The sequence below is a fragment of the Actinoplanes octamycinicus genome (assembly GCF_014205225.1).
GTDB classification, from domain to species: domain Bacteria; phylum Actinomycetota; class Actinomycetes; order Mycobacteriales; family Micromonosporaceae; genus Actinoplanes; species Actinoplanes octamycinicus.
Window position 1 is genome coordinate 1762547 of the sequence record NZ_JACHNB010000001.1, and the last position, 57671, is coordinate 1820217.

Genomic DNA, 57671 nt, shown 5'->3' on the forward strand with positions numbered 1-57671 from the left:
CGAGAACGGGATGCCGTAGAGCATCAGCCGCTGGATCATCTTCTGCTGCGGGTCCTCGGCCCAGCCGGTCTTCAGGATCATCTGCCGGCTGGTCAAGAAGGTGGTGGTCATCATCAGCAGGATGAGGACCGCGGCCAGCACCTTGACCGTGGTGCCGTTCGCCCCGAGCGCGGCCAGCTCGGCGTCGGTCGACCCGAACTTGGCGCTGATCGGTGCGTTGAACAGGTGCGCCGCCGACGCGCTGTTGAACTGCTCGAGCGACCAGCCGTAGATCGTCTTCAGCCGCTCGGGCAGCGCCGGGTTCAGGTGGCGCAGCACGTGGAAGAGGCCGAGGAAGACCGGGATCTGCAGGAGCATCGGAAGGCAGCCCATCAGCGGGTTCGCCTTCTCGGTCCGGTACAGCTCCATCATTTCCTTCTGGAGCGTCTCCCGGTCACCCTTGTGCTTCTCCTGCAGTGCCTTCACCTTGGGCTGCAGCGCCTGCATCGCCCGCTGGCTCTTGATCTGCTTGACGAAGACCGGGAACAGGATGACGCGCAGCGTCACCACCAGGAAGAAGATCGAGAGGACCCAGGCCCAGTTCGTACCGAGCACGCGGTCGTCCGGCACGCCGATCGCGTCCCACAGGGCATGCCAGCGAAGGAGGATCCACGAAATGGCGTAGTAGATCCAGTCGAGACTCAATCTAAGCTCCAGTCACATCGGCAGGACGGTGACGGCTTGGGTCAGGCACCGGGTCGAACCCGCCAGGGTGGAAGGGATGACAACGCAGGAGCCGCCAGATCGCCAGGCCCGTCCCCCGCACCGCACCGTGCCGCGCCAGTGCCTCCTGGGCGTACGCACTGCATGAGGGGTAGAACCGACAGCGGGCCGGCAGCACCGGACTCAAGTATCGACGGTACGCGACGACGGCCGCGGTCAGGAGCCGGGCAGCCGGGCTCATCGCGGTCTCCGGGGCCGGCGGGCGGACGCCAGCGCGCCCTCCAGATCGGCCGCGAGATCGGCGAACCCGGCCTGGGCGGCCGGCGGCAGAGCGCGCACCACCAGCGAAGATCCCGGCGGAAGGTCGGTGAGCAGCGGCCGGACCAGATGGCGCAGCCGGCGCCGGACCTTGTTGCGGACCACCGCGTTGCCCACGGCTTTGGATACGACGAAGCCGGCGCGCGCCGTGGTGGCGTGCGCCGGCTCCTCGATAAGCAGGTGGACGACCAGGGTCCCGCGGCCGGCCCGACGGCCACCGCGGATCGCTGCGGCGAAGTCCGCGCTACGCCGCAGTCGCTGCGTCGCGGCCAGCACGACTACCTGGGCATTCCGGCCCGACTAACCGCCGACTCAGGCCGACAGCTTGTCGCGGCCCTTGCCACGGCGGGCAGAAAGGATGGCGCGGCCGGCACGGGTGCGCATGCGCAGCCGGAAGCCGTGGGTCTTGGCGCGCCGGCGGTTGTTCGGCTGGTAGGTGCGCTTGCTCACGTCAGAACTCCGTCTTCAACTACGTCAGGGGGCATCCGCTGCAAGACGCCACTTTATCAGAGCGCGGCGGAGCAACCGCTCAACCCTACGCAGGGCGGTTGCAGCGGTCAACCATATCCTGTTCCGGCACGCCCGGCACCGGCGTTTCCCCGACCCGCGACCAGCGCACCCGCCTGGGATGGGCCGGACGGCGGTTGTAGTTGGCCACTCGGCGCTGTTAGCGTGCCCGGTTGCTGGTCTTACCCGGTCGTTCGCATACCGCGTGGCGGCGGCCAAAACCGGACAAGCAGGTGGATCGTTCGCCACGGTGAGCCTGTTTCAAGCCCGCGCCGCTACAGGCTCCGGTGAATCTGCCGACCATCCGGCCGGGAGCGCCATCGGCACCGCCACGGGTTGTGGATAACCTGTGGATAGCCGGTGGCGCCGTGCGTGTTCAGCGCGTTAACTGTGCTGGGGTTGGGGAGCCGATCGGTGCGCCTGCACGGGCGCCGACAGGCACAGCGGAAGGCCGGACACAAGGTCCACCGGGGGTCGGTGGCGATGGGGGTGGCGCGGCGGTGGCCGATCAGGTCGACCTGGGCAAGCTGTGGCAGGACACGCTCAGCGAATTGTCCGAGGAGATCGCTTCCCGGCAGCAGCGTGCCTATCTCCGGTTCACCCGCTTGCGGGCGATCGTCGAGGACACCGCTCTGCTGTCGGTTCCGGACGCGTACACCCGGGACGTGATCGAGCTGCGGCTGCGCCCGGCGATCACCGAAGCCCTCACCCGCCGGCTGAACCGTCCGATCCAGGTGGCCGTCACGGTCCGCCCGCCGGAGGACGGCACCGGCATGCCCGGCACGGTTTACGGCACCCCGGTCGAGCCGGAGCCGGCACCCCGCCCGGAGCCGCAGCCGATGCACTACGCCGACCCGCCGCGCCCGGCCGACCCCAGGAATTTCCAGCCCGAGCTGCCCGGATATCCGGCTGAACAGCAGTATCAGCAGCCGGCGTTCGGGCCGCCGGAGCACGCCCCGGAGCCGTACCCGACCGGGTCCGCGCAGCACTCGTCGCCGCCGGCCGTGCCCTATGTCCGCAACGACGGCCAGGAGGCGCTCTTCGCCGACCCGATGCCGGCGATGCCTCCCGCGCCGCCGGTCAACCGGTCGGCGCCGCCACGCGCCCCGGAGAAGAACGAGCTGCCCCACGAGGCAGCCCCGATGCCGCCGCAGAACAACCAGCGTCACCCGATTGACCGCCGCGACGACCCGATGCCCAACCGCGCCGGCGACAACGGCCCCGGCCGGCCGCAGGTCGACCTGCGCGGCCCGGGCGCCTCGCCGCGCCCCGGCGGCAACGACGGGAACCGGCTCAACCCGAAGTACATGTTCGAGACGTTCGTCATCGGCTCGTCCAACCGCTTCGCGCACGCCGCGTCGGTCGCGGTCGCCGAGTCACCGGCGAAGGCGTACAACCCGCTGTTCATCTACGGCAGCTCCGGGCTGGGGAAAACCCACCTCCTGCACGCCATCGGTCACTACGCCACCACCCTGGGCCACGCCCGGTCGGTGCGTTACGTCTCGACCGAGGAGTTCACCAACGACTTCATCAACAGCCTGCGCGACGACAAGACGCAGGCGTTCCAGCGCCGGTACCGGGACGTCGACATCCTGCTGATCGACGACATCCAGTTCCTGGAGAACCGGGAGCGGACGCAGGAGGAGTTCTTCCACACCTTCAACACGCTGCACAACGCGAACAAGCAGATCGTGATCAGCTCGGACCGCTCACCGCGCCAGCTGGCCACGTTGGAGGACCGGATGCGGACCCGCTTCGAGTGGGGCCTGCTCGCCGACATCCAGCCGCCGGACCTCGAGACGCGCATCGCGATCCTGCAGAAGAAGGCCGCTCAGGAGCGGATGTACGCCCCCGACGACGTGCTGGAGTTCATCGCGTCCCGGGTCTCCAACTCGATCCGCGAGCTCGAGGGCGCCCTCATCCGGGTGACCGCGTTCGCCAGCCTCACCCGCTCCCCGGTGCAGCTGTCGCTGGCCGAGGAGGTGCTCCGCGACTTCATGCCGGACGGCGCCGGCCCGGAGATCACCGCCGACCAGATCATGGTCTCCACCGCGGACTACTTCGGCGTCTCGCTGGAGGACCTGCGCGGACACTCCCGCAGCCGGGTGCTGGTCAACGCCCGCCAGGTCGCGATGTACCTGTGCCGCGAGCTGACCGACCTCTCCCTACCCCGGATCGGACAGGCCTTCGGCGGCCGCGACCACACCACGGTCATGCACGCCGACCGCAAGATCCGCCAGCACATGGCCGAGCGCCGCTCGCTCTACAACCAGATCGCCGAGCTGACCAACCGGATCAAACAACAGAACACCTGATTTCGGTACGCCCTCAGCCCGACCCAACCGCAAGCGACCGTCCCGTCGAGCCGCCCCCAGGCCCGGCGGGCCCCAGACCGCCTCCGGCTCACGGGCGAATCCCCACTCCCGCCTGCTCCGGCCCCGCCCAGCGCCGCCCCGCTCCCCGTGGTCCAACGCCCCGCTGCGATCCCCTCTACGCCGGGTCCCGCTGCGATCCCCTCTACGCCACGGTCCCGCCCGGCGCCCGCGCCATCCCACGCTCTCGCCCGGGCCGCCCGCGCTCCCGCCCACAGCCTCGCGCAGCCTGCCGATCCGGAAGCCGCCGACGGCTCGCGACGATCACCAGGGCCAACGGGCCGGCATCGCCCGTTAGAGCACCAACGCGGAGTTACCCACAGGCACCTGACAACGGCATTGACCTGGGACAACACGCGATATACACGGGTTATCCACTGCTTTCACCCCGGTTTTCCACAGCACCATCCCCAATTTCTGCACTGACCTGGGGATATTGCCATTGTTCGATGTCAACTTTCGAGGGCGCAAAACACGAAGTTGTCAACGGCAGAACGGGTCCGTTTCGTGCCAACGTTTTCCACACTAATCCACAGGCGTCCACAGGCGTCCTCCCCAGACAGTGGACAACGCTCCCGCCGTTAGCCACAGATGTGGAGAAGTCCTGGGGATATCGATGTGGACAAACACGGGAGGGTGATCCGTTAGTCAACAGCCTGTGGAGGAGTGTGGATTACCTGTTGAAGGTTCTGGGGACAACCAGACGCCGGCCTCGCTCCGCTGTCCACAGGTCGGGGGACAAACCCAGTGGATTACCGGTGGATAGCCTGGGGACAACGGTGGATAACCGCCGTGAACTTCTTCGCTGTGGACGCAGACCCGGGTTTGTACCCCGGTTTCCCACATGTGAATCACCGGTGGATAACCCTCTCACCAGGCAAAACGCGGGTTCTCCACAGAATGCACAGGCCCTATGAAGACGACTAGTTATTTCTCTAATAGGACTCAAAAACAATCATCAGCGTTGTGGAAGGTGTGGATGCTCGGCTTCCGGGCTCGCTGAGGGCCGGGTCAGAGCGGCACCAGAAGCAAGGAGCCGGACCGCTGTCGCCTCGAAGCGAGATCCCCAGCGTGACACCCCGGCAAACCCACCGACCGGTCTGCGACGCTCCCCAGGGGCTGAGTGCTGAGTGCTGAGTGCTGAGGGCTGAGTGCTGAGGGCTGAGTGCTGAGTGCTGAGGGCTGAGTGCTGAGAGCGGGAGAGCGGGAGAGCGGGAGAGCGGGAGAGCGGGAGAGCGGGAAGGCTGTGGGTCGGCCGGTGCGCGGAGGTCGTACCGAAAGATCGGGAACCTGTCGCCGACCGGACCCGAGGTTGTCGAAGTCGCGTCTACCGGTTACGCCTGAATACCGGGAAGCTGTGTCTCGATCCGCTTCACCACGGCCGCCGATCGCACCGCGGGCCGGGCTTCCCTCGTTCCGGCGATGGGGTCCCTCTCCGGTGGCCGGATCCGCCTCGTTCCGGCGATGCGGTTCGCCTTCGGCCGCCGAGGCGGGTTCGCTGCGACAGGACGGATCCGCCACCAGGCGCGGGAAGTCAGCGGCAGCAGCACCCTCGGAAGCCGGCCCGTGCGGTCGCGCCCCGGGGCCGGGCACACGTGAACACCGTCAGCGCCATAGAGTTTCAGTGGGGTCGACACCCCGTAGAGGAAGCATCGCGGAGGACAGCATGAAGTTCCGGGTGGAGCGAGACGCGCTCGCCGACGCCGTGGCCTGGACAGCCAAGAGCCTGCCCAGCCGGCCGTCAGTGCCGGTGCTGGCCGGTGTCCTGCTGCGAGTCACCGACGGGCGCCTGCAGGTCTCCGGGTTCGACTACGAGGTCTCCAGCCAGGTCTCGGTCGAGGTGCAGGCGGACGCGGACGGCGCCGCGCTGGTCTCCGGCCGGCTGCTCGCCGAGATCACCAAGGCGCTGCCCGGCAAGCCGGTCGACATCGCCGCCGTCGGCGCGCACCTCGAGCTGGTCTGCGGCAGCGCGCGTTTCACCCTCCCCACGATGCCTGTGGAGGACTATCCGACCCTCCCGGACATGCCGACCAGCGCCGGCACCGTCGACGCCGCTACGTTCGCCTCAGCGGTCTCCCAGGTGGCCATCGCGGCCGGCCGGGACGAGACGCTGCCGATGATGACCGGTGTCCGGATCGAGCTGAACGGCACCACCATGGCGATGCTCGCCACCGACCGCTACCGGTTGGCCATGCGCGAGATCGAGTGGAGCCCGGACGACCCGGAGATCAGCCTGAACGCGCTGGTCCCGGCGAAAACGCTGAACGACACCGCGAAGGCGCTCGGCCCGCTCGGCGGTTCGGTGACCCTGGCCCTGGCCCAGGGCAACGCCGGCGAGGGCATGATCGGTTTCGCCGGCGGCACCCGGCGCACCACCAGCCGCCTGCTCGACGGGGCGAACTACCCGCCGGTCCGCTCGCTCTTCCCAACCGCGCACAACGCCGAGGCCCGGATCGCCGTCTCCGCCCTGGTCGAGGTGGTCCGACGGGTCGCCCTGGTGGCCGAGCGCACCACCCCCGTGCTGCTCAGCTTCAGCGAGGACGGCCTGGTCGTGGAGGCCGGCACCACCGAGGAGGCGCGGGCCAGCGAGGCGATGGAGGCCCAGTTCACCGGCGAGGCGCTGACCATCGGCTTCAACCCGCAGTACCTGATCGACGGCCTGCAGAACCTGGGCGCACCCACCGCGGTGTTCTCGTTCGTGGACGCGTTCAAGCCCGCTGTGATCTCCCCCGCTGGTGAATCCGGCGAAATCATCCCGGGATACCGCTATCTGATCATGCCGATCCGGGTAACGCGCTGATACTGAGCGAGGAACATTCGCACTTCTAGGGGGAAGACCATGCAACTCGGCCTGATCGGTCTCGGCCGGATGGGTGGCAACATGCGGGAACGACTTCGTGCTGCCGGGCACGAAGTCGTCGGATTCGACCAGAACCTGGATGTAAGCGACGCCACCAGCCTGGCGGACCTGGCTGAGAAGCTGGCCGCGCCGCGCGTGGTCTGGACCATGGTGCCGTCCGGCAAGATCACTGAGGACACCATCGACGCGCTCGCCGAGGTGCTGTCCCCCGGCGACATCATCATCGACGGCGGCAACTCGAAGTTCACCGACGACGCCCCGCGGGCCGCCCGGCTCGCCGAGAAGGGCATCAAGTACATGGACGTCGGTGTCTCCGGCGGCGTCTGGGGCAAGACCAACGGCTACGCGCTGATGGTCGGCGGTGACAAGGAGACGGTCGCGCACTGCATGCCGATCTTCGAGGCGCTCAAGCCGGCCGGCGAGTTCGGGTTCGCGCACGCCGGCGGCCCGGGCGCCGGGCACTACGCCAAGATGGTGCACAACGGCATCGAGTACGGCCTGATGCACGCGTACGCCGAGGGGTTCGAGATCCTCGAGGCGTCCGAGCACGTGGACAACGTGCCGGCGATCATCAAGAGCTGGCGGGAGGGCAGCGTCGTCAAGTCGTGGCTGCTCGACCTGCTGGACCGGGCCCTCGACGAGGACCCGAAACTGGCCGGCATCAAGGGCTACGCGGACGACACCGGTGAGGGTCGCTGGACGGTCGACGAGGCGGTTCGTCTCGCCGTGCCGGCCCACGTCATCTCGGCGTCGCTGTTCGCCCGGTTCGCGTCCCGGCAGGACGACTCGCCGGCCATGAAGGCCGTCGCGGCGCTGCGCAACCAGTTCGGCGGCCACGCCGTCAAGCGCTGACCCATGCACGTACGCCGGGTCGAGCTCGTCGACTTCCGTTCCTACGAGCGGGTTGCCGTCGATCTCGACCCCGGCGTGTCCGTGCTGGTCGGGCAGAACGGCATGGGCAAGACGAACCTGATCGAGGCGCTCGGGTACGTGGCCACTCTGGACAGTCACCGGGTGGCCACCGACGCCCCGCTCGTCCGGTTCGGCGCCACCTCCGCGGTGATCCGCTGCGCGATCGTCCACGAGGGACGTGAGCTGCTGGTCGAGCTGGAGATCGTGCCGGGCAAGGCGAACCGGGCCCGGTTGAACCGGTCGCCGGTCCGCCGCCCGCGCGAGGTGCTCGGCGCCCTGCGGATGGTGCTGTTCGCCCCGGAGGACCTGGAGCTGGTTCGCGGCGACCCGTCCGAGCGCCGCCGCTACCTGGACGACCTGCTGGTCGCCCGGCAGCCCCGTTACGCGGGTGTCCGAGCCGACTACGACCGGGTGGTCAAACAACGAAACGCCCTTTTGCGTACGGCGTACCTGACCCGCAAGGTGGGTGGCTCGCGTGGCCAGGACCTCTCGACCCTGACCGTGTGGGACCACCACCTCGCGCAGTTCGGAGCGGAGCTGCTGGCCGGTCGCCTGGAGCTGGCCGCGGCGCTCGGCCCGCACCTGACCAAGGCGTACGACGCGGTGGCGGCCGGCAAGTCGGCGGCCTCGATCGCCTACGCGTCCCGTCTCGGCGACGACCTGACCACCGACCGCGCCGTCCTGGAGGCGGCCCTGCTCGCCAAGATGCAGGAGCGCCGGACGGCCGAGGTGGAGCGCGGCACCACGCTGGTCGGCCCGCACCGCGACGACCTGCTGCTGTCGCTCGGCGAGCTGCCCGCGAAGGGTTATGCCAGCCACGGTGAGTCCTGGTCGTTCGCCCTGGCCCTGCGACTGGCGGCGTACGACCTGCTGCGCTCCGACGGGATCGAGCCGGTGCTGGTGCTGGACGACGTCTTCGCCGAGCTGGACGCCGGCCGGCGGGACCGGCTGGCCGCGCTGGTGTCCGACGCCGCCCAGTTGCTGGTGACCTGCGCGGTGCCCGAGGACGTGCCGGCCGCGTTGCGCGGGGTGCGGTTCGACGTGACCACCGGGACGGTGACCCGTGGCTCCTGAGCCGGTGGTGAACAGCCTGTGGAAAAGTCGGTGGGCGGTTTGTGGAGAACTGGCCGTCTTCGCGGTGAATGCGGTGCCGGACGCGGCGGGCGTAGGCTTCCAGCGGCGATCCACTAGCCGTTCCGCAGCTCTCAGCGGTCCGGAGAGCGCGTTGCCGGATGCGATGGTGGGTCGGTCCGGGGCATGCGGTTCCTCTGGGGCTGCTGCGCTTGTTGACGAGCTGTCGGCCGACGGCCGGGACCGTGGTTGTCCACAGGGGGTGGCGTGATGCCGAGCGAAGCGGACGGCGGACCCGCGGCGAGTGCCGGCGCCGGGCCGGCCGGCGCCGGGGATGCCGGCGCCGAAGCCGGGAAGGCCGGGCCGGAGCTGGCGCGGGCGGTGCTCGACGCGGCCCTGGCGCGGCGGCGGGAGGCCGCCCGGCAGCCGCGCAAGCGGACCGGCGGCGGCGGTGAGCGGCGGCTGCGCGGATACTCCGGGCCCGGGCCGGATCCACGGGACCCGCAACTGTTCGGCGCGGTGCTGCAGCGCCTGATGAAGACCCGCGGGTGGGAGCGGCCGCGCGCCGAGGCCACCGTCTTCGGCTCCTGGGAGAAAGTGGTCGGGCCGGACATCGCCGCGCACAGCCGGCCGGTCCGGCTGGACGCCGGGGTGCTGACCGTGGAGGCGGAGTCCACCGCCTGGGCCACCCAGCTGCGCATGCTGACCGGCAAGCTGCTCCAGCAGATCGCCGGCGAGGTGGGCCACAACGTGGTCACCCGGCTCAACATCCACGGCCCGGCGGCGCCCTCGTGGAGCCGCGGGCCGCGCCGTGTCCAGGGCCGGGGCCCGCGCGACACCTACGGCTGACAGTGCCCCGGGACGCGTTGGTCTCCTCCGGCGCATGGAGGATTTCCGCAGGAAGTTTTCCGCCGGCATGAAACCGGATACGAGTCGGCGGCGTCCTAACAGATATGGGGATACGACGGCTGTTCGTGCTGCTACTCCTCGTGCTGGCCGCGGTGCCGGCCGTGACGACGCCGGCCTGGGCGTGCTCGTGCGAGGTGTCCGGCGGGCGGGGCGGCACGGATCAGGCTCTCGTCGGCGTGGTCCGCTCGGTGCGGGCCACCGGGACCGAGCCGCCGTCGTGCGGGGCCCGGTTCGTCCCGAGCGCGCGTCACCAGGTGTTCGCCCAGGCCGGCCGCACCGATCTGTGCCAGGGGACCCAACTGGTCAAGACCGGTTTCCGCAGTGGTGACCAGCCGGCCGCCCGCAGCCCGATGCGCTGGCCGCTGATCCTGGCCACCGGCGCCGGCGTGCTCCTGCTGGTGATCGCCGGCGAGCTGTGGTGGCTCTCCCGCCAGCCCGAACTGCTCGCCGAGCCGCGCCGCCGGGTGCCGGCCGGGGCGGACGCGGGTCAGTAATCGGCGAAGACGGCGAAGCCCCGCTCGGCGCAGCGGCGGTAGAAGCCGGCCAGGATGGCCAGCTCGGTGCGGGCGAAACTCCAGTGCGGGGCGTTGCCGGCGTCGTCGCGCAGCGCGGCGAGCCGGTGGTCGAGCCAGCGCAGCTGCTGCTCGGGCAGGCGGCCGCCGGCGATCGCGGTGCGCATCACCGCGGCCACCGTGTCGAAGGTGACCAGGTCGCCGAACTGCTCGTGACCCTCGACGAAACGCTCCAGGCCGCCGGCGATCCAGGCGCAGCCGTCCGGGTCGATCACCGGGTCCTCGTCCTCGGCGGCCGCGTCGGTGGCGTAGAGCACGCCCTCCAGGCCCAGCAGCAGGTCGACCAGCTCGGTGTAGGCGGTCGCGCGTACCGTGCCGGTCTTGGCGATGTGCAGCGCGAGCGCGCCGGTGGGCGCGGCGATCTCCGGGGCGTCGGCGATCGCGCCGAAGTCGACGAACTCGGCGGGAGCCACCGGGTCGTAGTACTGGCCCGTCCGCGGCCAGTGCACCGCGACGTTGTCCAGGCCCTTGTCGTGCGCCATCGGGCAACCCTTCCTCGACCTGACCAAGCGATCCGTTCGGCCGTGCACGGCCCGCGCGGGCGAGGTTACGACACCGCCGCCTGCCGCTGACAGGCAGTGTGGCAGCGAGGGCGGGCCGGGTCCGGCAGGCGCGCCCGGCCCGCAGCGTTGCCATTGTGCGGAGGGGCTGTTCCGTGTAGGGGGAGACGTGGGAGGCGGGCTCAATCGCGCTACGGCACTCTCAGGCACCCGGAAGGGGTGCCGGACCCTCGCCAACTCGCTTCGGCGGAGTAGAATCGACGGCGACCGGGAAAACTGTGCTTGACGGTGTTGGAGCTGCTACGCGCAGCCACCTTCGTCACGCTACGCGGTTTTTCCAGCCGATCACTATCCGCGGGCTGTCCGCGGCGACCGGCGTGCATGGTTCCACCGGTGGTCCGCTCTTCCCGCGGTGTCATCTCCGGTGCCCCGTGCGCGCCGACAGCCGCTGGTGGCCCGCCAACCCCGTGCGGGGCCCCTGGTGGGCCCGGTGCGAGAAAGCGGCCGAGGGTGGCAGAGAACAATCAGCAGTATGGTGCCGAGTCGATCACCGTGCTCGAAGGCCTTGAGGCGGTTCGCAAGCGTCCCGGTATGTACATCGGCTCCACCGGCGAGCGGGGTCTGCACCACCTGATCTGGGAGGTCGTGGACAACGCCGTCGACGAGGCGCTCGCGGGGTACTGCGACACCATCGACGTGGTCCTGCTGGCCGACGGCGGTGTCTCGGTCACCGACAACGGCCGGGGTTTCCCGGTCGACCTGCACCCCAAGCTGAAGAAGCCGGGTGTCGAGGTGGCGCTGACCGTGCTGCACGCGGGTGGCAAGTTCGACAACCAGGCCTACAAGGTCTCCGGTGGTCTGCACGGCGTCGGTGTCTCGGTGGTGAACGCGCTCTCCACCCGGATGGCGGTGGAGATCCACAAGTCCGGCTTCGTCTGGCGGCAGAAGTACAACGCCTCCGTCCCCACCGAGCTGGTCAAGGGCGAGGAGACCGACCACACCGGGTCGACCGTGCAGTTCTGGCCGGACCCGGCGATCTTCGAGACGGTCGAGTTCGACTTCCAGACCATCTACCGCCGGCTCCAGGAGATGGCGTTCCTGAACCGCGCTCTCACCATCAACTTCACCGACGAGCGACCCGACTACCGCGACGAGAACGGTGAGCCGCGCAAGGTCACCTTCATGTACGCGGGCGGCATCTCGGACTTCGTCCGGCACCTGAACGCGACCAAGAGCGCGATCCACAAGACGGTGATCGAGTTCGGCGCCGAGGACAACGAGGCCGGCATGGGCGTCGAGATCGCCATGCAGTGGAACGAGTCCTACGGCGAGTCGGTCTACACCTTCGCCAACCGGATCAACACGCACGAGGGCGGCACCCACGAGGAGGGCTTCCGGTCCGCGCTGACGACCATCGTCAACAAGTACGGCATCGAGAAGAAGTTCCTCAAGGGCGACCAGAAACTGTCCGGTGAGGACATCCGTGAGGGTCTCGCCGCGATCATCTCGGTGACCCTGCGCGAGCCGCAGTTCGAGGGCCAGACCAAGACGAAGCTCGGCAACACCGACATGAAGAGCTTCGTGCAGAAGGTGGCGAACGAGCAGCTGGCCGACTGGTTCGACCGGAACCCGGCGGACGCCAAGCTGATCATCACGAAGGCCGACCAGGCAGCCCGCGCCCGGATCGCCGCGCAGCAGGCCCGCAAGCTGGCCCGGCGCAAGTCGCTGCTGGAGTCCGGCTCGATGCCCGGCAAGCTGGCCGACTGCCAGTCCACCGACCCGCGCGAGACCGAGCTGTTCATCGTCGAGGGTGACTCGGCCGGTGGCTCGGCGAAGCAGGGTCGGTCCAGCAAGTACCAGGCCATCCTGCCGATCCGCGGCAAGATCCTGAATGTCGAGAAGGCCCGGATCGACCGGGTGCTGAAGAACAACGAGGTCCAGTCGCTGATCACCGCGATGGGCACCGGCATCCACGACGAGTTCGACATCGGCAAGCTGCGGTACCACAAGATCATCCTGATGGCCGACGCCGACGTCGACGGCCAGCACATCCAGACGCTGCTGCTCACCCTGCTGTTCCGCTTCATGCGGCCGCTGGTCGAGCAGGGCCACGTCTACCTGGCCGCGCCGCCGCTCTACAAGATCAAGTGGAACAAGCGGGGTGACGACGCGCAGTACGCCTACTCCGACCGGGAGCGGGACGGGCTGATCGCGCTGCGCCAGCAGAAGAAGCCGAATGCCAAGCCGGATGACATCCAGCGGTTCAAGGGTCTCGGCGAGATGAACTTCCACGAGCTGTGGGACACCACGATGGACCCGGAGACGCGGACCCTGCGCCAGGTCACCCTGGACGACGCCGCGGTCGCCGACGAGCTGTTCAGCGTGCTGATGGGTGAGGACGTCGAGGCCCGGCGGTCGTTCATCCAGCGCAACGCGAAGGACGTCAGGTTCCTCGACATCTGATCACCGTGGTCACGTGTCCACAGATGAGGGCACCTTTCCACAGTGTTATCCACAGCTATTCGCGGGTCTTTGGCCGAATTTGTCTGGCTTCACCTTGAGTAAGGGTTAACAGTGACTGACATTCCCGAACCCCCCGGCGACGACGCTGCCCAGGAGGAATCCGGCGGCGGTGTGACCCAGCGCGTCGAGCCGGTGGGTCTCGAGGTCGAGATGCAGCGCTCGTACCTCGACTACGCGATGAGCGTCATCGTCGGGCGGGCCCTGCCGGACGTCCGTGACGGCTTGAAGCCGGTGCACCGCAAGATCCTCTACGCGATGTACGACGCCGGCTTCCGGCCCGACCGCGGTTACGTGAAGTGCGCGCGCGTCGTCGGCGACGTGATGGGCAACTACCACCCGCACGGTGACTCGTCGATCTACGACGCCCTGGTCCGGATGGGCCAGCCCTGGTCGCTGCGGTACCCGCTGATCGACGGCAACGGCAACTTCGGCTCGCCGGGCAACGACCCGCCGGCCGCCATGCGGTACACCGAGTCGAAGCTGTCCCCGCTCGCCATGGAGATGCTGCGGGACATCGACGAGGACACCGTCGACATGCAGGACAACTACGACGGGCGTACCAAAGAGCCGACGATCCTGCCGGCCCGCTTCCCGAACCTGCTGGTCAACGGCTCGGAGGGGATCGCGGTCGGGATGGCGACCAAGATCCCGCCGCACAACCTGCGGGAGATCGCGGCCGCCGTCCAGTGGTGCCTGGACAACATCGACGCGGACGAGGCGACCACCCTCGACGCGCTCCTCGAGATCGTCAAGGGTCCGGACTTCCCCACCTACGGCCTGATCGTCGGCCAGCAGGCGATCCAGGATGCCTACCGGACCGGCCGCGGCTCGATCCGGATGCGCGCGGTCGTCGAGGTCGAGGAGGACCAGCGCGGCCGGCCGTGCCTGGTGGTGACCGAGCTGCCGTACCAGGTGAACCCGGACAACCTCGCCGAGCGGGTCGCCGAGCTGGTCAAGGAGGGCAAGCTCACCGGCATCGCCGACATCCGGGACGAGTCGTCCGGCCGGACCGGCATGCGGCTCATCCTGGTGCTCAAGCGCGACGCCGTCGCCAAGGTGGTGCTGAACAACCTCTACAAGCACACCCAGCTGCAGGAGACCTTCGGCGCCAACATGCTGGCGCTGGTCGACGGGGTGCCGCGGACGCTGAACCTGGCGCAGTTCATCCGCTACTACGTCGAGCACCAGATCGAGGTCATCCGACGGCGGACCGCGTACCGGCTGCGCAAGGCCGAGGAGCGCGCGCACATCCTGCGCGGTCTGGCCAAGGCGCTGGACATGCTCGACGAGGTCATCGCCCTGATCCGGCGCTCGCCCACGGTGGAGGACTCGCGCCAGGGCCTGATGACGCTGCTCGACGTCGACGAGATCCAAGCCACCGCGATCCTCGACATGCAGCTGCGCCGGCTGGCCGCCCTGGAGCGGCAGCGGATCATCGACGAGCTGGCGAAAATCGAGCTGGAGATCGCCGACTTCAAGGACATCCTGGCGAAACCCGAGCGGCAGCGGGCGATCATCTCCGAGGAGCTCGGCGAGATCGTGCAGAAGTTCGGCGACGATCGGCGTACCCAGATCATCCCGTTCGACGGCGAGGTCTCCATGGAGGACCTCATCGCGCGCGAGGATGTTGTGGTAACCATCACACGTACGGGTTATGCCAAGCGCACCAAGGTCGACATGTATCGATCGCAGAAGCGTGGCGGCAAGGGCGTGAGCGGCGCGACCCTGCGACAGGACGACATCGTCTCGCACTTCTACGTGATCTCCACGCACGACTGGATGCTGTTCTTCACGAACAAGGGCCGGGTGTATCGGGCAAAGGCCTACGAACTGCCCGAGGCGAACCGCACCGCCAAGGGACAGCACGTCGCGAACCTGCTGGCCTTCCAGCCGGACGAGCACATCGCGCAGGTCATCCAGATCTCGAATTACCAGGTCGCGCCGTACCTTGTGCTCGCCACTAAGAATGGTCTCGTGAAGAAGACCCGCCTCGACGAATTTGACTCCAACCGCAGCGGTGGCATCATCGCCATCAACCTGCGGGAGGATGACGAATTGGTGGGCGCGGCGCTCGTGGCACCGGAGGACGACCTCCTCCTGGTGTCGAAGCACGCCCAGGCGATCCGCTTCAACGCGACCGACGAGGCGCTGCGGCCGATGGGGCGGGCGACGTCCGGTGTGATCGGGATGCGCTTCGGCGACAACGACGAGCTGCTCGCCATGGAGGTCGTGCGCGAGGGCATGGATGTGTTGGTCGCCACCAACGGTGGGTATGCCAAACGCACTCCGATCGAGGAGTATCCGGTGCAGGGGCGTGGCGGCAAGGGGGTGCTCACCGCGAAGATCACCGAACGTCGTGGTGGACTTGTCGGCGCTCTGGTGATCAGCCCGGAGGATGAACTGTTTGCCATCACCAGCAATGGTGGTGTCATCCGGACTCCCGTGAAGCCTGTACGGCGCACACGGGATCGGAACACAATGGGGGTCAAGCTGATGGACCTCCCTGAAGGTGTAACCATCGTGGCGCTTGCTCGCAATGCCGACGAGCCTGACGAACAGGACTAGTTGATGCCGGAGACACAGGCGAAGTCGGGGGGCCAGGGGACCTCAGCGACTCCGGACGATGCGGCGAAGAAGGACGGTGCCGCATCGAACGGACGCGAGGCCGCTGGGCGCGCCGCTGTCCCCGCCGATGCCCCGTCCCCGCCGAAGTTCACCAGGGCGCCGGGCATGGCCCCGCCGCCCGGTGAGCCATCCGCTACCGGATCGGACGCCGACGGCAAACGGCCCGGCGGTCCCGCCGTGGCCAAGGCCTCGGCGGCCGTTCCGATCGTGACGAAAGGCAAGGGCGCCGCGCCCGGGACCGCCTCGGCGCGTCCCGCGGCGGCACCGGGCACCGTCAGCGGCGCGGTGACGCGTCCGGCGGGCAGTGCCCCGGCGGCGACCCCGGCCGGCGCTGCCAAGCAGCGCACCGCGCCGGCCGGTGGGCCGGCCGCGGCGTCGTCCGGTCCGGGTGGATCGTCGGCGGTGGGCGCCGCCCGGGTCTCCGAAGCGGTCCGCTCGGCCCGCTCCACGGTCTCCTCGGCCGCGGCGCGTGGCCCGCGCCGGGCCCGGCTGAACCTCAAGCGGATCGACCCGTGGTCCGTGATGAAGTTCTCGTTCGCGGTCTCGATCGTGCTCTTCATCGTGGTGGTCGTCGCGACCTCGGTGCTCTACCTGGCGCTGGACACGATGGGCGTGTGGACCTCGGTCAACGACAGCCTCAAGGACCTGGTGAACGCGAGCGGTGGCTCCGAGGCCGCCACCGCGAACACCTTCCGGATCACCGCCTGGGGCGTGATCGGGACGTCGATGCTGATCGGCGCGGTCAACGTGGTGCTGTTCACCGCGCTGGCGACGCTCGGGGCGTTCATCTACAACGTGTGCGCCGACCTGGTCGGCGGCATCGAGCTGACGCTGGCCGAGCGGGACTGACGATGTGATCGGGTTGTGGGCCACCCCCCGCTTTGGTGGCTCGCAACCCGGTGCGGTAATGTTCTGTCCGCAGGTGAGGGGCTATAGCTCAGTCGGTTAGAGCGCAGAGCTGATAACTCTGAGGTCGATGGTTCGATTCCATCTAGCCCCACGAGCGACAGGGCGATCTCTGTCCGCGGAAAGCGCGGACCGGGGTCGCTCGTCTTGTCTGCTCCGGGGGCCGAGCCCCCGGAAACCCCGCGTTACGGTGGTTGCGGTGAGCGGGTCTCTCGCGGTTACCGCTTCGGTGGTTGCGGTGGGTGGGTCTCTCGCGGTTACCGCTTCGGCGGTGCGGTGGCGGGCTCTTGCGGCTACTGCTTCGGTGGTTGCGGTGGGCCGGGCGCTTGTGATCGTCGCATTGTCGACGGTACGGGTGGTGCGTTCCGCGCGGCCGGCGCTTTGACGGTACGGTGTGTGCGTCTGCGTTCCCAGAGTTGGGGGTAGTTGATGCTGAAGAAGCTTTTGGTCGTGGCGGCTGTGGTCGGTGCTGCTGCGCTGGTGGTCAAGAAGGTCAAGGCCTCCAGTGACGAGCGGGCGCTCTGGCACGAGGCCACCACGGCTCCTGATCTGCGCTGAGGCGCGAGCCGGGGCCCTAGCTCAACTGGCAGAGCACCGCCTTTGCAAGGCGGGGGTTAGGGGTTCAAGTCCCCTGGGCTCCACGGCAGAGAAGCGGCCCTCACCCATCGGGTGAGGGCCGCTTCGTCGTTTCCGGGGTCGGGTCACTGGTCGCCCGGGAGCACTGGTCGTTTCCGGGGTTACCAGCCCCGGGGTGACCGGTCGCGAGGTTGCCAGCCCCCGGGGTGACCGGTCGCGAGGTTGCCGGACCCGGGGTGACCGGTCGCCGGGGTGCCGGACCGGGGTGACCGGTCGCCGGGGTTGCCGGCCGTTTTTGGGGTTACTGGGTGATGCGGTCCTTGCCGGGACCACCGACGATCGTGTCCTTACCGGCCTGGCCGATCAGGACGTCGTCGCCGGCGCCGCCGTGGATGACGTCGGCGCGGTCCCCGGCGACGCCGTCCAGTTCGCCGCCGACGATGCCGTCGTTGCCGGCGTCGCCGTACAGGCGGTCGCCGCCCGCGCCGCCCGCGATCGCGTCGTGGCCGGCGCCACCCCAGATCCGGTCGTCGCCCGAGTCGCCGTGCAGCTCGTCGTTGCCGTAGTCGCCGTAGATCGTGTCGTTGCCGGAGCCGCCGAGGACGGTGTCGTCGCCGAAGCCAGTGCTGATCCAGTCACTGCCCGAGCCGCCGTTGACGAAGTCGTGCCCGTCGTCGCCGGCGATCGTGTCGCGGCCGGCGTTGCCGGACAGCTTGTCGTTGCCGATGCCGCCGATCAGCCGGTCCCGGTTCGAGCCGCCGCTGAGGACGTCGCTGCCGGCCTCGCCGTAGGCGTCCATGTAGCTGGCGGTCCGGTTGGCGACCTTGTCGTTCTTGTCGCCGAGCCGGATGCTCAGCTCGGTCGGCTTGCGGGCGGTGTGGCAGCGGACCCTGGTCCGGTCGCCCTTGACCGCCTTGCAGCCCTTGCCCGGCTTGATCGCGACCCGGTCGTTGAGCGTGACGGTGTTGCCGGAAATCGTGATGACCAGGTCGTTCCGCTGGCCGGCGCCGGCGACGAACGTCACGATGCTGTCGTGCAGGCCGATGACCTGGGCCTTGGCCGTGGTGGCGGCGGCCTGGGCCGGGGCAGCGGACAGGGCGGTCGTGGCGACAGCGGCGGCGATGGCTCCGACGGCGGCGAGCGCCTTGCGGTTGAGCAGGAACATCAGACTTCCCCCGTGGTGTGGATCGATCGAGCGGCTTCGTTCGCCGCAGTGCCGGAATCCTATGAGGACTTGATCGATCGATGACTCACGGTTTCGTGTCACGTGACGGTGCGTCAGGGCGGTGACGAGTCACACCATCGGTCGTCCCGGGGTGCCGGCTGGTCACCGTACCTGCGCATTTGCCCGTTCTGGGAGCTGTCGGTTATCCACAGAGGAATGAAGGAATCCTGCGCGGGCGGTGCCTGACGGTTAGCCTGCGTACTCGTGAGCGAACGAAGACGGGCCGCCGCTGTGATCGTGCGGGACGGCCGTGTGCTGATGGTGCACGAGCGCAGCCGGCGATCCGGTGGCGGCGAGTGGTGGACCCTGCCCGGCGGTGGGCTGCAGCCCGGCGAGACGGCCGAGGAGGCGGTGCGGCGCGAGGTCTTCGAGGAGACCGGGCTGGTGGTCAGCGACCTGCGTTACGTGCTGGAGATGCCGTATCCGTCGGGGATGACGTCGGTCTTCGCGGTCACGGTGGCGGACGGCGAGCCACGGGCGGGGCAGGACGACGGGAGCGGGCCGGAGCCGCTCGGTCTGGACTGGCTGCCGGTGCCGGAGCTGCCGATCGAGACCAGTGGGGTGCCGGTGCCCCCGCTGATGGTGGTGCTGCCGACGATGGCGCCGGCCCCGTCACCGGCCTTGCCGTCGCCGGGCTCGTCGTCGGACTCGCCAGAGGTGCCGGCTCCGTCGCAGGCGTCGACCTCGTCGTGAGGCATGGCCGGCTGGGCTGCCGGTGTTGACGCGCCGCGGCGGGCGATGATTCGGCGTCGTAATCAGGCCGGCCGGGGTCAGAGGCGAAACGACTCCGACAGTGACGGCTCGGGGGAGTCGGCCTGGGCGGCGACGGCGCGACGGCGTTCGGCGACGAAGTAGGCGCAGGCAGCGGTGTAGCTCAGGGAGAGCAGCAGGCCCAGGACCCGCAGCGGGGCGGGTGGATAGGGCAGTACCGCGACGGTCAGGGCGCCCAGGGCCCAACCGGCGAGCAGCACGGTGTTGACCACGTCGTGGCGGCCCCAGCGGCCGGTGCGGCGGTGGGCCTGACGCTGGATCTCCACGGTGAAGGCGTGCGCCATCCCGAGAGCCAGCAGGGCGAGCAGGATGGTGGCGAAAACGGAGTGATGCCCGCCGCCGACCGCCGCCATCGCGGTGGCACCCGTCATCAACGCCAGCCCGCTGACCGTGCCGACGCGGGGCTTGCGGTGCTCGTGAACCGACCCGTCCTCCACATCCTCAGACATTCGGCATGATCCGGCGGAAGCTGAGCGGGGCAGCGCCGCCTGCGCCAATCATGGCGAGGTGCGTCTTTTAGCCGGTCGCTACCGGCGATCGACCGCCGTGATCGACTTCAGCCATCCGCTTGCGGCGAGCGCGGATGCGTGCGGTGGGGTGGGTCCGGTGGCTGTCGGGCTGGTTTTGGGGTGATGATGGCGGGCGTGATGGGAAGCCTGCAGACCGAACCTGCCCAGTCTCGACCCGACCTGCTCGCTCCGCCGGTGGCCAAGGCGCTCGCGGTGTGGCCGGAGGAGGCGCCGATCGACGTCGACCAGGTGCTGGTGGCGCCGATCGACGGGAGTCTGGCCGATACGGCGGCGTTCTGTGAGGCCTACGGGGTGAGCCTGGCCGAGTCCGCCAACTGTGTGATCGTGGCGGGGCGCCGGGGCGAGGTGACCAAGTACGCCGCCTGCATCGTTCTGGCCACCACTCGGGCCGACGTGAACGGAGTGGTTCGGCGGCACCTCGACGTACGCAAATGTAGTTTTGCTCCGATGGACGAAGCGGTGTCGCTGACCGGAATGGAATATGGCGGGATCACGCCGATCGGTCTGCCCGCCGACTGGCCGATCCTGGTGGATTCGCGGGTGATCGCCACCCCGCATGTGATCGTCGGGTCCGGGGTCCGGCACAGCAAGATCGCGGTGGCCGGCCCGGCCTTGGGGGCGCTGCCCGGAGCTCAGGTGATCGAGGGGTTGGCCAAGGAGATCGGCTGACCCTGCGGAACGCTTCGGGTTGTCGTGCCGCAGTGGTGGCGCGCTGATTCCGCGAAGCACGACGGCCAGAGATCGGCTGATCTCTGGCCGTCGTGCTGCTTGGTGACTGACACCGCCCAGCGGGGCGATCGGCGTCTATGTCGATTGACGTCGATACGGTTCCACGTGAAACGTCATAGACCGGCGTCGACAGCTTCGCGGCGGGCGATCTCTTCGAACGCGGCGATCAGGGACGATGCCTCCTGGGCGCCCTGGACGGCGTACTTCCCGTCGATCACGAAGGTGGGGACGCTGGTGATGTCCAGCTCGCGAGCTTCGGTGATGTCGGCCTGAACGGCACCGGTGCCGGCCTCAGACTCCAGGTAGGCGAGGGCGGCTGCGGGGTCCAGGCCGATGGAACCGGCCACCTCGGCGAGGGCGGGCAGCGAGCCGATGTCCACGCCGTCGGTGAAGTGGGCCCGCTGCAGGGCGTCCAGCATGTCGGCCTGACGGTCCTGCCCGGCCGCCCAGGCGATCAGGCGGTGGGCGGCGAACGTGTTGGCCGCGATCGCCCGGTCGAAGTCGAGGGTCAGCCCCTCACTGGTGCCGATGCCGGCGACGTGCGCGAACATCTGCTCGGCTCGCTCCGCTCCGCCGAACTTCTCGGCCATCACCTTCTTGATCGGCAGCGGCTGGGGCACCGGGGAGGCGTCCAGCTGGTATGCCCGGTAGGTGACCGTGACGTCTCCGCCGAACTCGGCCAGCGCCTTCTCGAGGCGCCGCTTGCCGATGTAGCACCACGGGCAGATGACGTCGGACCAGACTTGGATATCCACGGTTCTCCGTTCAGGGGGGGCGGTTCGTGAACTCGGGTAGGGGCCGGGTTCGGGGGAAATGCGAGGGTCGGCCAGTTCGGGTGTGTCGAAGGCGGCTGCCCGCTCGGGATGGTCGTGCGGTCGGTCTGTCGGAGCCGAACCGCTCGTGGCGCGAACGGCGGGAGCGGGCGGCGTCAGTTCAACTGGTCGGCGATCTGGCGCTTGAGGCGGGCCAGGATCGCGGTGCCGCCACGGACTCGTAGCGGGCTGATTGCCTGTGCCAAGCCCATCCGGGCGTAGAGGTCGTCCGGCACGGCCAGGATCTCGGTCGCGGACGCGCCGGCCAGACCCTCGGCCAGGATGCCGGCGAAGGCCCGGGTGGTGGGTGCCTCCGGCGGGCAGTCGAACCAGGTGGTCACGGTGGCGTCCGGGCGGACCTCGGCCTTGAGGAAGAACGCGGTCTGACACTCCGGCACCTGCTCCATGCCGTCGTGCCCGGCCAGGTCGGCGGGGAGCGGTGGCACCGCGTCGGAGAACTCCAGCAGCATCTCCAGGACCACCTCGCGGGGCGCGGAGGCGAAGTCCTCGACGATCTCGGCCAGCTTCGGCGGCATGTCGGTCACGAAGACCAACTTAGCGCCGTTCTCCGACCGCCCGGCTCCGCGCCCAGCAGAGCAGGCCGTGGCGCGGCCATCGGCTCACGCGGCCGCGGCCCCGCAAGCGGGAGCCGGGCCGTCCCGGGAGCGGGAGCCGGGCCGTCCCGGGAGCGGGAGCCGGGCCGTCCCGGGAGCGGGAGCCGGGCCGTCCCGGGAGCGGGAGCCGGGCCGTCCCGGGAGCGGGAGCCGGGCCGTCCCGGGAGCGGGAGCCAGGTCGTCCCGGGAGCGGGAGCCAGGTCGTCCCAGGAGCGGGAGCCGGGTGGCGCGGGCGCGGGGTCCGGCGGCCGCGCGGGCAGGGGTCAGGCAGCCTCGCGAGCGGGGGGGGGGCGGGCCGTCCCGGGAGCGAAAGCCAGGTGGCGCGGTCGCGGGTCAGGCAGCCCCGCGAGCGGGAGCCAGGTGACGCGGGCAGGGATCACGGGGCGGTGCGGGCGCGGGCCAGACGGCCTCGCGGACGGGGGTCAGGCGGCGGCGGAGGTGGTCACCAGGGCTATGTCGCTGAGGCTCAGGAGACCCACCGCCTGGCGGTCGGCGTCGCAGACCAAGAGGCGGCGGACGGCCCGGGAACGCATCGCCTGGACCGCCTCCTCGACGGTGGCGGTCTGCTCGATCATGATCAGCTCGCGGGTGGCGATGTCGCCCAGGGTGGTGGTGGCCGGCGGGCGGCCCTCAGCGATCGCCCGCACCACGATGTCCCGGTCGGTGACGATGCCGGCCATCGTCGGGCCGTGCGTCACCACCACATCGCCGATGCCCTGGTCGCGCATCGCCTGCGCGGCCTCGTCCAGAGCCGTGTCCTCCGGCAGGTAGACCACCCGCCGGGTCATCGCGTCCGCCACCAGTCTGGCCATACCGCCGCCTCCCGCCGCTGAGGGTCTCAAGCTGATGTCCCTATCCCAGTTTTCCCGCGATCGCCCCGGCAACGTCCACAAGGGGCACGTCGTTTCGCTCGCCGGTGCGGCGATCCCGGACCTCGGCACAGCCCTCGGCCAGCCGCCGCCCGATCACCACGGTCCGCGGGATCCCGATCAGCTCGGCGTCGGTGAATTTCACCCCGGCCGACACGCTCGGCCGGTCGTCGACCAGGACCCGGAACCCGGCCCGGGCCAGCGTGCCGCCCAGGGTCAGCGCCGCCTCCACCTGACCGTCCCGTCCGGCGGCGACGATGTGCACGTCGGCCGGTGCGACCGCGGCCGGCCAGCACAGCCCCCGCTCGTCGTGGTGCTGCTCAGCGATCGCGGCGACCGCCCGGGACACCCCGATGCCGTAACACCCCATGGTCGGCCGGACCGGCTTGCCGTCGGCGCCCAGCACGTCCACCCGGAAGGCGTCGGTGTACCGCCGGCCGAGCTGGAAGATGTGCCCGATCTCGATGCCGCGCCGGAGGGTCAGCGTGCCGCCGGCGCAGGCCGGGCAGGGGTCGCCGGCCCGCACCTCGGCCGCCTCGATCGTGCCGTCCGGGGTGAAGTCGCGGCCGGCCACCACGTCGGTGGCGTGCTTGCCGGCCTGGTTCGCCCCGGTCAGCCAGGCGGTGCCGGCCGCGACCCGGGGATCGGCCAGGTAGCGCAGCTCGAGGCCCTGCGGACCGAGGTAGCCCTTCACCAGGTCGGGGCGGGATGCGAAGTCGTCGAAGAGGGTGGCGGTGGCCGGGGCCAGCACGGCGTTCAGCCGTTTCAGGTCGACCTCGCGGTCGCCGGGCAGGCCGATCGCCACCACCTCGTCCGCGCCGCCCGGGTGGTGCACGGTGACCACCACGTTCTTCAGGGTGTCGGCGGCGGTCCAGTCGGCCCGGCCGCCGAGCTGTCGCTCGTTGGCCAGGGCGACCAGCGCGGCGATGGTCGGGGTGTCCGGGGTGTCGTGCACGGCGAGCGGGGGCGCGGTGGCCTCCCGGGCGGGCGGCGCCGGGGTCACCACGGCCTCGGTGTTGGCCGCGTAGTCACAGGTGGTGCAGCCGACGAAGGTGTCCTCGCCGACCTCGGCGGTGGCCAGGAACTCCTCGGACGCGGAGCCGCCCATCGCGCCGGAGACGGCCGAGACGACCGTGTGATTCAGGCCGAGGCGCTCGAAGACGCGTTGATAGGTGGCGCGCATCACGCCGTACGAAAAGCGCAGTCCCTCGTCGTCCAGGTCGAAGGAGTAAGCGTCCTTCATCAGGAACTCGCGGCCGCGCAGCAGGCCGCCGCGCGGCCGGGCCTCGTCGCGGAACTTGGTCTGCACCTGGAAGAGCAGCACCGGGAAGTCGCGATAGGAGCTGGTCAGGTCCTGCACGAGCAGGGTGAACATCTCCTCGTGGGTGGGGGCCAGCAGGTACTCGGCGTCCCGGCGGTCGCGCAGGGTGAAGATGTCCTCGCCGTACTCCGTCCAGCGGCCGCTGACCTGATAGGGCTCGCGCGGCAGCAGGGCCGGGAAGGAGACCTCCTGGCCCCCGGCGGCGAGCATCTCGTCCCGGACGATCGCGGTGACCCGGTCCAGCACCAGCTTGCCGAGCGGCAGCCAGGTGTAGCCGCCCGGGGCGGCGCGGCGGACGAATCCGGCGCGCACCAGGAGCCGATGGCTCGGCACCTCCGCGTCCGCCGGCTCCTCACGCAGGGTCTTGAGCAGCAGGGTGGACATCCGAAGCAGCATGGCTCCCGAGCCTAGAGACCGGGTCCGACTAAATCACCTGCTTATCTAGGTGTCGCCAGCGTCACGTTCCGTTCGCTCGCTGTCCGGTGGAAAACTGATCCGGCACCAAAGCTGAACAGACGTTAGGGGGCGGGGATGGCCTGGCGCGGCTTCGTGGCGATGGGTGACAGCTTCACCGAGGGCATGTGCGACGAGTATCCGGATGGGACCTACCGGGGGTGGGCTGACCTGGTCGCCACCCGCCTCGCGGTCGACTCCGGACCCGACTTCGGTTATGCCAATCTGGCGATCCGCGGCCGGCTGCTGGACCAGGTGATCGCCGAGCAGCTCGACCCGACCCTGGCGATGCGGCCTGACCTGGTCAGCTTCGCCGCCGGGGGGAACGACATCCTGCGGCCCCGAGTCGACCCGCGCGCGCTGGTGGAGCGGATCGACCCGGTGATCGCCCGGATCCGGGCGACCGGAGCCGACGTGATCATGTTCCGGTTCGCCGACGTCGCGGTGCACATCCCCGGCGGGCAGCGGATGATCGGCGCCCGCGCGGCGGTGCTCAACGACGGGTTCCAGGAGATCGCCGAGCGGCACGGGGCGCACCTGATCGACCTCTTCGCCGACCACGCCTTCCTGCACCGCGAGATGTGGAGCGACGACCGGCTGCACCTGTCCGCGGCCGGGCACCGGCGGGTCGCCGGGCACGTGCTGACCGCGCTCGGGGTCGGCGTCGAGGAGGACTGGATGCTGGTCCCGCCGGCGCCGCAGCCCACGCCGTGGCGGCTGGCGCTCAGCGCCGACCTGCGGTGGGCCCGCGAGCACCTGGCGCCCTGGGTGAGCCGGCATCTGCTCGGCCGCTCGTCCGGCGACCTGATCCAGGCGAAGCGACCGGTGCTGGCCCCGGTCAACGACTAGAGAGGGCTAGCGTGACAGGCATGTCCGTTCCGAACGATCCGGCGCAGGCGCTGCAGGCGTACGCGCACCCCGACAAACTGGTCACCACCGAGTGGCTCGCCGCGCACCTGGACACCCCCGGTCTGGTGGTCGTCGAGTCGGACGAGGACGTGCTGCTCTACGACACCGGGCACATCCCGGGTGCGGTCAAGGTCGACTGGCACCTGGAGCTGAACGACCAGGTCTCCCGGGACTACCTCGATCCGGCCGCGTTCGCCGCGATGTGCGCCGCCAAGGGCATCGGCCGTGACGACACGATCGTGTTCTACGGCGACAATTTCAACTGGTGGGCGGCGTACGCCCTGTGGGTCTTCAGTCTTTTCGGGCATCGCGACGTTCGGCTGCTCGACGGCGGCCGGCAGAAGTGGGTGGCCGAGGGCCGCCCGGTGACCCGGGAGAAGACCACCCGCGCCGCCGCGGACTACCCGGTGCCGGTCCGCAACGACGCCGAGATCCGCGCCTTCCGTGACCAGGTGATGGGGCACATCGCCAGTGGCCGGCCGCTGGTCGACGTGCGCTCCCCGCAGGAGTACACCGGCGAGCTGACCCACATGGAGGCGTACCCGCAGGAGGGCGCGCTGCGCGGCGGGCACATCCCGGGCGCGGTGAGCAAGCCGTGGAAGTCCGCGGCCAACGACGACGGCACCTTCAAGGCACACGACGACCTGATCAAGATCTACCGGGACGAGCTGGGCCTGGAGACGGCGGACGACATCATCGCGTACTGCCGGATCGGCGAGCGGTCCAGCCACACCTGGTTCGTGCTGCGCCACCTGCTGGGTTACCCGCAGGTCCGCAACTACGACGGTTCCTGGACGGAGTGGGGCAACCTGGTCCGCGCCCCGATCGCCAAGGGCGCCGAGCCGGGCGGGCTGAGCTGACCTTCCGGGGGCGGCTCGATGAGCCGCCCCCGGAAAGACGCGGAAAGTAGCCCGGTTTTGTCGGACGGACCCGGTACCGTGCGACGCCGTGAGCAACACGTTCCAGGTCGATCTACGGGGCATCGTCGACCTGCTCAGCCATCACCTCTACGCGAGCCCCCGCGTCTACGTCCGCGAGCTGCTGCAGAACGCGGTCGATGCGATCACCGCGGTCGGACCGGACCACGCCGGCCGGGTCGAGATCACCACCGGTGCCAGCCTGCGGATCACCGACAACGGCATCGGGCTCACCGAGGCGCAGGTGCACGAGCTGCTGGCCACCATCGGCCGCAGCTCGAAACGGGACGAGCTGGGCTTCGCCCGGCACGAGTTCCTCGGCCAGTTCGGCATCGGCCTGCTCTCCTGCTTCCTGGTGGCCGACGAGATCCGGGTGCACACCCGGCGCGCGGGCGAGACCCCGGTGCTCTGGACCGGTTACTCCGACGGGCGGTATGAGGTCCGGGCCGGCGACGAGCGGGAGCCCGGCACCACGGTCACCCTGTTGCCGCGCCGCGGCGCCGAGCACTATCTGACCGGCACGACCGTCACCGAGCTGGCCGAGCTCTACGGATCGCTGCTGCCGGTCGAGGTGCGGGTCGACGGGCGGCGGGTCACGGCGGGCACGGTGCCGTGGGCGCTGCCCGGTGCCGAGCGGATGGCGTACGCGGAGAAGGTCCTGGGTTTCCGCCCTTTCGACGTGATCGAGCTGAACGTGCCCGGCGCCGGTCTGTCCGGCGCGGCCTTCGTGCTGCCCACCCCGGTCAACCCGGCCAACCGCGGCGGCCACCGGGTCTATCTGAAGCGGATGCTGCTCTCCGAGAGCGTCGAGGGCCTGCTGCCGGACTGGGCGTTCTTCGCCCGCTGCGTGGTGGACAGCACCGAGCTGCGGCCGACCGCCAGCCGTGAGGCGCTCTACGACGACGGCATGCTGGCCGAGACCCGCGAGGCGATCGCCGACCAGCTGCGCGGCTGGCTGGTCCGGCTCGCCGCGACCGATCCGCGGCGGCTGGCCCAGTTCCTGCAGATCCATCACCTCGGGGTGAAGGCGCTGGCTCTGCACGACGACGAGATGCTGCGCCTGGTCGAGCAGTGGTATCCGATGCAGACCACCATGGGCGAGCTGACCCTGGCCGAGTTCCGGGCCCGCTTCGGCCTGCTTCGGTACGCCGGGACCGCCGACGAGTTCCGCCAGCTCGCCGCGGTCGCCGCCGCGCAGGACGTGGGCCTGATCAACGGGGGTTACGTCTACGACGCCGACCTGATCGAGCGCCTGGCCACGGTCGACCCGGAGATCCGCGCCGAGCGGCTCGACCCGACCGACCTGACCACCCGGTTCACCGCCGTCGACCCGGAGGCGGAGCTGCGGCTGCGCCCGTTCCTCGCGGCCGCCCAGCGCCGCCTGGACAAGCTCGGCTGCGAGGTGGTGGTCCGTGCCTTCGACCCGGTCACCCTGCCGGCGCTCTACCTGGTCAGCCGCTCCGCCGCCTTCCAGGAGGAGTTCACCGCGAGCCGCGACCAGGCCGACGACCTGTGGGGCGGGGTGCTCGACGCGCTCGCCCAGACGGTGCCGAACGACCGTCCCCAGCTGGTGCTCAACCACCGCAACCCGCTGATCCGCCGGGTTGCCGCGCTCGGTGACGCCGAGCTGGCCGCCCTGGCCGTCGAGTCGCTCTACGGGCAGGCCCTGCTGCTCGGTCACCACCCGATCCGGCCGGCTGACGCCGCGCTGCTGACCACGTCGTTCCTGGGCCTGCTGGACCGGGCCGTCCCCGAGGAGGAGACCCGATGAAAACGGCCGAGGAGCTCTGGGGCGTCCTGGACGAGGCCCACCACCTGCCGTACGGCGCGGCCCAGATCGCGCTGGTGGAGCAGGTGCTGCGGCACGCCGACGGGGCCTGTGACCCGGCGCTGGCGTTCTACAGCCGGCTGTTCGCGACCACGGCGTACATCTACGGCGGTGAGTCGGTGAAGGCGTTCGCCACCTTCTCCTGGTGCGTCAGCGACTTCGACCGCAACCCGCAGCCGTACCACGAGCGCTGGACGCACAACCTGCTCTGGCTGTTCAAGACCATGGTCAGCGCGCTCACCAAGTTCCCGGAGATCCCGCTGGCCCGGACCCACGCGGTGCTCGACGACATGGAGCGGCGGTACCGCGAGGGTGGCCACGGGATGCAGCCGGTGTACAAGCACCGGCACCTGGTCGCCCGGCACCTCGGCGCGACCATCGAGGCGGACGAGTGGTTCGAGAAGTGGCGGGCCGCCCCGCGCACCGAGCTCTCCGACTGCGCCGGCTGCGACCCGACCACCCTGGTGGTCCACCTGAACAACCGCGGTCGGTTCGAGGAGGCCGTCGAGCTGGCCGGCCCGGTGCTGGCCGGTGACCTGTCCTGCACCGAGCAGCCGCAGACCATCCTCAGCGAGCTGATGGTGTCCTACCTGATGGCCGGCCGTCCGGCCGAGGCGGCCGACGCGCACCGCCGGTCCTACCTGGTCGAGCGCGGCAACCTGGCCGACCTGGAGGGCATCGGCGACCACATCCTGTTCTGCGCGCGCACCGGCAACGAGGCGCGCGGCCTGGAGATCCTGCAGCGGCACCTGGACTGGCTGGACCGTGCCCCGTCGCCGGCCGCCGGGATGAACTTCGCGGCCTCCTGCGTGGCGCTGCTGCGCCGGCTCGTCGCGGTCGGCCACGGCGGGACGCCGATCCGTCGCGCCGGCCGCCCGGACGTCACCGCCGCCGCGCTCGCCGACGAGCTGACCGGGTACGCGACCGGCCTGGCCGCCCGGTTCGACGCGCGGAACGGCACCGCGCATCAGAGCAAGCTGGTCGCCGAGACGATGGCCGCCGAGCCGTACGGGATCGACCTGCCCCTGGCCCCGACCGCGCGCCGGGCGGCGCCCGCACCGAAGCCGTCCACCTCGGAGCCGGAGCCGGAGCCGGTGGAGATCCCGGCCGGTCTCACCGAGACCGAGTTGCTCGACCTGGCCGAGAGCTACCTCGACGAGGATCGGCACGACCTGCTCGGGGCGGCGCTGGAGGCGTACTCGGCACGGTTTCCGGAGCCCGGCGACCCGCTGCTGGCGGCCCGGCTCTGGACGTTCCGCGGGGTGGCGCTGCCCGGCGACGACCACGACGGCACGATCGCCGCGTGGGAGCGGGCCGTGGTCGCGTTCGCCCAGGCCGGCGAGGGTGGCCGGGTGAGCGCCCTGCGTGCCCGGATCGCCATGGAGCGGGCCCGGGTCGAGCGGGGCGACCCGGCCGAGGACGTCGCCCTGGTCCGGGCCGACGTCGCCTACCAGGAGGAGCACGGCACCGCGCGGGACCGGGCGAACGCCTGGCTGCGGCTGTCCACGATGTACTTCCTGGCGGACAGCCTGGACGAGGCGAACGAGGCCGGCGATCGGGCCGACCGGTACGCCGCCGAGTGGGGCCAGCCGCGCCGGGTGGCGTATCACGCGCTGATGCGGGCGCGGAACCGCGGCGCCGCGCACCGGCACGATGAGGCGCGCGAGGCGGCCCGGGAGGCCTGGGAGTTCTACCGGGTGCACGGCCCGGCCGGGATCAGCGCCGAGGCGGCCACCGTCTTCGGGCAGCTGGCCGAGGAGCCGGCCGAGGTGCTCGCCGCGATGACCGAGTCGCTGGCCACCGGGGTGCCGGGCGCCGAGATGGTCGGGCACGCGCTGCGCGGCCGGGCGCTGATGGCCCTGGACCGGGCCGGCGAGGCGATCGACGACTTCGTCGAGGCGGTCGCGATCTGCGCCGAGCAGGACCTGGAGCAGCCGGGGACCTTCGCCCGGCAGGACCTGGCCCAGGCGTACCTGCAGGCCGGCCGGCTGCCGGAGGCCGCCGAGGTGGCCGAGGAGGCGGTCCGCGGGTTCGAGAAACTCGGCTTCGCCGAGCCGCTCAACGACACCAAGTTCATGCTGGCCGGCATCTACCGTGATCTTGACGACAGCGGCCGGGCGCTCGAGCTGTACCGCGAGCTGATCGAGGTGCTGACCGACAACCCGCAGGGCCGCGGCCAGGTCGGCGAGGACGCCGGTCAGCTGCTGTACAAAGTGGACCGGGACGCCGAGGCGGCGCTGACCTTCCAGGCCGCGGCCGAGGCGCTGCGCGAGGCCGGCGACCTGGTCGGTGAGCTGCGCGTGCTGCGGCGGCGGCTGATGGCGCTGAACTACGCCGACCAGGTGGACGAGGCCGAGCGGCTGATCCCGGAAGTCGCCCGGAAATATGCCGAACTTCCCGCCGAACTGGCCGAAGAACCAGGTGTGCAGTGGGGTCGCGGCGTGTTCGCCTTCGAGGTGGGCAACCTGCTGATGCGCCGGGGCCGCTGGGCCGAGGCGCTGCCGCACCTGGACGGCGCCCCGGAGCGGCTGCGGGCGATCGGCGCCGACCAGGACGCCGATCGGGTGACGAACATGCGCGCCGAGGCGCTGCTGCGGTCCGGCCGTCCGGCCGAGGCGCTGGCGCTGCTCGACTCGTTGTCCCCGGAGGCGCGGCATCCGGACGTGTACGCCGACACCCGCGAGGCCGTCGATCGGCTGAACGACCGTTAAGTAGAGTCTTGACGACGCGTTAAGGTAGCGAGGTGACGACGGTAGATCAGCGGCACCGGACGACCCCGCCGGCGCCTCGGCGGCGGTCGCGCCGCGACGAGATTCTCGAGATCGCCGTGGGCCTGTTCGCGGCCCGCGGCTATCACGGCGTGTCGATGGACGACATCGGCTCGGCAGCCGGCGTCACCGGCCCGGCGCTCTATCACCACTTCGCCGGCAAGGAGGCGATGCTGGTCGCGGCGCTGATCCCGGTCAGCGAGAGCCTGCTGGAGGGCGGCCGCGAGCGGGTCGCCCGGCACCCGTCCGAGGCCGAGGCGGCGCTCGCCGATCTGATCGACTTCCACGTCGACTTCGCGCTGGCCAACCCCGCGGTGATCGCCCTGCACCTGCACGAGCTGGACCGGCTGCCGGAGGAGCCGCGCCGGCAGATCCGCCGGCTGCAGCGGCTCTACGTGGAGGAGTGGGTCGGCGTGCTGACCCTGCTCCGCCCGGAGCTGGAGCCGGCCGAGGCCCGGGTGCTGGCGCACGCCGCGTTCGGCTTGATGAACTCGACGCCGTTCCTGGGTGGCGAGGTGGAGCGGCGCCGGCGGGCGGATCTGCTGCGCGAGGCCACCATGCACGCGCTGACCGGGCACTAGACGTACAAATAGGATAAAAAGGCCTCCTCGGAGCCCACCGGCTCGCGGCGGCCACGGAACACCGGCCGCCCCACCGGGCACGCCGGCATGCCGACATACAGGGAGCCTCATGATTGAGTCGCTGCTCGTCGCCAACCGGGGCGAGATCGCCCGCCGGATCATCCGGACCGCCAAGCGCCTGGGCATCCGCACCATCGCGGTGTATTCCGAGGCGGACGCCGACCTTCCGTTCGTCCGGGAGGCCGACGAGGCGGTGTGTGTCGGCCCGGCCAATCCGGCGCAGAGCTACCGGAACGCCGACGCCATCCTGGCCGCCGCCAAGGAGCGGAAGGCGCAGGCCATCCACCCGGGGTACGGCTTCCTGAGTGAGAACGCGGCGTTCGCCCGTACCGTCGAGTCGAGCGGCCTGGTGTGGGTCGGACCCGGCGCCGACGCGATCACCGCGATGGGCGACAAGATCAACGCTCGCAACCTGATGGCGGCGGCCGGCGTGCCGGTCGCGCCCGGCACCGCCGAGCCGGTGGCCGGCGTCGAGGCCGCGGTCGAGGCGGCCGCGACGATCGGCTACCCGGTGATGGTCAAGGCCGCGGCCGGCGGCGGCGGGATGGGCATGGGCGTGGCCGCCGACGAGGCGGCCCTGCGCACCGAGTTCGACAAGGTGCAGGCATTCGCCGAGCGGATGTTCGGCGACGGATCGGTGCTGCTGGAGCGCTACTTCCCCCGGGTCCGGCACGTCGAGGTGCAGATCCTCGGCCTGGCCGACGGCCGGGTGGTCGCGCTCTCCGAGCGGGAGTGCTCGGTGCAGCGCCGCAACCAGAAACTGGTCGAGGAGGCCCCGTCCCCGGCGGTCGGCCCGGAGTTGCGCGAGCGGATGCTGCAGGCCGCCGTGACGGCCGGCGAGGCGGTCGGTTACCGCAACGCGGGCACGGTGGAGTGCCTGCTCGACCCGGCCACCGGCGAGTTTTTCTTCCTGGAGATGAACACCCGGCTGCAGGTCGAGCACCCGATCACCGAGCTGATCCACGGGATCGACCTGGTGGAGCTGCAGCTGCGGATCGCCAGCGGCGAGGACGTCACGGTGCACACCGACAGGTCCGGGCACGCCATCGAGCTCCGGATCAACGCCGAGGACCCGAAGCGCTTCCTGCCCGGCCCCGGCAAGATCACCACCTGGGTCGAGCCGGCCGACGCCCGGGTGGACTCCGGCTACGCCGAGGGCAACACGGTCACCCCGTCCTACGACTCGCTGATGGCCAAGCTGATCGTCTTCGCGGCCGACCGCGAGGAAGCGTTGGTCAAGGCGCGCGCCGCGGTCGCCGGCTTCGAGATCGCCGGCCCCAAGAACAACCTGCCGTTCTTCGCCGAGCTGCTGGAGAACGAGGAGTTCCGCTCCGGCGACTACGACACCGGGATCGTCTCCCGGATGCGGAAAGGGGTGAAGTGATGACCTTCGTCAGCATCCGCGAGGTGGCGCCCCGCGACGGCCTGCAGAACGAGGACCCGGTCCCGGCCGACGGCAAGGTCGAGCTGATCGACGCGCTCAGCCGGACCGGCGTGCGCCGGATCGAGGCGGTCTCCTTCGTGCACCCCAAGGCCATCCCGCAGATGGCCGACGCCGACGAGGTCTGGTCGCGGATCACCCGCAACCCGGACGTCCGGTACTCCGCGCTGATCCCGAACACCCGGGGCGCGCAGCGGGCTCTGGCCGCCGGCTTCAGCGAGATCGAGGTCGTGGTCTCGGCCAGCGACACGCACAACCGGCGCAACCTCAACCGCTCCACCGACGAGTCGCTCGACGACATCGCCGCGCTGATCCCGCTGGTGCACGAGGCCGGCGGGACCCTCGAGGTGATTGTGGCGACCAGTTTCGGCTGTCCCTACGAGGGAGACATCGCGCCGGAGCGGGTGGCCGGCATCGTCGCGCGGGTGCGGGCCGACGGGGCGGACCGGATCGCCTTCGGCGACACCACCGGGATGGCGACCCCGCGCCGGGTCCGTGACCTGCTCGCCGAGGTGCGCCCGGACCTCCTGCACTTCCACAACACCCGGGGTACCGGGCTGGCCAACATCGTCACCGCCCTGGAGCTCGGGGTGACCGAGTTCGACGCGAGCGCCGGCGGGTTGGGCGGGTGCCCGTACGCGCCGGGCGCCTCCGGCAACGTGGCCACCGAGGAGGTCGTGCACATGCTGCACGACATGGGGTTCGACACCGGTATCGATCTCGACCGGTTGATCGAGGCCGCCGAACTGGCCGAACGTCTGGTCGGGCGGCCGCTGCCGTCCGGCGTCCTGCGAGCCGGGCCGCGTACCCGTCTGGTGTGATTTTCCGATCCGATTGCCGCGATCATTTTTCTGATTTGCTCGCGTGACTTTCCGCTCGCTCACGTCGTTACCAATACCGAGTGGCCGATATCGCCGGATCTCATAAAAAGAGATCGGATAGCCATGCGGCCGACGACGAGGGGTGGATCCGATGCCGGGCTGGAGGGTCGAGCGCACGCCGCGCACGGCGTCCCGCTCCGTGCCGGTCACCCCCGGCGGCTCCCCGCTCATGCCGCCCCACAGCCAGGGGGCGGAGCGGCGGCCGGAGCGCCGCGCCGGACGTGCCGGTTCCCGGTGGGTCCTGCGTGCACTCGTCGTCGGTGGCCTGGCCGGAGCGGCCTGGCTGCTCACCGGTGCTGCCGCACACGCCGCCGGCCCCGATCCCGAGCCGGTCATCGGCTCCTGGGCCGGGGCCGTGACGGAGGACGTGTCGTGGCCGGCCGGTAACGATTCCGTGGTCAGCGAACTCCTGAAGGCGGCCGTCCAGCCGCTGGAGTCCATGCCCGAGATCCGGTCCGACTCCTTGGCGGAGGAGCCGGCCGAGCCGGCCGAGCCGGTGATCGACGCGGAGCCTCTCGACCAGGAGCCGCCGACGGCGGCCGCCCCGCTGCGTGCCAGCAGCGAGGACGCGGCCGACCCGGAGCCGCCCGCGGTCGAGGAGGTGGCCGAGCCGGTGGCGAAAGCTCCGGTGGCCACCCGGGTGAAGCGTGTCAAGGCGCACCACAGCACCCGGGCCGTGGCGGCCCGGACCGGTGCCACACCGGTCCGGCGTCTCAAGGCCCACTCCCGCTCGCATCTCCAACGGCATGCCCCGGCCGCCCGGCCGGTTGCGCCGGAGACGATCCGGGAGGACGTGCCCGGCGGTGACGGACCCGCGCCCGCGCGGACGAACCTCGGGGCAGTCAGCGGTATCCCGGCCGGTGGGTCGGGCGGTTCCGCGGAGGGCGGCTCGTCGGCCGTTCTCCCCTCCGGGAGCGCGAACGGTCCGGTGGCCTGCCACCGCTGCCCGGTCGCACCCGATGTCGACGCCCGGCGCAACGACGCCGAGGCGCCGACCGTCTCACCTGACTAGTGACGGTCCCCGGCGGCGCGTCGTACGCCGCCGCCCGGTGACGGGCCGGCGATTCCCCAACCGTTTGCGCACAAGCGGCGAATCGCACAGCGGCCCGGAGAACCGTCACCACACCGCTGTGGGCGCATCGTCGACGAGCGTGGTCAGGGCCCAAGAAATGGAGCCAGGGCACCGCTGCGCCCAAAAACGGAACCAGCCAATTGAATAAGCGGAAATCCTTGCTGACCATTTTTGAAAGGCATCACTTTCCTCATGAAGAAGACGTGGGTTCGTAAGACGCTGAGCGTCGGGATCATGGCCGCCGGCGCCCTGCTCATGGCGCCCGCCGCCGCTCAGGCCGGGTTCGCGCCGTCGGCCACCCCGGACGGGATCACGCAGGTCTCCTCCACCAACCTGGGCGCGCTCAACGGCACCCAGTTCGCCGCCCCGGTCACCGCGCCGATCAACATGAACGGCAACGCGATCGCACTCGGTGGCATCTCCCGGGCCACCGGCGCCGGGGTCAACCGGGTCGTCGAGGGCGGGCACCGCTCGCGCGGCGGCAACGACATCACCCAGCGGTCGGCCGGGAACGTCGGCTTCCTGAACGGCACCCAGATCGCCGTGCCGGTCACCGTGCCGATCAACCAGAACGGCAACGCCGACAGCCTGTTCGGCATCAGCGACGCTCGTGGCACCGGGGTGAACCACGTCCAGGAGCACAGCAAGGTCGCCGGCGGTGGCTGGAACGACGGGATCAACCAGGCGACCGGCGGCAACGTCGGCTTCCTGAACGGCACCCAGATCGCCGTGCCGATCACCATCCCGATCAACCAGTGCGGCAACGCCACCTCGTTCTTCGGGGTCTCCCAGGCGCGCGCCACCTGTGGCAACTTCGTCGGCGGCGACCGTGGCCGGACCTTCAAGGTCGAGGGTCAGCGCCGGGTCGTGCACACCGACGGTGGTTGGGACAACGGGGTCAACCAGAGCAGCTTCGGCAACATCGGGTTCCTCAACGGCAGCCAGTTCGCCGCGCCGGTCATCGCCCCGATCAACGCCTGCGGCAACTCGCTGAGCGGCCTGCTCGGCGCGTCCAGCTCCCAGGCGTTCTGCGTGAACCGGATCGGTGGCGGCGACGACCGCGTCTGGGTCAAGAAGCCGCACCACGGCCACCACAAGGGCGACCAGGGCGGCGACGTCCAGGGTGACGACGGCTACGACGGCGACGACTGCACCAAGAAGTGCGACGACGACGACAACGGCGACGTCCGCGGCGACCACGGCTACAACGGCGAGGCCCCGGCCGTGAACGACGACGACAACGGCTACGGCGACGTCAAGGGCAACGACAACGGCTACGGCGACGAGGCCCCGGCCGACGTGGACGACGACAAGGGCTACGGCAACGTCAGCCCGGACAAGTACGGCGACAAGACCGGCGGCCGCAAGTCGGTCGAGAGCACCGGGGTCGGCAGCCTGACCGGCAGCCTGGGTGGCCTGGACCTGCTCGACACCCTGCGCTGATCCGCTTCACGGTATGACCACGACGGGAGCCCCCACGGGGGCTCCCGTTGCCGTCTGTCCACGTTCTGGGATAACCTAACGATCGTTAAAGTGGGGACCCGAGCGGGGGAGAGTCGATGGACGGTGACGCGCTGGCGCAGGTCCGCAAGCGTGTGCTCGCCGGTGGTGCGGAGCGTTACCACGCCGCCAACGCGGCGAAGGGCAAGCTCTTCGCCCGGGAGCGGATCGCGCTGCTGACCGACGAGGGCACGTTCGTCGAGGACGGGCTCTATGCCAACAGTCTGGCTGACGGGCTGCCCGCCGATGGCGTGATCACCGGAGCCGCCCGGATCGACGGGCGCGACGTCTGCGTGATGGCCAACGACTCCACGGTCAAGGCCGGCTCCTGGGGCGCCCGTACGGTCGAGAAGATCGTCCGCATCATCGAGCGGGCCTATCAGACCGGCGTCCCGATGATCTACCTGGTCGACTCGGCCGGCGCCCGGATCACCGACCAGGTCGACCTCTTCCCCGGCCGCCGCGGCGCCGGCAAGATCTTCCACACCCAGGTCCGGGCGTCCGGCTCGATCCCGCAGATCTGCGCGCTGTTCGGCCCGTCCGCGGCCGGCGGGGCCTACATCCCGGCCTTCTGCGACGTGGTCGCCATGGTCGAGGGCAACGCCAGCATGTACCTCGGCTCCGACCGGATGGTCGAGATGGTCACCGGGGAGAAGACCACGCTGGAGGCGATGGGCGGCGCCCGGGTGCACTGCGCCGAGTCCGGCGTCGGGCACTTCCTGTGCAAGACCGAGCAGGACGCGCTCGACGTGGTGCGCACCTATCTGTCCTATGTGCCGCAGAACTGGACGCAGCGTCCCCCCGCACGGGCCGCGTCCGACGCGTCCGGCGCCGACCTCGGCGCGCTGGTCCCGGCCAGCGAGCGGCAGGCGTTCGACATGCGGAAATACATCAAGGGCCTGGTCGACGAGGGGTCGTTCTTCGAGATCCAGGCGCTCTGGGCGCGCGAGCTGACGGTGGGCTTCGCCCGGCTCGACGGCGAGGTGGTCGGCGTCCTGGGCAACAACTCGATGTTCAAGGGCGGCGTGCTCTTCGTCGACTCGGCCGACAAGGCGAGCCGGTTCGTGCAGCTCTGCGACGCCTTCAACATTCCGCTGCTGTTCCTCACCGACGTGCCCGGTTTCATGGTCGGCTCGGCGGTGGAGAAACAGGGCATCATCCGGCACGGGGCCAAGATGATCACCGCGATCTCCGAGGCCACGGTGCCGAAGATCTGTGTGGTGGTGCGCAAGGCGTACGGCGCCGGGCTCTACGCGATGGCCGGTCCCGGATTCGAGCCGGACGCCACCATCGCGCTGCCCTCCGCGAAGATCGCGGTGATGGGCGCCGAGGCCGCGGTCAACGCGGTGTACGCCAACAAGATCGCGGCGATCGAGGACCCGGACGAGCGGGCCGCCTTCGTCGCCGAGCGCCGCGCCGAGTACGAGCGCGACATCGACATCATGCGCCTGGCCAGCGAGCTGGTGGTGGACGCCGTGGTCGAGCCGGCCGAGCTGCGCGGCGAGCTGATCAGGCGTCTCGCCGCCGCGCGGGGCAAGGATCGTTCGTTCTCCCGCCGTCGTCACGGCGTCACTCCGGTCTAGAGGCAGGTGTTCGGCAATGGTGGATTTCCGGCTCGACGCCGACTTGGCAGAGTTGCGGGACAACGTGCGGCGGTTCGCCCGGGAGCAGGTGGCTCCGGTGATCGCCGATCACTACGAGAAGAAGACTTTTCCGTACGAACTGGTCCGTCAGATGGGCGCCATGGGTCTCTTCGGCCTGCCCTTCCCGGAGCAGTACGGCGGTATGGGCGGTGACTACTTCGCCCTCTGCATCGCCCTCGAAGAGCTGGCCAGAGTGGACAGTTCGGTGGCCATCACGCTGGAGGCCGCGGTCTCGCTGGGCGCCATGCCGATCTTCCGGTTCGGCACCGACGCCCAGCGCAAGCAGTGGCTGCCCCAGCTGACCAGCGGTGAGGCCCTGGGCGCGTTCGGTCTCACCGAGCCGGGCTCCGGCTCGGACGCGGCCGGCATCAAGACCCGCGCGGTGCTCGACGAGTCGACCGGCGAGTGGGTGATCAACGGGTCCAAGGCGTTCATCACCAACTCCGGCACCGACATCACCACGCTGGTCACCGTGATGGCGGCGACCGGGACGAAACCGGACGGCAGCCTCGAGCTCTCCACGATCATCGTTCCGTCCGGCACGCCCGGCTTCACCGTGGCACCCGGTTACTCCAAGGTCGGCTGGTGCGCCTCGGACACCCACGAGTTGTCCTTCGACGACGTCCGGGTCCCGGCGGACAACCTGCTCGGCGAGCGGGGCCGCGGCTTCGCCCAGTTCCTGCGGATCCTCGACGAGGGCCGGATCGCGATCGCCGCGCTCTCCGTCGGCCTCGCTCAGGGCTGCGTCGACGAGTCGGTGGCGTACGCGAAGCAGCGCACCGCCTTCGGCCGCCCGATCGGCGACAACCAGGCCGTCCAGTTCCTGATCGCGGACATGGACCTGCGCGCCCACGTGGCCCGGCTCGGCTACTACGACGCCGCCGCCCGGATGCTGGCCGGCGAGGACTTCAAGCGGTACGCCGCGATCGCCAAGCTGAACGCCAGCAACGCCGCCATGGAGAACAGCAGGTACGCCACCCAGGTGCACGGCGGCTACGGCTTCATGAACGAGTCGGCGGTCGGCCGGTTCTACCGGGACGCCAAGATCCTCGAGGTCGGCGAGGGCACCTCGGAGGTGCAGCGGATGCTGATCGCCCGGGGTCTCGGCCTCTGACCGGTTCCAAACCTCGCAGTCCGCTTCCCGACAAACCGGGCTTTCGGGTTCACCCGGATCGATCGTGGTGCTTATTTTCGCAGCATGGCGTCCGATCAGCGTTCCGGGTTCGGCGCTGTGCTGCGTGCTCACCGGCGGCGGGCCGGCCTGACTCAGGAGGAGTTGGCCGGCCGTGCCGCCATCGGTGTGCGCACCGTGCGCGACCTGGAGCGGGGCCGGTCCTCCCGGCCGCAGCGGACGACCGTCGAGCTGCTCGCCGGCGCGCTGCGGCTGACCGGTTCTGATCGGGAGGAGTTCCTCGCCGCGGCGCGTGGCCGCCCGTCCGTCGTGCTGCCGCCGGCCCCGCTCGACGAGCTGATCGGCCGGGACGTCGACATCGCCGAGCTGGTCGCCCGCCTGGCCGCCGCCGACGGGCCGCGCGGGGTGACCCTGGTCGGCGTCGCCGGGGTGGGCAAGACCAGCCTGGCCGTGGTGGTCGCGCACCGGCTGACCGACGCCTATCCGGGCGGGGTGGCCGGCGTCGCGGTGGCCGACGAGATCGCCGCCGGGGAGTTGCTGAGCAGCGTGGCGGCCGGGTTCGGCGCGCCCGGTCCGCAGGAGCTGCCCGGGCACCTGGACGGCCGGCCCGCGCTGATCTTCGTGGACGCGGTGGACCGGGCCCCGCAGGCGGTCGGCGAGGCACTGGCCGGGCTGCTGGAGCAGGTGCCGCGGCTGCGGTTCCTGGCCACCGGGCGGCAGCCGGCCGGGTTGGCCCAGGAGCGGGTCTGGCCGGTGGTGCCGCTGGCCACGCCGCCGGTGAACTTGGAGGCGGACACGCTCGGGGAGCTGATGGCGTACCCGGCAGTCGGTCTCTTCCTGGAACGGCTGAGCCGGGTGCGGCGGACCCGCCTGGCGCCGCACGAGATCGCGCCGCTCGCGGCGCTGGTCCGCCGGCTCGGCGGGCTGCCGCTGGCGATCGAGCTGGCCGCGGCGCGCGGCCGGGTGCTGACCGTGCCGGAGATCCTGGAGCGCTATGCCGGGGCGGTGGCGCACGCCGAGCCGGCCCGGCCGCCGGCGGTGATCTCGCTGCGTGCCGTGGTGGCCGAGACCTATCGGGTGCTGGCGCCGGCCGAGCAGCGGGCCCTGCGGCTGCTCGCGGTCTTCCGGCACCGCTGGTCGCGCGACCTCGCGGAGGTGTTGCTGGACGCGGAGCAGAGCGCCGACGCGGACGTGGTCCATCTGCTCGATCGCCTGGTGGCCCTTGGCCTGCTCAGTGTGAGCGGCGACCATGTGGTGCATTTCCGGCTGCCGTCCGCGGTGCGGGACTTCGCCGTCGAGCGGGCCAAGGCCGAGGGCGAGCTGGAGGATGCCCGGAAACGGCATGCCCACCTGTCGGCCCGGCACGTGCTGCCGGGCACCGAGGCGGTCTTGTAACCGGGGCAGGGCGCGACGTGCGCTAACCGGCGTGAATCGTGCCCCCCACGCGACGCCGGTCGCTGCTGACGCCGCGCCCATACGCGGCGAGAACGAGGCTCCCCCATAAGCCCCGCATGTCGCCTCGATCGCGCCGCATCCCCCTGGGCCGCCACAGTAGCCGGGCCGTGCACACCACCGAAAAGAATCGCTCCTTCTGCCGGTGGTTCTGCCGGTCACCCGGCCGGATGTCAGGCCTGGGTGACCGTTTCTGCACTCCCCGCAGTGGCGCACGGGTTGACCGCGTCCCGGATGGTCCGGAGCGAGTCGAGCAGATCGTCGAGCCGGTCCTGCGGGAGCAACCCGACATACCACCTCTGGACCAGCTCCAGGTGCCCGGGCAGGACCTGACCGAGCCGGTCCTGGCCGGCCTCGGTGATCACCGCGTAGGAGCTGCGACGGTCGCTCGGGCAGGCCTCCCGGCGGACCAGGCCGTCCCGCTCCATCCGGTCGACGACCCGGGTGACGCCGCTGGTGGAGAGGGTGGTCTGGCCGGCCAGGTCGGTCATCCGCAGACGGTGGCCGGGCGAGCGGGCGAGGCGCATCAGCACCTCGAACTCGACGGTGGAGAGGCGGTGCTCCTCGAACTGCGCGGCCAGGCGGTTCATCAGACCTGTATACGTCTCGGCCAGCAGGCCGACCGCGGTGAGGCGAGGGTCGTCCAGATCGGTGTTCACGCCCTCCACGATAACAGGCACTTGACAGAGGGAATATTGCTGAGCATATAGTTGCTCCGTCAGACAAGCATCCCGCAGAGCCACCGCCTTGGAGAGAAGGAATCAGTCATGACCGTCAGCACTCGTGAGTTCGAAGGTCTGCAGTTCCCGGCCGCCGGCACCTACGAGCTGGACGCGGCACACAAGCGGGTGGGCTTCGTCGCGAAGCACCTCATGGTGAGCAAGGTCCGCGGCCAGTTCGCCGAGGCGAGCGCCACCATCACCGTCGCGGAGAACCCGCTGGAGTCCTCGGTCGTCGCCTCGATCAAGACCGCCAGCGTCGAGACCGGCCAGGTCGACCGGGACAACCACCTGCGGACCGGCGACTTCTTCGAGGCCGAGAAGTACCCGACGATGGAGTACCGGAGCACCGGGGTGAAGTCGCACTCCGGCGCCGAGTTCGTCCTCGACGGCGAGCTCACCATCAAGGGTGTGACCAAGCCGGTCGAGCTGATCGTCGAGTTCGAGGGCGCCGCCACCAGCCCCTATGGGCAGCACGTCTTCGGCTTCAGCGCGCACACCGAGATCGACCGGGAGGACTGGGGCCTGACCTGGAACGTCGGTCTGGAGAGCGGTGGCGTCCTGGTCGGCAAGAAGGTCAAGATCGAGATCGAGGGCGAGGCCGTCCTGCAGCAGGGCTGATCCCCGCACCGTCCACAGTCGAGGCGCCACCCGGTCCACCGGGCGGCGCCTCGACTCGTCTGGCGGTAGTCGCTCGGGGATGGGAAGGTGGACCGAACGTATCCACTCGTTCACAGCGCGGTGATCGACGTCCGTTTCGTCCCCGACCGGCACGGGAGGGCACATGGGCCAAGATCTGGCACACGCGATCTTCTCGCCCGAGGATCGGATCCGCTACCGGCACAAGGTGCGCCGCTGCCTGGACGTGCTCGGCGGCCTGCTGGACACCGACGTGTTCGATCCCGGGACCGGCATGACCGGCTTGGAGATCGAGATCAACCTGGTCGATCCGGACGCCGGGCCGGTGATGCGCAACGCCGAAGTGCTGGCCGACCTGCGCGATCCCCGCTTTCAGCCGGAACTCGGACGCTTCAACATCGAGTTCAACGTCCCCCCGCGGCAGATCGCCGCGGAAGGTTTCGGCGCGTTCGAAAAAGACATTTCCGAGGCTTTGCGTACGGCCGGGGAGCGCGCCGGCAAATCGGACAGCCGGCTCGCCCTGATCGGCATCCTCCCGACGCTCACCCCGGAGCACCTCACGCTGGCGAACCTCTCCGACAACGAACGCTTCCGGGCCCTGAACGACGAGATCGTGGCCGCCCGCGGCGAGCAGTTCCCGGTCGACATCCGCGGCGTCGAGCGGCTGCGCAGCGTCAGCGGAACGATCGTGCCGGAAGCGGCCTGCACCAGCGCGCAGTTCCACCTGCAGGTGGCCCCGGAGTGGTTCGCCCGCTACTGGAACGCGTCTCAGGCGGTGGCCGCGGCCCAGGTCGCGGTCGGCGCCAACGCCCCGTTCCTGCACGGCCGCCGGCTCTGGGCGGAGACCCGGATCGCCCTCTTCGAGCAGGCCACCGACACCCGGCCGGACGAGTTGAAGGCGCAGGGCGTCCGCCCCCGGGTCTGGTTCGGGGAACGCTGGATCACCTCGGTGTTCGATCTCTACGAGGAGAACGTCCGGTTTTTCCCGCCGCTGCTGCCGCTGCTCAGCGACGAGGACCCGGACGCCGTCCGGGCCGCCGGCGAGGTGCCCCGGCTGTGCGAGCTGTGCCTGCACAACGGGACGGTCTACCGGTGGAACCGGCCGGTCTACGACGTGATGGACGGGCGCCCGCACCTGCGGATCGAGAACCGGGTGCTGCCGTCCGGGCCGACCGTGGTCGACCTGCTGGCCAACGCGGCGTTCTACTTCGGCGTGGTGCGCCGGCTCGCCGAGGCCGAGCGGCCGGTGTGGTCCCGGCTCGACTTCGCCACCGCCGCGGCCAACTTCCGGGCCGGCGCCCGCGACGGACTGGACGCCGTGGTCCGCTGGCCCGGCCTCGGCGAGGTCCCGGTCACCGAGCTGGTGCTGGACACCCTGCTGCCGATGGCCTACGAGGGGCTGGACCGGTTCGGGGTGGATCCGGGCGACCGGGACCGGCTGCTCGGGATCATCGAGGACCGGTGCCGGACCGGGCGCAACGGCGCTTCCTGGCAGACGGCGGCGGTCGGCGCGGCGGAACAGCGGGGACTCTCCCGGCCCGCCGCGGTGCGCGAGATGACCCGCCGCTACCTCGACCTGCACGTGCTGAACGAGCCGGTGCACACCTGGCCGCGGTGAGGCGGGTTCAGTCCTCGGGGTTGATCCGGGCCACCGGCGGGTTGTCCGGCGGCGGGGTGATGGTGGAGCGGGGCGTCGCCTCCTTGCGGGCGGCGGCGCGCTTGGCCGGGGACTTGGTGGGGCGGGCGGCCGCGGCGATCTCCGGGTCGAAAGCCTGGTCGGCGGCCGGCTCGTCGTCACCGACCCTGGCGCGCGGTTTGCGGGGGCGGGGCGCCGGCTCCGCGGCGACCTTCTCGCCGGGCTTCTCAGCGGGCTTCTCACCGGTCTTTCCGGCGGCTTTCTCGCTGATCTTCCCGGCGGCTTGCTCCGCTGCGAAGACCTCTTCGGCGCGGCGTTTCCCGAAGAGAGCCCAGCGGCGTCCGGCCGGCTCGGTGGAATCCTCCGGCTGCGGGCTCGGCGCGGCCGGAGCCGGGATGGCCGGAGCCGGAGCGGCCGGAGCCGGGGCCGGCTTGGGGACGACCCGGCTGGTCGGTGGGGCCATGCCGACCGCGGTGGGCGACTCCTCCGGCGTCGCGGCCGGTGCGGGGCCCAGCTCCGGCGGGTTCCCCGGCGGCGTGGCGCCGATCCGCTGCTGCCGGGCCCGGCCCAGCGCGACGATCAGCGCGGACCCGCCCAGCCCGGCCAGCACCGCGTAGGGCGCGATCAGATAGGCCGATTGGAGCGGCCCGGCCGACTTGGACAGCAGCGGGGACAGCGCGAGGAAGGCCAGCGCGACCAGCAACGGGCCGACCGCGCCCGAGGTGGCGGTGCCCAGGCCCCGGTCGCCGCGGCGGGTGGCCGGCCAGGCCGCGATCAGGCCGATCAGGAAGGCGGCGGTCAGCGTGAGCAGGGCGCTCGGCCAGTAGATCCCGCCGTACCGGGCGACCACGCCGGTCTCGGTGAACTGCCAGCTGGTCAGGTAGGTGTCCAGGTCGCGACCGGTGCTCAGCTCGGCGATCACGCCGGCGATGGCCAGTGCCCAGAGCCAGGCCGCGGTGCCCAGCAGGTTGGCCGCTACCGGCGCCGAGGAGACCGCCCAGAACGCCACGATCATGCCGATGACCAGGCCGATCAGGGCGTAGCCGACGGCCACCAGCTGGGGCGAGTGGGAGAAGAGGCAGGGGGCCGGAGCGGCGGACCGGGCCGGCAGGGCGACCAGGGCGACCGAGACCAGGGCGCCGAGGCCGGCCGCGGCGGCGAGCGCCAGCCGCCACAGGACGCGCCACCGGCCCTGACCCGCGCGATCGGGCCCGAGCCGGCCCGCCACCACGGCGCCCAGGACGGTGGCGCTCGCGGTGATCCAGGTGGCCCAGCCGAGGCTGTTCAGCCAGATGCTGTCGGCGGCCGTGGTGCTGACCGGCCATTCGATGACGCCCAGGCCGTAGCCCAGACCCAGTTGCGCGGCGCCGGCGCCGGCGGCTGTCCCGGCCGCGGCGGCCGTCTGTGCTGTCCAGCCCTTGTCGGCCATGCGCGCACTGTACTGGCCACCGCCGATGCCCGCGAACGGCCCATCCTGGTCAGAGCGGGGATGGCGTTGCGGTTGCGTCTCCCCGGGGTACTCCAAGATTCGATACCTTGACGCTGCGACGAGCATAGGTGTACGGAGCGGAAGGAGCGGCGATGCCGGACGAGGGCCAGCCGGGCCCGGACGAGACCCGGCCGATGCCAGCCGCGGACGAGACCGACGCCGACGCCACCCGGGTGCAACCGGCTCCACTGCCCGGCGCCACCCGATCGGGGGACGCCGGGACGGCGTCGACCCGGCCGATGACGCCGGTGGGCGAGTGGGATCCGGACCCGCGCGGCGCGGACGGTGACGCCTGGACCGGACGGGCTGCGGTCCGCCCGCCCCGGCCCGACGAGCGCGACCTCGCCGACGGGGACTGGAGTGTCGTGGCGCCGGAGGAGACCCCGCCGACCGGCCGCTGGTGGATGCCGATCGTGGTGGGCATCGTGGGGCTGACCCTGCTCGGCGTGCTCGGCTACGGCATCTACCTGATCGTGCAGAACTCGGCGGCCGACGTCGACACGCCGCAGCCCACCCCGGCCCGGACCGGCACGGTGACCACCACCGCGGTGACCACCGAGCCGACCACCCAGCCGCCCACGACCCCCACCTTCAGCACGGTGCCGACCACCGAGCCGGTGACCACCGAGGCGACCGTGCCGGCGCTGCGCGGCATGCCGGTCGACGACGCGAAAGCCGCGCTGGCCAGGTCCGGTCTGAGTTATCGGGTGAAACTGCTGCCCAGCGACGCGGAGCCGGGCACGGTGATCGACAGTGACCCGCCGGAGGGCCGGGTGGTCCCGCCGGACACCCGGATCACCCTCGTCGTCGCGGCCGCGCGGCCGAACGGCACGACCACGGCGACGACGGCACCGGCCGGAACCGGCACCGCCGAGCCCGGCGGGGACTGAGCCCGTCGTCGGGTCTGGCTCAGCGGTGCGCCCGAGCCGATCGGGCGGGTGCCGTGCTCGGGCGCGCGGCGGGCTGGCGGGCGTTGCGAGCCCGCGGGTCCGGGGCCTTGCCGACCGGCCGCAAGCCACTGACCTGCACAAAGATGGAGCGGCGTTCCACGGCGTCGCCGGCCGAGTTGAGCTCGTAACCGTCGAGCCAGGCCCAGCCCTCGTACGTGGGCCAGTCGTGCACCCGGATGACCCGGAACAGCATCGGTGATGCGAATTGGACGCTCGCCGCCTTCGTCACGTGGATGACATCACCGGACCGAGGAAGTAGCACGTCATCTCCTGCCCTGAGATTCGTTGCTGGATGGACTTGTGACACAGATGCACCAGTCTGCCCGGCTCATGCACCTTTGCAAGCCTTCGACAATGCCAACCATCGAAGGAGATTGCGGAACGTCACCATCGCCGATCCCGCCAACCCCGTCTCGGGAGAGAAGTCCACGAGAGACTTCCGGTGGCTCGGCGCCCCATGTTGGACGTCGTTTCGGTGTGTTTCGTCGGACTTGGCCGCTCACTCAAGAACGTTACGTGATGCAAGCCATACGGAAAGATTGCACCACCAGTGTCGTCGATGCAAGTTGCATGTCCCTCTTCGGTGATCGTCCGTGATCATGAGATCTCGCTCGGTGATCTAGAAGGGCGCGCTGGTCGCGCCGATGTGTACAGATCGTGATGCATGATCTACATTGCTCGGAACAATTCGGACAATAAACAGCAAACGCTGACAAGCACTGTCCAAACGCGGCTGAGCTGCCAGGATCCATCTTGTCCAATGGGATTACCCCGATCGGAGAACCTCAACCGCCGTGCGCGTCCCGGCGTACCCACGGTCGTTACTGCATTCAGAACGATCCCATCGATCTTTTGGTGGGACTCGATGGAGGGGGATCGGAAAACTCCGCATCCCACCGAGATCGGTATACACCCCCGACAAGAGGAGCCATCGTGGAAATCGAGGTCAAAGGTCTCCGAGTCGACTTGAGCCGGGCGCAGTGGTTCAAGAGCACCCGCAGTGGTGCGGACAGCGACAACTGTGTCGAGGTGGCGTTCGTCGACGACGCCATCGCGGTACGCGACTCCAAGAACCCGGCCGGCCCCGCGCTGATCTTCACGCAGGCCGAATGGGATGCCTTCGTCGGCGGCGCCAAGGACGGCGAGTTCGACCTCTGAACGCGCCATTCGATCTCTCGAAGCCTTTCGCGTCGGCGCGGTGACCAGCGCCGACGCGTGAGGTGTGGCTATTTGCCCGATTTTTCCGTCGCCTCGGGCGGCGCGCCTCGTTGAATGTTCCAAGCGCGGACCGGACCGCGCTGACCGGCCGGGACAGACTTTCCACGAGGCAAGGCAGTGAGATGACGATTGGTTCGGAGAACCTCAGCAACGGCTCGTCGACGGCGCAGGACCGGTTCAGCGGTGGGGTCAGCGCCTACCGGCAGGGCCGGCGCGAGGCGTTGAACGGCGACCACAGCGACGGCGAGCTCCTGTCGCGCGGCTCCTCGGGTCTGCCGACCCGCTCACCCGGGCGGTCGCACAGCATCGAGCCGACCAGCGCACTCGACCGCGCCGCCAAGCTCCCCTCGCTCGACCTGCAGGGCCTGACCGAGCCGGTCTTCAGCGCGTCGAGCTGGAGCGACAGCTCCCCGAACAGCTCGATGGCCGATCACCCGCTGCTGCGCGGCCTGCTCCTGGAGCTGCCGGCGCGCGGCACGCTGCCCCAGTCGGACTGGCTGGACCGCTGGTTCGAGGCGGCGCGCTCCATTCTGGAGCTGCTCTACGTCCAAGAGGCGAAGAAGCAGCACTGACCGATCGGCTGCGGCGCCGTCACGAGCCTCACCAAGACCAAGATCAAGAGCTTGCTGACTCGGATCCGCGCTGATCACTGATCGTCGCTCCCGCCAGGGACCCTTCCGGGCCGGGCTGGCCGCTACGCGTCCAGAACGCCCGCCCCTCCAGGGCGACGTCCGCGGTTGGCCACGACGCGCCAACCCCCACCCCGCGCGTGGCCGCCGCCTTCAGCCCGCGCGTGGCAGCTCCCTTCAGTCCCGCACGTGGCCGTCAGCTTCAGTTCGGCGCGTGGCCGCCCGCTTCAGTCCCGCGCGTGGCCGTCGACTTAAGTTCGGCGCGTGGCCACCCATTTCAGCCCCGCGCGTGACCGTCGACTTCAGTTCCGCGCGTGGTCACCCATTTCAGCGCCGTGGGTGGCCACTCACCTCCGCCCCACGGGTGACCACGACATCGGTTCACGGGTAGCCATCGACATCGGCTCACGGGTAGCCATCGACATCGGCTCACGGGTGGCTGGCGACTCCGGCCCGCGCGTTGCCGCCGATATCAACCCCGCGCGGTCGCCGATTCCTGTCCGCGCGGGGCCGCCGACATCAGCCCCGCGCGTGGCCGCCGTTCCCAACCCCATGCACCGGCGGATAGCGAGGCGCGCCACTCCCTCCTACCCTTCTGATGGTCCCGGTGTTGACTGGCTAGTAGGTCGACGCACTGTGCTGACGCTGATTGCCCGGCAGAACTGTCGCTGTGCCACCGGGCTTCGCTCTTGTATTCCGACTGCCGTACCGCCGGATCTGCTTCTCGATCCGCCGACCGCTCTGACGCCGCATCTGCGGATCTGCTGGCGCAGGTGAGTGGTGCTGTCGGTCGGTGCGGCGGCCTGAGGTGGCGTGTCGACTGGTGGTGCTGTGTGCGCGTTCGCGGATCCCGGTTGGTGCGGCGGGGATGCGGTGGCCCTGTGGGCGCGTTCGCGTGGCCCGGTAGAGGCGGCCCGGGAGTGCGTTGGTGCGGTGGGCCGGTGGCGGCTGCGCGGGTTTGCGGGTTCGGGTAGGGCGGCGGGGTCCGGTGGTGCTGTCGGCCGGTGGTGGCTGCGCGCGCGTTTGCCGGTTCCGGTGGGGCGGCGGGGTCCGGTGGTGCTGTCGGCTGGTGGTGGCTGCGCGCGCGTATGCCGGTTCCGGTGGGGCGGTGGGGTCCGGTGGTGCAGGCGGCCGGTGAGCTGCGCGCGTTTGCGGATCCCGGTAGGTGTGGTGGCGCCGTTGGCCGGTCGTGCTGTGGGCGTGACCGTGAGCGGGTCGGTGGGTGACCGGGTTCAGCGGGCGGTGGCTCGGACTCGCTCGCGGGCTCGGTCGATCGGGGCCAGGACCAGCGGGGCCAGGCGGCTGTGGCGCAGGATGGCTCGGACGCCGATGGCTACCACGGCGAGGGCGACCAGGGTGATCGCGATGCCGGCGAATCCGGTGAAACCGGTGGTGGCCGGCACGCCGTCGCCCGGCAGCTGGACCAGGCCGGCGGCCAGTGGCAGCCCGACCACCGCGGCCAGACCGGCGACCTGCAGCGGGGCGGCGATCAGCGGGTGTGCCGCCGCGGCTCGCAGGGCCGGCGGCACCGGGGCCAGCGGGGCGGTCGCGAAGGCGCCCGCGCCGCGGCGCACCCAGCTCAGCCGGCGCAGTCCGGCGGTCAGCACGATCAGCGCCGGCACGGCCGGCAGCAGGGCGGCGGTGGGCGCCGAGGAGACGCCCGGCGTCAGCGCGGTGACCATCGGCACCGCGACGAAGATCGCCGCACCGGCGGCGATCAGACCGGTGAGCAGCCGGGCCCGGCGGCGCATGTGCAGGGCGGTGCCGGCCGTCGAGAGCCCGTCGGCCAGAAGTCCGGCGGCGAGCCAGACGGCGGCAAGAGTGCCGATCAGTGTCACGTCCACAGCGGTGTCCACATCGACAGCGTTCACCTCGCGCGCCCGCCGCGAAACCGGGATATGCCCCCAGCACTTACCCGTAGGGGTTACCGTCCCACTCCACGTGAGCGTCCGCCCACGTAGCGTGCCTGTTGATCCGACCTATATGGACGAGTCGCCAACCAGCGGTGTGATCAGCACCCCACTGTCGGTTGCCAGACGATCGTTATCGTCCCGCGTGTCGTCCAGCGCCTCGCGCCAGACCATCGTGATCGTCCTGCGTGTCGCGCAACGCCTCCCGCCAGACGATCGTGATCGTCCTGCGTGTCGTCCGCGCGCCTCGCGCCAGACGATCGTGATCGTCCCGCGTGTCGTCGCGCGCCGCGCATGTCGCAACTTGCCCGACCGATCCCGCGCGACCTTGGACCGATCCCGCCACTTCCCAGTCCCCGCCCACCCAGGGGGAGCCGCCCGAAGACAGTGTGACGCGGGAAGGGCGGCTCAGTGGGGATGGGCTGTGGACGGCGTGCTGGTGTGGATAACCCGCTCAGACGGCGAAGCCGTGCACCGGCTCGGCGGTCGGCGTTGCCGGGGTGGCTTTCCACAGGCCGGTCTTCTGCGCGGCGAGCCGGGACAGGTAGGCCGGGTTCAGCAGCACGTACCGCTTCCACAGCCGCTTCGGCTCCAGGCCGAGCCGCCACAGCCACTCCAGCGCGTACTTCTGCATCCAGGCGGGCGGGTTCTTCAGCAGGCCGGCGTGGTAGTCGAAGGCGGCGCCGACGGCGAGCAGCGGCATGTCCAGCAGCGGCCGCATCGCGTAGGTAAACACCTCCTGCCGCGGGCAGCCCAGGCCGACCAGCACGATCCGGGCGCCGGACGCCTTGATCCGCTCGGCGATCTCGGCCTCCTCGCCGGGCTGGGCGCCGCGGAACTTGGACGCCTCCACCCCGGCGATCTTCAGCGCCGGGAACATCCCGAGCAGGGCCGGCACCAGCCGGTCCAGGGTCGGCTGGGTGGACCCGTAGAGGTAGACCGGCAGACCCTCGGCGGCGGCCTGCTCGACCACCTTCAGGGTCAGGGTGGGCCCGTAGACCCGGTCGGTCAGCCCGGCGCCGTGCAGCAGGTTCAGTGCCCAGCGGACCGGCTGCCCGTCCGGCGTGACCAGGTCGAAGGAATTCAGCCGGGCCTCGTGCGCCGGATCCTGCACCCCGGTCATCACCCCGTGCACGGCCAGCGCGGTGACCGCGAACGGCCGTCCCTCGCGAGCCGCCGCGATGATCCGCTCAGTGGCCGACGCGTAGTCCGTCGCATCCACCAGCACCCCAAGGACGTTGCGCTTCCCCTGGTCAACCCCAGCAGGCACAGCGGACACGACCACACCCCACGCTCAGACGGAACTTCCACCCAACAGGCGGGCTACCTTACCGCCGCCGACAACTTCACCCAATCGTTGACGCCCCACCAAAGGACGACCTCACGAAAGAGAGCCACACCAGCGCGCCCGCCGTACCCCCATCAGCTCTTGATCTTGATGGGGGTCGAAGGTCGGGTTGTGAGAGAGCATTTCGATGCTCGCCGGGCAAGCCGCGACCGAAGCGGACCGTGACCCTCGCCACCCGCCGCGCCCACCGTAACGCGGGGTTTCCGGAGGCTCGGCCCCCGGAGTAGAAATGACGAGAGGCCCCCCGTCCGCGCTGTTCGCGGACAGAGGGCCCCCGGCCTCTCGTGGGGATGGGGGGAGTTGAACCCCCACGTCCTTTCGGACACACGGACCTGAACCGTGCGCGTCTGCCATTCCGCCACATCCCCATGTGACTTGGTCGCCTAAGATCATATAACTGGTCTCGGTGACCTTTGAAACCGGCCCTTGCGGGCCTGTTTCTGGTTACTGCCTGCGACAGACTACGCTGTCGCACGTCACGAAGCGAGTTGAGTAACAAGCAAGGTAAGTACCAAGCGAGTTGATATCGCCCCGCGACGGAGGAAACACTAGCACGGCGCCGTGGGGCGTCATACGAGGGTCAGAAGTGCCGGCTGCTCTTGGGCTACAGATGCACAAGCGGCGGCCGGATACCATCATGTCCTCGGAACCCGAGGAGGAGCCGGTGAGCGTGCTGCAGCGCTTTGAGAAGCGATTGGAAGGCCTGGTCGAGGGGGCCTTCGCGAAGGTGTTCAAGGGTGTCGTGCACCCTGTGGAGATCCTGAATGCCATGCAGCGGGAGGCCGAGGCACACAAGGCGATCCTTGCCGGTGGCCGCACCCTCGTGCCGAACCGCTATGTGATCGACCTGTCGCCCTACGACCACGGTCGTCTGGCGCCCTACGCGGCCGCGCTGGCGCAGGAGCTCGCCCAGTCGCAGGCCGAGTTCATCGGCGAGCAGGCCTGGACGGTCTACGGCGACGTGATCGTCGAGATCGAGCGGGGCGACGGCCTGGACACCGGGATGTTCCGGGTGACCGCGGAGGTCTACACCGGCGGCGAGGTCGCCCCGGTGCAGCAGCCGGCCTACGACGCCGGCCCGCAGTACTCGCCTTATGACCAGCACGGCGGTCACGGTGGTTACCCACCGCCGCACGGTGGTCACGGCGGCCCGCGTAGCGTCGGGCTGGTCTCCGGTGACGGCCGGACCTACCCGCTGCAGATGGGCTCGACCGTGATCGGTCGTGGCGACCAGGCGAACCTGCGGCTGCCGGACGTCGGCATCTCCCGCCGGCACGCCCGGCTGGACTACGACGGCAACCAGGTCGTGCTGACCGATCTCGGGTCGACGAACGGGACGATGGTCAACGGCCAGCGGGTCTCCGCCGTGGCGCTGAACCCGGGCGACATGATCCAGCTCGGGACGACCACGCTGACCTTCCGAGTGGACGGCTAGCGGCGTTGCCCGAATTCGTCCTCACCGTCGCCCGGTTCGGCTTCCTGATCCTGCTGTGGATCTTCGTGTTCACAGTGGTCGGGGTGATCCGGCGGGACCTCTTCGCGGGTGCCCGGTCGAAGAGCATCGTCGCCAGCCCTCGGGGGGTGGGCGGCGCGATCCTCCAGGGCCGGCCGGCGAAGGCCAAGCGCGGTAAGGCGGCACGGCAACTGGTGGTGACCGCCGGCCAGCTGGCCGGCACCCGGATCACCCTCGGCGAGGCCCCGATCACTATCGGTCGCGCCGAGGATTCGACCCTGGTCATCACCGACGATTTCGCGTCGGCCCGGCATGCCCGGCTGGTGCCTCGGGACGGTCAGTGGTTCGTCGAGGACCTCGGCTCGACCAACGGCACCTACCTCGATCGCGGTAAGGTCTCCGGACCCACCCCAGTCCCCCTTGGCGTCCCGATCCGGATCGGACGCACTTCTCTCGAGTTACGGCCATGACCCTGACCCTGCGCTATGCCGCTCAGAGCGACCGCGGTCTGATCCGAGACCTGAACCAGGACTCCGTCTACGCCGGGCCGCGGCTGCTTGCTGTCGCGGACGGCATGGGCGGCATGGCCGCCGGAGACGTCGCCTCCAACATCGTCATCGCCGCGATGGCGCCGCTCGACGACGACGTCCCCGGGGACGCGCTGGTCGACGCCCTGCGGCACGCCGTCGGCACCGCGAACCAGCAGCTGCGGGACACCGTCGACGCCAACCCGCAGCTGGAGGGGATGGGCACCACGCTGACCGCGGTGCTCTTCACCGGCAGCAAGTTCGGCATGGTGCACATCGGCGACTCGCGGGCGTACCTGCTCCGCAAGGGCGAGTTCTCACAGATCACCAAGGACGACACGTACGTTCAGATGCTGGTCGACGAGGGCCGGGTCAGTCCGGAGGAGGCGAGCAGCCATCCGCAGCGGTCGCTGCTCACCCGCGCGCTGGACGGCCGGGACATCGACCCGGAGTACTCGGTTCGCCAGGTGCTCAAGGGCGATCGGTACCTGATCTGCAGCGACGGTCTGTCCGGCGTGGTCAGCGGCGAGACGATCGGCCAGACCATGCGGGAGATCGCCGACCCGAAGGCGTGCGTCGAGCGGCTGGTGCAGCTCGCCCTGCGCGGCGGCGGGCCGGACAACATCACCGTGGTGATCGCCGACGCGACCGACGCGGACATCGTCGAGCAGGCGCCGATCGTCGGCGGTGCGGCCTCCCTCGACCGGGGCAACACCACCGTGGCGGACAGCTCGACGCCGGCCTCCCGGGCGGCCGCGCTCAAGCAGCCGCCGCCGCGACCGGCCCAGCCGGAGACCGACGGTTACGACCGCGAGCCGGAGCCGGCCGGCCACCCGGTGCGGACCGCGCTGCTGGTCCTGGTGCTGCTCGGGGTGCTGGGCGGCGGCCTCTGGGCCGGCTGGCAGTACACCCAGGACCAGTACTACGTCGGCGCGACCGAGGCCGGCCAGCTGGCCATCTTCCGCGGCGTGCCCGGGCAGCTCGCCGGGCTCGACCTGTCCACCGTGAGCGAGACCAGCACGGTCGGCCTCGACGACCTGACCACGGTCGCCCAGGAGCGGGTCAAGGAGGGCATCCACGCCGACGACCAGGTCGACGCGCGGGACATCCTCACCGACCTGACCAGCGACGTGCCGTCCAACTCGAACCTGAAGCCGGTCTGCGCCGCGCCCGGCGCGAGCCCGGCCGCATCGACCTCGGTGCGCCCGGCGGCGACCGGCGCGACGTCGGCTCCGGCCATCGCGCCGAGCGTTCAACCGTCCGAGAGCGCGTCCACGGCGGCCGACAACGGCTGCCGGACCGCCGACTGAGCACGGCCTACAACGTCTGGGGATTTTCTTGACCGCGCCCGCCGTACCGGCTCCTTCACCCGCTTCCACGGGTGAGATGTCGCGTATCCCGGGATTGAAGACGCGTCGTAACGCCGAGCTCGGGCTGCTGGCTTTCGCCATGGTGCTCGTCGCCGCGTTCGGCGCGACCGTGGAAGCCAACAAGTACGACAAGCTGCAGCCGAACTTCTGGGTGCCGGCCGCGCTGCTCAGCATCCTCTTCCTCGGCCTGCACCTGGTGGTCCGCTACGTCGCGCCGTACGCGGATCCGGTGCTGCTCCCCATGGTCGCCCTGATCAACGGCATCGGTGTGGCGTTCCTGCGGCGCATCGACATCGCCAACGCGATCAACGACAAGGAGGGGCCGCCGGGGATCTTCTCCGGGATCGGCGGCCGCCAGCTCGCCTGGACGCTGATCGCGCTGATCCTGGCCGCCGCGCTGCTCCTGCTGATCCGCGACCACCGGAACGTCTCGAAGTACGCGTACACGCTCGGCCTCACCGGCATCGTGCTGATGATGATCCCGGCGGTGCTGCCCGGCAGCATCTCCGAGGTGAACGGCGCGAAGCTGTGGATCAAGCTGGGCGCCTTCTCCATCCAGCCCGGCGAGTTCGCCAAGCTGATGCTGGTCACCTTCTTCGCGTACTACCTGGTGCGCAAGCGCGAGGTGCTCTCGCTGGCCAGCAAGCGTTTCCTCGGCATCGACTTCCCGCGCGGCCGGGACCTCGGTCCGGTGGTCACGGTGTGGCTGTTCAGCCTGCTGGTCCTGGTCTTCGAGAAGGACCTGGGCACCGCGCTGCTGTACTTCGGGCTGTTCGTGGTGACGCTCTACGTGGCCACCGAGCGGTCCAGCTGGCTGATCATCGGCCTGCTGCTCTTCTTCGGCGGCGTCTACATCGCGTACCTGCTGGGCGCCTCGGTCGGCGGCCCGTTCGCGAACTTCTACGACCGGGCCGAGGTCTGGCTGGACCCGTTCTCCCAGGCCAACTACGAGCGGGTGAGCGGCAACAGCTACCAGCTCGTCCAGGGTCTGCTCGGGCTGGGCACCGGCGGCCTGTTCGGCACCGGTCCGGGCGCCGGTTCGCCCCTGTCGGTGCCCGAGGTGCAGAACGACTTCATCTTCGCCGGCCTGGGCGAGGAGATCGGCCTCTTCGGCCTCTCCGCGCTGCTGGTCTGCTACATGCTGATCGCGATCCGCGGGCTGCGCGCCGCGATCGGGGTGCGTGACTCGTTCGGCAAGCTGGTCGCCGGTGGTCTCTCGTTCACCCTCGGCCTGCAGGTCTTCGTGATCCTCGGGGGTATCACCGGGCTGATCCCGCTGACCGGTCAGACCACGCCGTTCCTCTCCTCCGGTGGTTCCTCGCTGATGGCGAACTGGCTGCTCATCGCGATGCTGTTGCGCATCTCGAACGCGGCCCGCGGCCCGGCGACCGGGGGCGGCGGCGCGGCTCGGCCCGGCCCGAAGAAGGCACCCACCCAGCTGCACGGCGCCATGACGGAGGTGATCAAGCCGTGAACGCACCCCTGCGAAAGTCCGGCGTGGTCCTCTTCGTGCTGTTCGGGTTGATCTTCGCGAACCTGAACTGGATCCAGGCCTACAAGGCCGACGAGTACCGCACCCACCCGTGGAACGGCCGGGTGGTGGTCGCCGAGTACGAGCGTGCCCGTGGCGTGATCGAGGCCGGTGGCAACCCGCTGGCCCGGAGCATCGAGACCGACGACACGCTGAAGTACCTCCGGGTCTACCCGAAGAAGGAGATCTACGCGCCGGTGCTCGGCTACAAGCCGGTCAACCTGGGCGCGACCGGCATCGAGGAGACCGAGAACGACTTCCTCTCCGGGGAGAGCGACAAGCTCATCGCGGACCGGATCAGCGACATGTTCACCGGCGAGAAGACCGGTGGCGGCAACGTGCTGCTGTCGCTGAACACCAAGGCCCAAGAGGTCGCCTGGAAGCAGATGGTCAACAACGAGCGCGGGGCGAAGAAGGGCGCCGCGATCGCCCTCGACCCGCGCACCGGAGCGATCCAGGCTCTGGTCTCGATGCCCAGCTACGACCCGAACCAGCTGGTCACCCACGACAAGAAGGCGGCCGCGGCGGCGTACAAGGAGCTGAACGCGGACAAGGATCAGCCGATGCTGAACCGGGCGCTGTCGCAGACCCTGCCGCCCGGCTCGACCTTCAAGGTGGTCGTCTCGGCGGCCGCCCTGGAGAACGGCTACGACGTCGACACCGAGATCCCGGCCGGCAGCGTCTACAAAGAGGGCGGCGCGACCATCCGCAACGCCGAGGACGAGGTCTGCCCGAGCGGCGAGGTCACCCTCAAGGAGGCGCTGACCGAGAGCTGCAACACCGGGTACGCCAAGCTCGGCGTGAAACTCGGCGCCGACAAGGTCAAGGAGAAGGCGAAGGCGTTCGGCTTCGAGGAGAGCGACCTCAAGATCGGCAACTTGCAGAGCAAGGACGGCCTCCCGGTGGCGGCCAGCCACACCGGCGACATCGCCAACCCGGACGGCAGCACCGACAAGTCGGCGCTGGCCCAGTCCTCGATCGGGCAGCGCGACGTGCGGATGACGCCGATGCAGGGCGCGCTGATCGCCGCCTCGGTGGCCAACGGTGGCGACCAGATGCGGCCCTACCTGGTGCAGAAACTGCTCAGCCCGGACCGCCGGACGATCTACACCGCGTCGCCGCAGACCAAGAGCAGCCCGATCGACAGCACGGTGGCCGGCAAGCTCAAAGAGATGATGGTCAGCGTCGTCGAGAACGGCACCGGAAAGAACGCGCGGGTCGACGGTCTCACGGTCGGCGGCAAGACCGGCACCGCGCAGAACGCCGAGGGCGCCGACCCGCACGGGTGGTTCATCGGCTTCGCGTTCAACGACAAGGGTGAACCGGTCTCCGCGGTCTGCGTCATGCTGGAGAACGTGAAGGGCGGCCACGCGAGCGCCGAAGCAGCCCGG

At 70.3% G+C, this 57671-nt stretch carries 50 protein-coding genes and 3 tRNA genes (2 of these 53 running past the window's edge); 36 read left to right on the forward strand and 17 right to left on the reverse strand.

The features are described 5' to 3' along the window. The 4 genes in view from yidC to rpmH are tightly spaced (at most 36 nt apart) and all read right to left on the reverse strand, a layout consistent with a single transcriptional unit that may run on beyond the window. Positions 1-684 carry the 5' portion of a membrane protein insertase YidC gene (gene yidC / locus BJY16_RS07925; protein WP_185038440.1) on the reverse strand. It extends 345 nt beyond the left edge of the window, so the window shows 684 of its 1029 coding nt (coding positions 1-684); its start codon is at positions 682-684; the stop codon falls past the left edge of the window. Position 685: 1 nt separating this feature from the next. Beyond that, positions 686-943 carry a membrane protein insertion efficiency factor YidD gene (gene yidD / locus BJY16_RS07930; RefSeq protein ID WP_185038441.1) on the reverse strand — a complete coding sequence of 86 codons (258 nt, stop codon included), beginning with the start codon at positions 941-943 and terminating at the stop codon, positions 686-688. After that, positions 940-1296 carry a ribonuclease P protein component gene (gene rnpA / locus BJY16_RS07935; protein WP_185038442.1) on the reverse strand — a complete coding sequence of 119 codons (357 nt, stop codon included), beginning with the start codon at positions 1294-1296 and terminating at the stop codon, positions 940-942. Before rnpA ends, yidD begins: the two co-directional genes overlap by 4 nt. 36 nt (positions 1297-1332) lie before the next feature. Further along, positions 1333-1470, reverse strand: coding sequence for a 50S ribosomal protein L34 (rpmH, locus tag BJY16_RS07940; RefSeq protein WP_014695313.1), 138 nt, complete (start codon positions 1468-1470; stop codon positions 1333-1335). 557 nt (positions 1471-2027) lie between these two features. Between rpmH and dnaA the strand changes: the two genes are divergently transcribed. From dnaA to BJY16_RS07970, 6 genes are all read left to right on the forward strand, one after another. Further along, positions 2028-3842, forward strand: a complete 1815-nt coding sequence (gene dnaA / locus BJY16_RS07945) for a chromosomal replication initiator protein DnaA (RefSeq protein WP_185038443.1) — start codon at positions 2028-2030, stop codon at positions 3840-3842. Between the two features lie 1723 nt (positions 3843-5565). After that, entirely contained in the window at positions 5566-6699 is a 1134-nt protein-coding gene (dnaN, locus tag BJY16_RS07950) for a DNA polymerase III subunit beta (protein WP_185038444.1), read from the forward strand. A gap of 39 nt (positions 6700-6738) precedes the next feature. Then, positions 6739-7611: a phosphogluconate dehydrogenase (NAD(+)-dependent, decarboxylating) gene (gnd, locus tag BJY16_RS07955; protein WP_185038445.1), complete on the forward strand. Its 873-nt coding sequence runs from the start codon at positions 6739-6741 to the stop codon at positions 7609-7611. Positions 7612-7614: 3 nt separating this feature from the next. Continuing rightward, positions 7615-8745 (forward strand): DNA replication/repair protein RecF, encoded by a 1131-nt coding sequence (recF, locus tag BJY16_RS07960; protein ID WP_185038446.1) that lies wholly within the window; start codon positions 7615-7617, stop codon positions 8743-8745. Positions 8746-9012: 267 nt separating this feature from the next. Beyond that, positions 9013-9591 (forward strand): DciA family protein, encoded by a 579-nt coding sequence (locus BJY16_RS07965; RefSeq protein WP_185038447.1) that lies wholly within the window; start codon positions 9013-9015, stop codon positions 9589-9591. A gap of 125 nt (positions 9592-9716) precedes the next feature. Further along, positions 9717-10145 carry a hypothetical protein gene (locus tag BJY16_RS07970; RefSeq protein ID WP_185038448.1) on the forward strand — a complete coding sequence of 143 codons (429 nt, stop codon included), beginning with the start codon at positions 9717-9719 and terminating at the stop codon, positions 10143-10145. On the opposite strand, the gene BJY16_RS07975 is transcribed toward BJY16_RS07970, so the two are convergent. Then, the gene (locus BJY16_RS07975) at positions 10139-10705 is read right to left on the reverse strand and encodes a hypothetical protein (protein ID WP_185038449.1); all 567 of its coding nucleotides are present in this window, start codon (positions 10703-10705) and stop codon (positions 10139-10141) included. The two genes, BJY16_RS07970 and BJY16_RS07975, sit on opposite strands and share 7 nt — an antisense overlap. Before the next feature lie 528 nt (positions 10706-11233). On the opposite strand from BJY16_RS07975, the gene gyrB reads away from it, so the two are divergent. The 6 genes from gyrB (at position 11234) to BJY16_RS08000 (ending at position 17418) form a co-directional block, all read left to right on the forward strand. Next, positions 11234-13186, forward strand: a complete 1953-nt coding sequence (gene gyrB, locus BJY16_RS07980; RefSeq protein WP_185038450.1) for a DNA topoisomerase (ATP-hydrolyzing) subunit B — start codon at positions 11234-11236, stop codon at positions 13184-13186. A gap of 111 nt (positions 13187-13297) precedes the next feature. Then, positions 13298-15811, forward strand: a complete 2514-nt coding sequence (gyrA, locus tag BJY16_RS07985) for a DNA gyrase subunit A (RefSeq protein WP_185038451.1) — start codon at positions 13298-13300, stop codon at positions 15809-15811. A 3-nt stretch (positions 15812-15814) separates the two neighbouring features. Beyond that, the gene (locus BJY16_RS07990) at positions 15815-16720 is read left to right on the forward strand and encodes a DUF3566 domain-containing protein (RefSeq protein ID WP_185038452.1); all 906 of its coding nucleotides are present in this window, start codon (positions 15815-15817) and stop codon (positions 16718-16720) included. A 77-nt stretch (positions 16721-16797) separates the two neighbouring features. Continuing rightward, positions 16798-16871: transfer RNA gene (locus BJY16_RS07995), tRNA-Ile, on the forward strand. A gap of 335 nt (positions 16872-17206) precedes the next feature. Next, a complete protein-coding gene (locus tag BJY16_RS46385) occupies positions 17207-17335 on the forward strand; it encodes a DLW-39 family protein (protein WP_221501918.1) in 129 nt (42 codons plus the stop codon). 10 nt (positions 17336-17345) lie between these two features. After that, positions 17346-17418 (forward strand) — tRNA-Ala (locus BJY16_RS08000). 236 nt (positions 17419-17654) lie between these two features. Here BJY16_RS08000 and BJY16_RS08005 read toward each other — a convergent pair. Next, entirely contained in the window at positions 17655-18518 is an 864-nt protein-coding gene (locus BJY16_RS08005) for a calcium-binding protein (RefSeq protein ID WP_185038453.1), read from the reverse strand. A 264-nt stretch (positions 18519-18782) separates the two neighbouring features. Here BJY16_RS08005 and BJY16_RS08010 point away from each other — a divergent pair, with 264 nt between their 5' ends. After that, positions 18783-19271 carry an NUDIX domain-containing protein gene (locus tag BJY16_RS08010; protein ID WP_275408068.1) on the forward strand — a complete coding sequence of 163 codons (489 nt, stop codon included), beginning with the start codon at positions 18783-18785 and terminating at the stop codon, positions 19269-19271. Between the two features lie 77 nt (positions 19272-19348). Here the strand turns inward: BJY16_RS08010 and BJY16_RS08015 are convergent, their stop codons facing one another. Further along, on the reverse strand, positions 19349-19798 hold the full coding sequence (locus BJY16_RS08015) for a hypothetical protein (RefSeq protein WP_185038454.1): 450 nt from the start codon (positions 19796-19798) through the stop codon (positions 19349-19351). Between the two features lie 198 nt (positions 19799-19996). Here BJY16_RS08015 and BJY16_RS08020 point away from each other — a divergent pair, with 198 nt between their 5' ends. After that, on the forward strand, positions 19997-20548 hold the full coding sequence (locus BJY16_RS08020) for a YbaK/EbsC family protein (RefSeq protein ID WP_185046327.1): 552 nt from the start codon (positions 19997-19999) through the stop codon (positions 20546-20548). Between the two features lie 173 nt (positions 20549-20721). Here BJY16_RS08020 and BJY16_RS08025 read toward each other — a convergent pair whose 3' ends face one another. The 4 genes from BJY16_RS08025 to BJY16_RS08040 form a co-directional block, all read right to left on the reverse strand. Beyond that, the gene (locus BJY16_RS08025; RefSeq protein WP_185038455.1) at positions 20722-21363 is read right to left on the reverse strand and encodes a DsbA family oxidoreductase; all 642 of its coding nucleotides are present in this window, start codon (positions 21361-21363) and stop codon (positions 20722-20724) included. 173 nt (positions 21364-21536) lie between these two features. Next, complete coding sequence (locus BJY16_RS08030) at positions 21537-21965, reverse strand: SufE family protein (RefSeq protein WP_185038456.1); 429 nt, start codon at positions 21963-21965, stop codon at positions 21537-21539. A gap of 491 nt (positions 21966-22456) precedes the next feature. Beyond that, positions 22457-22846, reverse strand: coding sequence for a CBS domain-containing protein (locus tag BJY16_RS08035; RefSeq protein ID WP_185038457.1), 390 nt, complete (start codon positions 22844-22846; stop codon positions 22457-22459). Between the two features lie 40 nt (positions 22847-22886). Continuing rightward, positions 22887-24620, reverse strand: a complete 1734-nt coding sequence (locus BJY16_RS08040) for a proline--tRNA ligase (RefSeq protein WP_185038458.1) — start codon at positions 24618-24620, stop codon at positions 22887-22889. A gap of 135 nt (positions 24621-24755) precedes the next feature. Between BJY16_RS08040 and BJY16_RS08045 the strand changes: the two genes are divergently transcribed. The 12 genes from BJY16_RS08045 to BJY16_RS08100 all read left to right on the forward strand — a co-directional run bounded on the left by BJY16_RS08045 (position 24756) and on the right by BJY16_RS08100 (position 40804). After that, on the forward strand, positions 24756-25526 hold the full coding sequence (locus tag BJY16_RS08045; protein WP_185038459.1) for an SGNH/GDSL hydrolase family protein: 771 nt from the start codon (positions 24756-24758) through the stop codon (positions 25524-25526). A gap of 20 nt (positions 25527-25546) precedes the next feature. Continuing rightward, positions 25547-26446, forward strand: a complete 900-nt coding sequence (locus BJY16_RS08050; RefSeq protein WP_185038460.1) for a sulfurtransferase — start codon at positions 25547-25549, stop codon at positions 26444-26446. Between the two features lie 88 nt (positions 26447-26534). Then, a complete protein-coding gene (locus BJY16_RS08055; RefSeq protein WP_185038461.1) occupies positions 26535-28274 on the forward strand; it encodes an HSP90 family protein in 1740 nt (579 codons plus the stop codon). Next, entirely contained in the window at positions 28271-31042 is a 2772-nt protein-coding gene (locus BJY16_RS08060; protein ID WP_185038462.1) for a tetratricopeptide repeat protein, read from the forward strand. The genes BJY16_RS08055 and BJY16_RS08060 overlap by 4 nt, the downstream gene beginning before the upstream one ends. Before the next feature lie 32 nt (positions 31043-31074). Continuing rightward, positions 31075-31680, forward strand: coding sequence for a TetR/AcrR family transcriptional regulator (locus tag BJY16_RS08065; protein ID WP_185038463.1), 606 nt, complete (start codon positions 31075-31077; stop codon positions 31678-31680). 109 nt (positions 31681-31789) lie between these two features. Next, on the forward strand, positions 31790-33124 hold the full coding sequence (locus BJY16_RS08070) for an acetyl-CoA carboxylase biotin carboxylase subunit (protein WP_185038464.1): 1335 nt from the start codon (positions 31790-31792) through the stop codon (positions 33122-33124). Then, positions 33124-34002 carry a hydroxymethylglutaryl-CoA lyase gene (locus BJY16_RS08075; RefSeq protein ID WP_185038465.1) on the forward strand — a complete coding sequence of 293 codons (879 nt, stop codon included), beginning with the start codon at positions 33124-33126 and terminating at the stop codon, positions 34000-34002. The genes BJY16_RS08070 and BJY16_RS08075 overlap by 1 nt, the downstream gene beginning before the upstream one ends. 151 nt (positions 34003-34153) lie before the next feature. Further along, positions 34154-35074, forward strand: coding sequence for a hypothetical protein (locus BJY16_RS08080; RefSeq protein WP_185038466.1), 921 nt, complete (start codon positions 34154-34156; stop codon positions 35072-35074). Positions 35075-35326: 252 nt separating this feature from the next. Next, the gene (locus tag BJY16_RS08085) at positions 35327-36577 is read left to right on the forward strand and encodes a chaplin family protein (protein WP_185038467.1); all 1251 of its coding nucleotides are present in this window, start codon (positions 35327-35329) and stop codon (positions 36575-36577) included. 116 nt (positions 36578-36693) lie between these two features. Continuing rightward, the gene (locus tag BJY16_RS08090; RefSeq protein ID WP_185038468.1) at positions 36694-38217 is read left to right on the forward strand and encodes an acyl-CoA carboxylase subunit beta; all 1524 of its coding nucleotides are present in this window, start codon (positions 36694-36696) and stop codon (positions 38215-38217) included. Positions 38218-38236: 19 nt separating this feature from the next. After that, a complete protein-coding gene (locus BJY16_RS08095) occupies positions 38237-39391 on the forward strand; it encodes an acyl-CoA dehydrogenase family protein (protein WP_185046328.1) in 1155 nt (384 codons plus the stop codon). An 84-nt stretch (positions 39392-39475) separates the two neighbouring features. Beyond that, positions 39476-40804: an ATP-binding protein gene (locus BJY16_RS08100; RefSeq protein WP_221501920.1), complete on the forward strand. Its 1329-nt coding sequence runs from the start codon at positions 39476-39478 to the stop codon at positions 40802-40804. A 230-nt stretch (positions 40805-41034) separates the two neighbouring features. Here BJY16_RS08100 and BJY16_RS08105 read toward each other — a convergent pair whose 3' ends face one another. Then, positions 41035-41520 carry a MarR family winged helix-turn-helix transcriptional regulator gene (locus BJY16_RS08105; RefSeq protein WP_185038469.1) on the reverse strand — a complete coding sequence of 162 codons (486 nt, stop codon included), beginning with the start codon at positions 41518-41520 and terminating at the stop codon, positions 41035-41037. Between the two features lie 108 nt (positions 41521-41628). Between BJY16_RS08105 and BJY16_RS08110 the strand changes: the two genes are divergently transcribed. Together BJY16_RS08110 and BJY16_RS08115 are read left to right on the forward strand one after the other, a co-directional pair. Continuing rightward, positions 41629-42201 carry a YceI family protein gene (locus BJY16_RS08110; RefSeq protein ID WP_185038470.1) on the forward strand — a complete coding sequence of 191 codons (573 nt, stop codon included), beginning with the start codon at positions 41629-41631 and terminating at the stop codon, positions 42199-42201. A gap of 163 nt (positions 42202-42364) precedes the next feature. Further along, entirely contained in the window at positions 42365-43837 is a 1473-nt protein-coding gene (locus tag BJY16_RS08115) for a glutamate-cysteine ligase family protein (RefSeq protein ID WP_185038471.1), read from the forward strand. A 7-nt stretch (positions 43838-43844) separates the two neighbouring features. On the opposite strand, the gene BJY16_RS08120 is transcribed toward BJY16_RS08115, so the two are convergent. Then, a complete protein-coding gene (locus BJY16_RS08120) occupies positions 43845-45284 on the reverse strand; it encodes a Hansenula MRAKII killer toxin-resistant protein 1 (protein WP_185038472.1) in 1440 nt (479 codons plus the stop codon). Between the two features lie 152 nt (positions 45285-45436). Here BJY16_RS08120 and BJY16_RS08125 point away from each other — a divergent pair, with 152 nt between their 5' ends. Next, positions 45437-46234: a Stk1 family PASTA domain-containing Ser/Thr kinase gene (locus BJY16_RS08125; RefSeq protein ID WP_185038473.1), complete on the forward strand. Its 798-nt coding sequence runs from the start codon at positions 45437-45439 to the stop codon at positions 46232-46234. A gap of 19 nt (positions 46235-46253) precedes the next feature. Here the strand turns inward: BJY16_RS08125 and BJY16_RS08130 are convergent, their stop codons facing one another. After that, entirely contained in the window at positions 46254-46556 is a 303-nt protein-coding gene (locus tag BJY16_RS08130) for a hypothetical protein (RefSeq protein ID WP_185038474.1), read from the reverse strand. A 671-nt stretch (positions 46557-47227) separates the two neighbouring features. Here BJY16_RS08130 and BJY16_RS08135 point away from each other — a divergent pair. Together BJY16_RS08135 and BJY16_RS08140 are read left to right on the forward strand one after the other, a co-directional pair. Continuing rightward, the gene (locus BJY16_RS08135; RefSeq protein WP_185038475.1) at positions 47228-47452 is read left to right on the forward strand and encodes a DUF397 domain-containing protein; all 225 of its coding nucleotides are present in this window, start codon (positions 47228-47230) and stop codon (positions 47450-47452) included. 182 nt (positions 47453-47634) lie between these two features. Beyond that, positions 47635-48084: a hypothetical protein gene (locus BJY16_RS08140; protein WP_185038476.1), complete on the forward strand. Its 450-nt coding sequence runs from the start codon at positions 47635-47637 to the stop codon at positions 48082-48084. Between the two features lie 1289 nt (positions 48085-49373). Here the strand turns inward: BJY16_RS08140 and BJY16_RS08145 are convergent. The 3 genes from BJY16_RS08145 to BJY16_RS08155 all read right to left on the reverse strand — a co-directional run bounded on the left by BJY16_RS08145 (position 49374) and on the right by BJY16_RS08155 (position 51767). Next, a complete protein-coding gene (locus BJY16_RS08145; protein ID WP_239177479.1) occupies positions 49374-49997 on the reverse strand; it encodes a phosphatidylglycerol lysyltransferase domain-containing protein in 624 nt (207 codons plus the stop codon). A 508-nt stretch (positions 49998-50505) separates the two neighbouring features. Further along, positions 50506-51321 (reverse strand): WecB/TagA/CpsF family glycosyltransferase, encoded by an 816-nt coding sequence (locus tag BJY16_RS08150; protein ID WP_185046330.1) that lies wholly within the window; start codon positions 51319-51321, stop codon positions 50506-50508. Positions 51322-51684: 363 nt separating this feature from the next. Next, positions 51685-51767 (reverse strand) — tRNA-Leu (locus tag BJY16_RS08155). Between the two features lie 269 nt (positions 51768-52036). Here BJY16_RS08155 and BJY16_RS08160 point away from each other — a divergent pair. The 5 genes from BJY16_RS08160 to BJY16_RS08180 form a co-directional block, all read left to right on the forward strand. Further along, positions 52037-52834, forward strand: a complete 798-nt coding sequence (locus tag BJY16_RS08160; protein WP_185038478.1) for an FHA domain-containing protein — start codon at positions 52037-52039, stop codon at positions 52832-52834. A 5-nt stretch (positions 52835-52839) separates the two neighbouring features. Next, positions 52840-53322, forward strand: coding sequence for an FHA domain-containing protein FhaB/FipA (locus BJY16_RS08165; protein ID WP_185038479.1), 483 nt, complete (start codon positions 52840-52842; stop codon positions 53320-53322). Beyond that, positions 53319-54689: a PP2C family protein-serine/threonine phosphatase gene (locus tag BJY16_RS08170; RefSeq protein WP_185038480.1), complete on the forward strand. Its 1371-nt coding sequence runs from the start codon at positions 53319-53321 to the stop codon at positions 54687-54689. The genes BJY16_RS08165 and BJY16_RS08170 overlap by 4 nt, the downstream gene beginning before the upstream one ends. 76 nt (positions 54690-54765) lie before the next feature. Then, positions 54766-56223 carry an FtsW/RodA/SpoVE family cell cycle protein gene (locus BJY16_RS08175; RefSeq protein ID WP_185038481.1) on the forward strand — a complete coding sequence of 486 codons (1458 nt, stop codon included), beginning with the start codon at positions 54766-54768 and terminating at the stop codon, positions 56221-56223. After that, a protein-coding gene (locus tag BJY16_RS08180; RefSeq protein WP_185038482.1) for a peptidoglycan D,D-transpeptidase FtsI family protein crosses the window boundary here: on the forward strand, positions 56220-57671 show its 5' portion. Its footprint extends 48 nt past the window's final position; the window shows 1452 of its 1500 coding nt (coding positions 1-1452); the start codon lies at positions 56220-56222; its stop codon lies beyond the right edge, outside the window. Before BJY16_RS08175 ends, BJY16_RS08180 begins: the two co-directional genes overlap by 4 nt.

Coding starts and splice junctions, on each gene's coding strand:
- yidD (WP_185038441.1), bottom strand. CDS start 943: ATGAGCCCGGCTGCCCGGCTCCTGACCGCGGCCGTCGTCGCGTACCGT.
- dnaN (WP_185038444.1), top strand. CDS start 5,566: ATGAAGTTCCGGGTGGAGCGAGACGCGCTCGCCGACGCCGTGGCCTGG.
- gnd (WP_185038445.1), top strand. CDS start 6,739: ATGCAACTCGGCCTGATCGGTCTCGGCCGGATGGGTGGCAACATGCGG.
- recF (WP_185038446.1), top strand. CDS start 7,615: ATGCACGTACGCCGGGTCGAGCTCGTCGACTTCCGTTCCTACGAGCGG.
- BJY16_RS07965 (WP_185038447.1), top strand. CDS start 9,013: ATGCCGAGCGAAGCGGACGGCGGACCCGCGGCGAGTGCCGGCGCCGGG.
- BJY16_RS07975 (WP_185038449.1), bottom strand. CDS start 10,705: ATGGCGCACGACAAGGGCCTGGACAACGTCGCGGTGCACTGGCCGCGG.
- BJY16_RS07990 (WP_185038452.1), top strand. CDS start 15,815: ATGCCGGAGACACAGGCGAAGTCGGGGGGCCAGGGGACCTCAGCGACT.
- BJY16_RS46385 (WP_221501918.1), top strand. CDS start 17,207: ATGCTGAAGAAGCTTTTGGTCGTGGCGGCTGTGGTCGGTGCTGCTGCG.
- BJY16_RS08005 (WP_185038453.1), bottom strand. CDS start 18,518: ATGTTCCTGCTCAACCGCAAGGCGCTCGCCGCCGTCGGAGCCATCGCC.
- BJY16_RS08015 (WP_185038454.1), bottom strand. CDS start 19,798: ATGTCTGAGGATGTGGAGGACGGGTCGGTTCACGAGCACCGCAAGCCC.
- BJY16_RS08020 (WP_185046327.1), top strand. CDS start 19,997: ATGGGAAGCCTGCAGACCGAACCTGCCCAGTCTCGACCCGACCTGCTC.
- BJY16_RS08035 (WP_185038457.1), bottom strand. CDS start 22,846: ATGGCCAGACTGGTGGCGGACGCGATGACCCGGCGGGTGGTCTACCTG.
- BJY16_RS08040 (WP_185038458.1), bottom strand. CDS start 24,620: ATGCTGCTTCGGATGTCCACCCTGCTGCTCAAGACCCTGCGTGAGGAG.
- BJY16_RS08045 (WP_185038459.1), top strand. CDS start 24,756: ATGGCCTGGCGCGGCTTCGTGGCGATGGGTGACAGCTTCACCGAGGGC.
- BJY16_RS08050 (WP_185038460.1), top strand. CDS start 25,547: ATGTCCGTTCCGAACGATCCGGCGCAGGCGCTGCAGGCGTACGCGCAC.
- BJY16_RS08060 (WP_185038462.1), top strand. CDS start 28,271: ATGAAAACGGCCGAGGAGCTCTGGGGCGTCCTGGACGAGGCCCACCAC.
- BJY16_RS08070 (WP_185038464.1), top strand. CDS start 31,790: ATGATTGAGTCGCTGCTCGTCGCCAACCGGGGCGAGATCGCCCGCCGG.
- BJY16_RS08075 (WP_185038465.1), top strand. CDS start 33,124: ATGACCTTCGTCAGCATCCGCGAGGTGGCGCCCCGCGACGGCCTGCAG.
- BJY16_RS08080 (WP_185038466.1), top strand. CDS start 34,154: ATGCCGGGCTGGAGGGTCGAGCGCACGCCGCGCACGGCGTCCCGCTCC.
- BJY16_RS08085 (WP_185038467.1), top strand. CDS start 35,327: ATGAAGAAGACGTGGGTTCGTAAGACGCTGAGCGTCGGGATCATGGCC.
- BJY16_RS08090 (WP_185038468.1), top strand. CDS start 36,694: ATGGACGGTGACGCGCTGGCGCAGGTCCGCAAGCGTGTGCTCGCCGGT.
- BJY16_RS08100 (WP_221501920.1), top strand. CDS start 39,476: ATGGCGTCCGATCAGCGTTCCGGGTTCGGCGCTGTGCTGCGTGCTCAC.
- BJY16_RS08110 (WP_185038470.1), top strand. CDS start 41,629: ATGACCGTCAGCACTCGTGAGTTCGAAGGTCTGCAGTTCCCGGCCGCC.
- BJY16_RS08115 (WP_185038471.1), top strand. CDS start 42,365: ATGGGCCAAGATCTGGCACACGCGATCTTCTCGCCCGAGGATCGGATC.
- BJY16_RS08120 (WP_185038472.1), bottom strand. CDS start 45,284: ATGGCCGACAAGGGCTGGACAGCACAGACGGCCGCCGCGGCCGGGACA.
- BJY16_RS08125 (WP_185038473.1), top strand. CDS start 45,437: ATGCCGGACGAGGGCCAGCCGGGCCCGGACGAGACCCGGCCGATGCCA.
- BJY16_RS08140 (WP_185038476.1), top strand. CDS start 47,635: ATGACGATTGGTTCGGAGAACCTCAGCAACGGCTCGTCGACGGCGCAG.
- BJY16_RS08160 (WP_185038478.1), top strand. CDS start 52,037: ATGTCCTCGGAACCCGAGGAGGAGCCGGTGAGCGTGCTGCAGCGCTTT.
- BJY16_RS08170 (WP_185038480.1), top strand. CDS start 53,319: ATGACCCTGACCCTGCGCTATGCCGCTCAGAGCGACCGCGGTCTGATC.
- BJY16_RS08175 (WP_185038481.1), top strand. CDS start 54,766: ATGTCGCGTATCCCGGGATTGAAGACGCGTCGTAACGCCGAGCTCGGG.